Here is a 57671-nt window from a genome sequence, read left to right as displayed (position 1 = left end):
CATGGACAGTATGATGATGACAGACAGCTTGCGCTGTAGTGATGACTGCATCCAACGTCTCATTATGATTCCTCCCTGCCTGATGATGCTCGGCTGTTGTATATAAGTTTGTATATCGATGATTGTTTGGTATGTCGGTTATTTAATATATCGATTTCCTATTTAATGCCGCATTATCCTTTTACCGCTCCGGCAGTCATTCCTTTCATTACCTGTTCCTGAAATACCAGGTACAAAATAATCGTCGGCAGTACGGACAGTACCATCGCTGCCAGCGTCAGTCCATAATCGGTCTGATAACCGTCCGAGAAATTGGCGATACTGAGCGGAAGCGTTTTCAGACTTGTTTTGCTAATAAAGACCAGCGCAAACGAAAAGTCATTCCATGCATGCAAGAAACTCAGTATGGTAACGGTCGATAGCGCCGGCAGGGACATCGGCAGAATAATCCGGAAAAACAATCCCCACAACCCTGTCCCATCGATAAAGGAAGCTTCCTCAATCTCGCGTGGAAAAGACATCAAGTACGCGGATAGTACGAAAATCGCTGTCGGCAGGGCAAATGCCGTATACGGCAAAATGAGTGCCCAGTACGTATTCAACAGCGATATCTGCTTCATCAGAATAAACAGCGGCACCAGTGTGCTGTGAATCGGGATCAGCATCCCGACGACAAAGAAAGCAAATACCGCGCCTTTGAGCCGGAATTGAAAGCGGGCCAGAATAAAAGAAGCCAGCGCTCCAATAAATAAAGTCAATACGAGCGAACCGATCGATACGATCAATGAATTGGCAAATGCGGTGTCCAGCTTGGCCGTCTCCCACGCCTGGCTGAAGTTCGCCACATTCCACTGGGCCGGCAATCCAAACGGATGGCTGTAAAAGTCTTCATTGCTTTTGAATGCACTCACAATCAGCCAGAAAAACGGATACAAGGTAAAAATACCATAAACCATCAGAATCGTCCAAAAAATAATATGTTTTCCTCTACCAAGCAGAATCGATATTCCCGATGCCTGGCGATGAGAACCGGCTGTCGCTGTCTGATTCATCACATGCCCTCCTTCCGGATACGTTTTCTGTTTGCTGCTAACAAGCCTACTTCACTCCATCTGCCTGTACGATTTGCAGATCGATCAGGAACTCCGGCTTTTTCTGCTGGTTAGCCACTGGCTCGTTCCGATCAGCAGCAGACTGATCAGCACAATCATCGTCGAGATCGCACTGCCATATCCATAACGATACGAGGTAAACGTCGAATTATACATGTAGGTAGCCAGCAGTTCTGTCGCATGTGCCGGACCTCCGCGGGTCATAATATATACCAGATCAAATGATTTCAGACTGCCCGAGATGCACAGAATGATCGCCACCTGCACAGTCGTCCAGATGATCGGCAGCGAGATATACGCCAGCCGCCGCCAGCCAATCGCTCCATCCAGCTCGGCGGCATCATGAATCTCACCCGGTATATTTTGCAGTGCCGAACTGAAAATGATCAGATACAATCCGACAAAGCTCCAGATCAGCGGCGGAATCAGTGAGTAAACCGCGATCCCTGCATCCGACAGCCAGTTCAGCTTCCAGCCGGACAGCCCGATCGCATCCAGCAGAAAATTCAAAATCCCGATCTGCGGATGATAAATATACTGCCACACCATACCGATGACGACAGTGGACATGACCATCGGCAGGAAAATCGCCGAACGCAGAAATCGCTGCATCCACGTATTTTTGTGTAAAATAACTGCCAGTGCCAGCGCAATCGGCACCTGACCGAACACGGCCGCCAGCACGAAAATGATATTGTTTTTTAGCGAACGCCAGAATGTAGAATCCTGAATAATCTCCGCATAGTTGGCCAGGCCGATATACTGCTTGTCCCCGAATCCGGACCAGTTAAAAAATCCGTAATACGCCGACCAGACGACCGGCACAAATACAAACAGACCATAGATCAGCAGCGCCGGTGCCAATCCGAACATAATAAACTTGCGGCTGCTCATCGCATTCATAGCACCACTCCTCTCCTGTCAATCCGAGCCTGCTGCCGACAAAAGTTACTTGCCCAGCGCTCCTGCCTGTGCATTCTGAATCTTGGCAGCAATGTCCTGCGGGCTGCCGCCCATCATCAGTTCCTGCAGACCGTTGTTGGTTACTTCGACAGCTGCCGAGCTGAGCTTGGAATCATACACCGGACTGATTTTCGTTTTCTGGATCAGATCATACAGCTCCACGAACAGCGGATGGGCTTTGCTCTTGTCCAGATCCAGTTTGTAACTGACGAGTGTACTACTGTCGAGTGTAGCTTGCTGACCCTCGGGACCGGAAAGGGCATACAGCAGCTCCAGCGCCGCTTCCTTTTGCTTGCCTTCAAGCTTTTTGTTCATCCCCATCCCGGTGCCGACTACACCTGCCGTCGATTGAGCTTCGCCTTTGCCGCCAGGTAGAGGTGGAAGGATCGTCACATGCGTCTGATCCAGCACTTCAGCGGGGGCATTATTCACCAGGTTCGCCAGCGCCCAGCCTCCGTTAATGACCATGGCACTTTTGCCCTGGAAATAAAGCTGCATCATCTGCGTCTCATCGATACTGTCGAATCCGCTCTGAAAAGCGTTCGCTTTGCCAAGATCCTGCATGACCGTTAATGCTTGTACAAACTGCGGATCGGTAAAGGATGCACCATTTTGCTCGGCTGCCTTGAGGAACCAGTCCGTTCCGGTTACCCGGTCACCAATCGTACTGAAAATGGTAGACTGGGCAACCCAGTTGGCTTTGTTACCAAGTGCAATCGGAATCACACCGTTCTGGTTAAACGTATCAATTGCCTTCATCAGCTCATCCCATGTCTCCGGCACTTTAACATTGTACTGATCAAAAATTGCCTGATTGTAAAAGAGCAATGATGATGGCGCCAGATTCATCGGCACCGAGTAAATCTGCTCGTTCACCGTATATCCATCCAGTGCATTTGGGATAAAATTGTTTTTCCATTCCGGCTTGCTGTCCAGATATTCATTGATCGGCTGAATCAGATCGCCTTTGACAAATTCCTTGGTCATGGCATCCGGCCACATGACGAACAGATCCGGCATCTCGTCTGCGGCCGCCGCGGTGCGCAGGCGGGTCTTCAAACCATCCGTAGGCAGCGGCTCGTCCTCCAGTTCAATCTCCGGGTGAGCCGTACGGAAATCATCCAGCAGCTTGCGCATGGCGATTGATTTGGCATCCTGTCCGGTCCAGTTGTGCCATACAGTCAGTGAGACCGGGTCTCCTTCGGTACCGGCTCCCTGTGCATCCTCTCCTCCTCCGCAGCCCGATAGCAGCAGCGCCAGTAATAGAATGGACATCATTAATGCAGTGATTTTTCTCATCATGCTCCTCCTCTGATGGTTGGAATATTCACAGTTTAATGGAAACGCTATCATTTTATAAGGTGAATCTGTTCGGTATGAGGGTAGACGATCATCGGGTATACATAAAGTTTAGCGTCAGCAATAAAAAAAGCCATCCGGCTGCACTTATTGTGCTCTGCCGGATGGCCTGATCTTCTTTATCCTGCTTTACAGTCTCATACAGGTTTACAGTCTCCTATACAAACTGAATCCTATACTGTATACGAAGCTATAGCATTTATACCTTGTATTGTGTACTTTATATTCTGTACTTCATTCTTCCTACCTTCGCCCGCGCTTGCGTATCTTGCCCGAACCAAAACTGGATTTGGGTGCGCTGCCCCGTGACGGAGAGAAAAATCCGCCATCCGAGCGGCTCGAGGAACCCCCACGATTGATTGTACCGCTGGAATAGGGCGAACCGCGGCTTGGCGTATTGCTGTCGTACTGGGATCTTTTGGACGTCGACGAGTTGCCCCGTTTGAAAATGGACCCCGATTTGTTCACTGTCATCGGCGGCGCCTGCTGGATATCCTGCATAGTCGGCTTTTTGTACTGTGTCTGCGGCGGATAGACTTTTTGGCTCGCGTAGCCGCGGTAATGACCACCGCCATACCCGCCGTATCCACCAAATCCGCCCAGCGAACCGAACAGCTGATTAATCAGGGTTGCGGTCAGATAACCCTGCAAAAAGCTGGAGTCATAGTTGCGACGTACATATTCTTTGGAATCGACTTCAATAATCGTATCTTCCGGTTTGTTCGGGTCCTGCTGCACCTGAATCAGCTCGTTCTCATAGACGAGAAACATCCGCTTCGGGTCTTCCACCGACATATTCTGCGGGGTACGCTGATCGGAAAGCTGCTCGGCCACTATCGGTACCGTTTGACCGGCTGCCCGGTAGACGTACGAGGTGGAATCGCCATCTCTGCTGACCGACTCCAGCGGATAATTCAGCTTGGAGTTGTTCGAGCCGATTCCACAGCCGGAGAGCAGCGAAGTCACCAGGCTGAGCACAAGTATAATTTTGACAAGCCATGATGCACGTGATTTCATTGGGTTTCGCTCCTAACTGGCACGGATGACACGAACATCCCCGTTAAGTACAGATTCACCTTCATACAGTGTAAATCGCCCGCCCTGCCACTCGATCCGCAGCAGCTTGCGGTCATCCGACTGGTACTGCCATACATGCTGCTCGCCGTTCTGTACTCCCGGCAGCACCGGTGTACGTCCGTTGGCCAGCACACTGCCATGATACTGTTCATCCATGTAGTAGTCTGTTCCATCCATCTCGATATGTGTAGGCACTTCATTCGGATTCTCCAGGCCACCATCGATCGGCTGGTACAATGAATACCGCAGTTTTTCCTGAAGTTCCACGTGAAGGTACATTATATTCGTTCCATCCTGCAGGGTCAGCATGACCGCATTGCGTGCGCGGTTACGGGCCGTTCCGACGACCTCATATGTAACCAGCGAGACTTCACAGATATCTCCTGTCTGCAGATCCAGCGGTCCCTTTTCCGGCTTTGGAGGCTCCGGCTTGGAGACCAGATTCGTAATTCGTTTCCATAATCCCATAACCTGTTACTTCCTTTCCTTGTCCAGCATGTCTATCCTTAAATTTAAAGCGAAGCCGAGATGATCAATGCGCCTACCAGCTGCAGTGCGCCGCCAAGCAGACCGTGACCGATCATGCCCTGACGTGTTCCTTCATCCAGATCCAGGTCTGCTATTTTTTTGAGCAGCAGACGGGCGACCTGCTCCAGAACAAGCAGAATCACAAAGGAAACTATGGAGACAAGCACCGCCTCCCACAGGCTCCATGACGTATTGATCGATACCGACAGAATATATCCCTGTGCAAACAGCTTCATCGCCAGTCGGATCGCTACTGCCGTATTGCCCGCTTTGATCTCGGCGATATCCTTATATTTGGTAAAAAACGAATCCAGATACATCAGCGCAAACAGCACCACTGCTCCTACGCCTGTCCATACCAGAATCTGCAATACAATATCCCAGCTCATCATTAGCCATCCTCCACTGATTTAGCATCATCAATTATTGAAACGTATACACCTATTATTCTGCTGAACTGCCGATTTGCACGAAACAAAAACGAAGGAAGAACTGAATGTACTGTTCTTGCCTTCGTTTCGATCCTGCATTTCGTTTCTTACATCAGACAGTTCCTGACTGACCCAAAAGAATGGATCAGGATTTATTTTCGTACTGCTTCATCAGGGCTGCCAGTTCATCTTCAACCTCTTTATTTGTACCCAGCGCATTGATCTCATCGTCGAGTGATTTGCCTTTGTTGTTCATCTCGTTGCTGGCTTCCGCTCTGGCTTCCATCTGCAGCATTTTCTCTTCCATACGGCTGAGACCGGCAGTAGCGGAATCTGCGCTGAATCCGTTCATCGTTTTGTTAATTTCAGTCTGGGCTTTGGCTGCATTGTAACGGGCAACCAGCGTTTCGCGTTTGTTTTTCATATCGTTCAGCTGTTTACGCATTTCATCCAGCTTGCCGCGCAGGTTATCGGCTGCCGCTTTATTCTGGTCATAATTGGCTTTGTATTCATCACGCTTAGCTTCAGCGTTTTTCTTTTCTTCCAGTGCACGGCGGGCCAGATCCACATTCTGGTTCTGGGCGGCAATATGTGCCTGTTCCTCACGCTTTTTCACCAGTGCATCCTGTTCTTCATACAGCTGCTTGAAGCGCTTCTCAATCGCAATCTGGGAAGCAACAGCCTTCTCGGCATCTTCCAGATCGGCTGCCATATCACGAATATACTGGTCAGTCATTTTGATTGGATCTTCTGCCTTCTCGATCAGGGCGTATACATTGGACAGAGTAAGATCACGCAGACGTTTGAAAATAGACATAAATTAGTTCCCTCCACTTGAATAATAATATAATTATCGTAATACGGTATAGCCGCTGCTGCAAGTATAACTGCAGAAAGCGTGGTTACTAACAGGTATTACGAAGAAATATACATAAGGTTTCAAAGCGGTAGCAGTTCGTTCATTCTCCGATGCTGATCCGTTTATTGTATCAATAACCCATATCAGGCTTTTATACGCAGCTTGCTATGCATCTTCCTTGTCAAAACAGTAAATTTTATATGCAAAAAGCCCCACCGACGAAGCGGCAGGGCCAATATCAATTATGGAATTGTAACAGGTGTGGCCGCGGATTACATCGATTTGGTCAGCGTGATGGAACCGTCGGTGTTGTTCCATTTTACATCCCAGCCGAGCAGCTCGGTAATCGAGCGCAGCGGAACGAGGGTTCTGCCATCTTTGTTTACCATGGCATTTGCGGACAGCTTCATATTTTTGCCATTGACTACAACGGTGTCTTTGTCGATCCAGAATTTCATCGTATCGGAACCGGCCATTACGGTAACTTCGTTAGCTGATTTGTTCCAGCTTACTTTGGCACCGATGCCTTCGCCCAGGTAACGCAGCGGAATATACGTTGTACCGTTCATTACCATCGGTTCGGTATCCATCATCGTTGTTTTGTTATTGATCTTCAGGGAACTGCTGTTCAGCTTCATCCAGATAGTCATCATGCTGCTGTCCGAAGCGGCTGGCATGGAAGCCTGCGGCTGCTCTGCAGATGGCTGTGGAGCGGCTGGCTGTGCTGTTGATGGAGTGGCAGGCTGAGCAGCAGCCATGAACTTATCCGGGTTCTGTTTGACGATGGCTCCACCCAATGCTTCGCCGATGCCAAACATCGCTTTGTAGCCTTCACGGTCGGCCTGATAGGCAGCTGCATAGTTTTTGGCAGCATAGTTGTCAATCACTTTTTGTACCTGGTCTTCATGGGTCATCAATGCCTGTTCAGCGGCTGTCGCCGGCAGGTTATTTGCTGTTGCTGTGCCGAGGAAAGCGGCGAATTCCTTGGTGAAATCGGTAATACGACTTTTCACCATATCCAGTGCGGGCTTGTCGCCTTTTTTGAGAGCATCGACATAATCGCTCTGGGCTTTGATGTGGTTGGTTACCCAGATTTTCTCAAACTGGTCGGCTCCGGCATTGCCATAGATGGAAGCGATCGCTGCTTTGAAATCGGCCGTGTTGCCGGCTTCGGCATCAATCAGTGCCTGGGAGTCGGCTTTGCCGTCATACTGCTTTTGCATTTGCAGTACAGACAAGGCAAAATGCTCTGCTGCCAGATGATTCAGTGCGGAACGCAGATCGGCAGCCGGTGTGTCCACCGTTGTATTTTCGAACATGGATGGATTCTGGGATACGATCGCGCCGGACAATGCCTTGCTGATCGTGAACATCGTATTCAGACCTTCACGGTATTCGGTATAGGCGCCCTTGTAATCACCAGCTACATATTTCTCGAATACATCCTGTACTTCATCTTCATGCAATCGGATAGCCTGTTCGGCTGCCTGCTCGGGAAGCTTGCCGCCGGTCGCTTTGGACAGGAATTCCGCGAATTCATCGACAAATCCCTGTACATTGGCTTCCGCCTGCTTGACGGCTTCCTGGTTGTTCATTTTGGTCGCTTTGACCAGGTCATCTGTGTATTTGTTGTGCGCACGGAAAATACGTCCAAACTCGACAGCCGCTTGTTTGCCGTAGATTGATTCGATCGCAGGCTGCATATCGACTGCATTCTGGTCGAGTGCATCGTAGGCTTCCTTGGCATCCGGCGCGCCTTCATACGCTTTGGTCATTGCAGTGACAGCCAGTGCAAAATGTTCGGATAACAGATAATCCAGTCCTGCACGTAAATCAGCTGCTTTGGTACTTACGGTAGGTGTCATCGCTGAGGCGGATGTATTGTCTGCTGCGAATGCTCCTGCTGCCGGGACGAGCAGGGATAACGATAGTACGGGTGCGATAATTCTTTTCATCTTCATAAATAAACTCCTTTGTAAGTTGGATTGGTGTTGACCATTCTTACTCCTATCAACGCGAGGAGATTATTTCTGGATCACTTTATTTTTAAAATTTTATTCATTGCCTGTTGAATCAAATTGCAAAATGAGCCAAGATTATGATAATAGCAGGCTTTGCGGTGGTACAAATTATCTGCCATCCCGTCAAAATAAAATGAATATCGATAGTCAACAAATGCAGTAAAAAAGCCATTATTTCCTAATAGATAGAAAATAATGGCTTTTATTACTTTTGTATTTTAGTTCTCTGCTTAATGACGATATCCGCGCAGATACTGCACAGGTACATCCACTTCTGCATGCAGCGCTTTGGATGCATGAACAGCCCAGTATGGGTCACGCAGCATCGCGCGTCCGATTGCTACCAGATCGGCCTGATCTTTTTCCAGTACCTGCTCGGCATCTTCGTATTCATCCAGAATACCGACAGCGATAACCGGCATATCCAGCGCCTGCTTAAGCTGGGCGGCCAGTTCCACCTGATAACCGGGGCCTACCTTCATACCGCCGGAACCTACAGGGCCTTCACCACCGGAGGACACGTGCATAATATCTACACCGGCATCACGATAGCGGCGGCAGACTTCGGTAATATAGTCCACATCATAGCCGCCATCCACGTATTCACGGGCAGAGACGCGCATAATGACCGGCATGTCTGCAGGTACAACTTCACGCACCGCCTGAACGACCCGCTCACCGAACAGCGGCAGATCCTGACCGTATTCATCTTCGCGCTGATTGACGAGCGGCGAATGGAACTGATGGATCAGGTAACCGTGGGCACCGTGAATCTCTACCGTATCAAAGCCTGCTTCGACCGCGCGACGCGCCCCTTCACGGTAAGCGATGATCATCTCTTCCACTTCGGCCGTTGTCAGTGCACGCGGCTCTTTGTAACCTTCACCATCGTAACGTACGGCGGATGGAGCTACCGGAGGATTGGCATCTTCTGCTTTGCGGCCGGCATGACCGAGCTGGATACCAATTTTGGTTCCATAGCTGTGTACAGCGTCTACAATCTGGCGGTAAGCCGGAATGAAGCGATCATCCCAGATGCCGGTATCCTGATCGGTAATGCGTCCATCCGGGTGTACGGCTGTCATTTCCACAATGATCAGACCGGTGCCGCCAACAGCGCGGCTAATATAATGAACATGGTGCCAATCATTCGGCATGCCATCCTTGGTATCTACAGAATACTGACACATCGGCGGCATGACGACACGATTTTTAAGCTCCAGGTTTTTGAGTTTGTACGGGGTAAATAATTTGGCCATCATCAATTCCTCCAATAGAAGATATATGTTATGCAACTAAATCAACAGTTATGATTATATAGCATATTACGAAATATAACAAAATTTTCACAGGAAAAGTTATCCGACACACAGCAGAATGAATATTATCCCCTCTCTTCTGTACCCATCTGCCGGGCACTGTACTCATTTATGAATATGCTAAAAGACAGAAAATGAATTGTTCTATCGCTTATTCATTTATGCAGGGAAATATGCACTCTTATATAGAAAAGCAATAACTTGATGCTTACCTGATATGCTTTTGCTCATCCATTCATCTGTCTGTTTGTCTCAAAGTATACAAAAAAGCATATGACCTCCAGTAGTTATTATTCGACCGGAGATCATATGCTCTGCTGTATATCTGGGCAATTCACCACTATTTGCTTTGACCTATCACCTGTTATTTCATATATTATGCTCTGCCTATTGGATGCAAAAATAATATATGCCGGGCTGCTCTATACGAGCGCACCGGCATATGATTTGCATGTTATAGTACTTTGCTCAGGAAATCCTGGGTACGCGGGTGACTCGGAGCGCCAAATACCTGCTCCGGAGGTCCCTGTTCCACGATCTGGCCGCCGTCCATAAAGATGATGCGATCGCCCACTTCACGGGCAAAGCCCATCTCATGCGTCACGATCACCATCGTCATGCCCTCATGAGCGAGCTTCTGCATAACTTCCAGCACTTCCCCGACCATCTCGGGATCGAGCGCCGAAGTCGGCTCATCGAACAGCATCACATGCGGCTGCATCGCCAGCGCACGCGCAATCGCGATACGCTGCTTTTGTCCGCCGGACAGCTGGTTTGGATACGTATCTCGTTTGTCTTCCAGACCTACCGTGTGCAGCAGTTCCATGGCGATCTTTTCCGCTTCTGCCGGGCTGGTCTTTTTGACCTTGATGGGAGCGAGCGTCAGATTCTGCAGGATCGTTTTGTGCGGAAACAGATTAAAATGCTGGAACACCATACCCATCTTTTTGCGGGCATTATCGATATCATATTTACGCTGGGTGATCAACTCATCTTCGAAATAAATCTCCCCGGCGGTAGGCTGCTCCAGCAGATTCAGGCAGCGCAGGAATGTACTTTTGCCCGAGCCGCTCGGTCCAATGACCACGACTACCTCACCTTTAGCGATATCGACATCGATTCCGGTCAGCACTTCATTTTTACCAAATGACTTTTTGAGTCCTTTAACGTTTATCACTTACACTCCATCTCCTTTCCAGCATTCCAAGCAGCTTGGAAAGCACAAACGTCATGATAAAGTAAATGGCTGCCGCGATCAGCAGCGGGTTGAGCGCCGAATAGGTAATGCTTCGTACGGCCTGCGCCTGGAACATCAGATCGGCGACCCCGATAAAGGAGACAATCGACGACTCCTTAATAATAACGACAAATTCATTACCGATAGCAGGGAGTACACTTTTGACCGCCTGTGGAATAATGATGCTGCGCATCGTCATCCCGTGGGACATTCCGAGTGAACGTGCCGCCTCCATCTGCCCACGATCCACACCCTGAATACCGGCACGGAAAATCTCCGCCAGATAGGCCGAGCTGTTAATGGATAGAGTAATAATACCCGATTCCAGTACGGTAAATTCAATATGAAACGTCTGGGCGATACCATAGTGGATAATTAACAGCTGTACGAGCATCGGTGTACCGCGCAGAATCTCTGTATAAGTCACTGCGATCCAGCGCAGCACTCCCATATTCGACAGGCGGAACAGGGAAATGACCAGACCGATCAGGAAGCCGAACAATACTCCGGCTGCAGACAGCAGCAGGGTGTACTGAATCCCTTTGGCATAGTACTGACGGTAATCCCAGAAGATAGTGAAAATATTGTTGGACTTTTGCTGTTCACCGGAGTTCAGTGCGGTTGCGTCCTGAACGAACTTTTTCACCTGATCGCCCTGCTTCAACTGGGCGAGCGTACCATTGATATGACCGAGCAGCTCGACATTGCCTTTTTTCACGGCAATTGCCATCTCGGTATCACTATCAGGAATGGTAGCAGATGTAATTGCCAGATCCGAATGGTTGGCTACCTGTCCTTCAGCGACAGGTCCTTCCATAACGGCAGCATCCACACGACCGGACTCCAGAGACAATACGATGTCCGCGATGCGGTCTACCGAAGTCAGTTTGGCACCTTTGATATCCTTGGCAATGCCTTCCTGGATCGAGCCTTTCTGTACACCGATCGACGCGCCCTGCAGGCTGTCTACAGATGTATATTTATCCTTGTCTTCCACACGGGTCATGATGACCTGGCGGGAAATGTAATACGATTCGGAAAAATCGACATTTTGACGACGTTCTTCTGTCGGCGTCATACCGGAGATGATCATATCGATCCGGCCGCTGTCCAGTGCCGGCAGCAGACTGTCAAATGGAATGTCCTGAATTTGCAAGGTAGCTCCCATATCCGCAGCGATCCGCTTGGCAATCTCTACATCCGACCCGACAATCTGGTCCTTGCCATCTATATTTTTGTGAAATTCGTATGGCGGAAAGTCTGCGCTCAGACCGACCGTGATTACGTTCTGGTTGTCCTGTGCCGCAGAAGCCAGCGGAATCACTGTAAAGAACAACATGAGCATGCTCAGGCAGCATGCAAACCATGGTTTTAGTGCTTTCAACCTTCTATCTCCTTTACTCTGTCAAATTAATTTGGTGTTTCCAAGTGTATTTTATGCCTTACTCGCATATCACTCAACCGGGTTATTATAAATGAAATTGTATGATTATTCAATCATTTTATGTACATTACATTCATATTCATAAGATAACGGTTTCATATATAGGTTGGCTGCATGCTATACTCAGATTATAGCCAACATGGCATATTGATCCGGTATAATGAATGATGCCCCCGAGTCGGTTCTCCTGCCATTTGACGGATGACCCTTGTTGGTGCAAGCTATACCATTATACATAAAAGGAGTATACATCCATGAACCCTACCCAACTCAAACCCAGAATCAGCGAGCATATCCAGCAGCACGCCGAAGCTTTCAAAGCCGTCTCCACCTATATTGGGCAGAATCCCGAACTCGGGAATGAAGAATACAAAGCTTCCGCCCGGCTCAAGCAGGAACTGGAGTCGCACGGATTCCGGATCGAAGCTCCCATCCTCGGAATCGAGACCGCATTTATTGCTACGTATACGTCTGCCAAGCCTGGCCCGGTCGCTGCCTTTATGTGTGAATATGATGCACTGCCCGAGATCGGTCATGCCTGCGGCCACCATCTCATCTGCATGATGAGCGCAGGCGCAGCGATTGGTCTCAAGTCGGTTATCGACGAGATCGGCGGTACGATACGTGTCTATGGCACACCCGCCGAAGAAACGCGCGGTGCCAAAGTACCGATGGCAGCGGCCGGTCTGTTCGATGACTGTGACTTTGCCATGATGGCCCATCCTTATTATGCGTACGAAGAATCGGGAATATCGCTGGCGATGGATGCGCTGCAATTTGAATACTTCGGCAAATCCGCGCATGCCGCAGCCAGTCCGCAGCATGGTATCAATGCACTGGATGCCATTTTGCAGCTGTTTAACGGCATCAATGCGATGCGCCAGCAGACACGCAGCGATACACGCATCCACGGTATTATCAATCATGGCGGCGTCGCAGCCAATGTGATTCCGGATTATGCTTCTGCCCAGTTCTATATCCGTTCCGGCAGCCGCAGCTATACGAATGAACTGGTGGAAAGGGTCAAGCAGGTCGCCCAGGGCGCAGCCATGCAGACCGGATGCCGTCTGGAAATCTCCAACTATGAGTATTCCTATGATGAGCTGGTGACCAACCAGGCACTATCCGAGACATTTACTCACAATCTGCTTAATCATGGAATCCGCCGGGAAGATATCCATTCCGGCAAAGATGCAGGTTCACTGGATCTGGGCAATGTATCGGTACGCTGTCCGGCGATTCATCCGTATGTGCAGATCACGAATGAGAAGCATGAGTTGCACAGTATCGGCTTCCGCGACAAAGCCCAAGAGCCGCAGGCGCTGGAAGCGATGGTATTCGCCGCCACCCTGCTCGCCGAGACCGCATTTGACGTGATCACCCAGCCCGAACTGTTGGCACGCATCCGGGCGGAATTTGAGTCCAAAGTAACTGCTTCAGTATAGTGGGCGTCGTATAATAAACTAATAGTGATCAAAGTAAGATATCCTGCTTTGCACAAATTACTTTATCTTGTAACTGCATTGTAACTGTCACACGCTAATGAACGCCGATCTGTCCCTGCCACTCTCCGTCTGTTCCATAGGATGGTAAGAGTGCATCAAGACTGGAGGTTTGCATATGACAATACTATTCTTTTTGCTGCTGGCTGTGCTGGTCATTCTGTTTGTACGTTCGAGAAATAACCGGGCTGCCGGCCGTACAGGCAGAGTCAATGAGCGCTTTTTTCGAAAGGTTGGATTACCTCCGGTGCATATCGTTCCCGAAGGTCATCCCTGCGAGCCGCTTGCCCGTAGACTGGAGCAATCGCTGCCATCCGATTATGAGCATCAGCTTCGGCAGCGTGTATTAACCGAACATCCTGAGCTGAGTGAAGAGGAGTGGGCCTGGCGCTGGATCGAGATGAAGCGCTACCTGTTGATGTGTGCATTGTTTCGCCAGATGCCGATGTTCAGTTCCAGAGTAGATGATATCTGGCATGAGATGCTGATGTTCACTAGAGAGTACCAGCAGTTCTGTGACCGCTTTTACGGATATATGCTTCACCATTCTCCGCATGGAGGATCACTGTTCCAGCCGGATCAGCGGGCTTTGTTCGACTGGGCATATGGAGAGCTGTTCCCGATCACACGCGGGAATGCCTATGTGTGGGGAGGATTTTTCCAGTATCCGCTGGATAAGGATATGATGAATAATCTGCTGGCGTTTAATTCACATCAGGCCAAATATTCCCTTTTCAATGGGGCTGCCTATACGAATATCCCGGAAGCCCGTGATGGGATTGATTATCTGGTTCAGCAGTTCCGTACGCATAGTCAAGCAGTACTGGATCGTAGACCGCCCCGTTCGCGCACGGATCGTTCACACCGGGACAGCAGCAGTGACAGTGCCTATCTGCCGACCTATACGGATAGCTATGGACTTGGTACGGCGAGTGCTGCTGCAGTCTATTACTCCCATGACAATCCATGGAATTTCAGCTCCATGATGAATTCTCATCTTCCACCAGAAGTACAGCAGCAGCATAACAACTCCGGATCTTCCTGCGGTACCGGGTATTCAGCAACGAATGATACGTACGGGCATCATGGGCATGATCACTCTTCGGGAAGTTCGTGCAGCGGGGGCAGCTCCTGCAGCAGTGGTGGAAGTTCCTGTGGTGGAGGCGGCGGTGAATAGCCGCTGCTGGTGTTGTATGTATTATTTTTTTATTCAGAAAACTTTCAGGAAATGAAGATAACAAAAATAGGTCAATTATCGTATTAAACCATGATAATTGACCTGTTTAGTATAGGGTAATAGCATTGTTCAATTAAAAATTTGGACATTAGGCTCATATAAAAAGATAGCGAAACTCATTCCATAGAAGCAATACAATTTTTATTCTTTTGATTGGTTCAATGACGAGTTTATTCTACACTGGACAACATCACAAAAAAGAACCTTAAAAGGCACTAGACTCATCAAAGTTCAAATTAATTTAACATTGATTATCAATTTCATTTTTTCTTTTTAGGAAAACTTGTATCTCAATCGGATCTTGTTCACATAAACCGTTATAATGTCTATCATTAAAAAGAAGTTCTTTATAACCCCAAATAGCAGTTATACCGAACTCTACATAGCCGTAGAACTGATAATACCACTCTGAAGGAACTGAATTATTGATAACCTTGAATATTTCTGCCGGATACCAACTTGTCATACTATAATCATTATATATCAAATATTTAATTCCTTGTTGATATAAGATAATGCCATAGACAGTATAGAATTTCCCAACCTTAAATAACCTTCAATACTCGTACAACTAATAAGCATAAATATCACTTCCATTCTCTCCAGAACATGGATTTTGTGATTTTTAAGCTCAATGAATTAAAAGTTGGCTTGATTTATTTCTCTATGCAATTTAAAGACAACGTCAATGATAGCGATTGAACGGCGTACGAATCTTAACTGGTTTGGAAGGATTACTTAGCACATTGGTATAATCAAATACTGGCACTTTGCCCGGTTTATAACGTCGCATATTTTTAATACCTTGAATAACGAATGCTTCTTCTCCTAGGTGCTGCTTGATTTGCTTGCGTAGAGTATCTGTTATCTCATCTACGACAGATTCAGTGAGTTGAAGACCAATTATAGAATCGGAAATTTGGTGAACTTGATGACATGGAGTAGCAAGCAGATGTTCTCTTCCAAACAAGTTGATATACGGTTCACCAAAAATATTCATCCATTGAAGCTCTGGATATCTTATCTCTAAATCAATGGGACCTGATTCAAAGTCAGTAACTAACTCAATTTTTCCATAGACAGGTTCAATAATTCTTATATATCTAGTGCATAATTCCATAAATTTTGACCAGTATTCTTTGTTAGAAACCTGAGTAGCATTAACATCGATCGCAAACAAGTTAAAATGTGCATATTGACTTTTACCCCATGATACTTGAAAACTGGTTTTACATTTTTGTTTTCTCTCTGCCAGAAAAGTCCTTAAGGCGTAACCTTCATTGACTGCCAGACTATTTTGCTCTTCATTCATCCAAGTATCAATCATAGTATCAATGTCTTTCCAATCAAAGATTTTTTTAACTGGTTCACTTTCATCATAAAAAGCTGGTGTAAATTCTGGAAACAGCTTCATAAGCTCAAGTATCTCAACTGCTAAATTCCTATTTTGAAAGTTTTTTAATGTTATTAAAAATAGACTGACAGAAGTATGTGTATTTATCATTTTTCCTCCTATATTATAATTATGCTCCCGCTTTGTGCATTCCTGAATAAGTTTTTAAACACAGTTTAGTCAGATCCCTCTTCGCTAATATTAAGAATGATTCCAAATTTAAAAAACCTCAAAGATAGAAATATATTTCTGAGGTTCAACGTATTATTGCAAGAGAATTTTCATTATATTTTTAACATCAATTTCATCTTTAGCAATCTCCACTAAACAATTAGCTTTATCATATGCGGGCTCAAAACCGATTTTAATTTTGGGAATATTAAATTTACTTTTTAAATTAATAAGAAAATGCAGCATTTTTGTTATTCTAATGCTTATTTCTGACTTTTCACCCTTATATAATTCTTTTTCCGAAAAATTAAATGTAATATCTCCTAAAATTTCATCAAAAGAAAATATCATAATTACATCATGCACTTCATATCCTAGTTCTATACTATAAAGAAGTATATTCCCTGTTCCAAACGGAGAAAGTAAGTCTTGAAAACTTCGAACTTGATAAAATTCAATATCTTTATTACTCTCTTTATCAAAAAAATGCGATGATTTTACTGCCAGTTTATTTAAACCCAACTCTCTAAAAATCAAATTATCTAATTGATCTTTGTTAAAATCTTCTAAAATCATTTCGAAATTTTCCATATTCTCCCTTTCAATGTGAATCCAGATTTAATTTTTTATTTTCTTCTATGAATCTGAGGATATTTTAATGGTTTTTCTGAATCAAACATGATTTCTGTAAAATCAAATTGAGGCACCAATCCTGGCTTATGACGATAGATGTTTCTTCCTGCCTCTACAAACGCCTGCACACCAAGATGACGTTTAACAGCAGACATAATTTCTTGAGAGGGCATATCATCTATAGATTCTGTCAACTGGATACCAATAATATTCTTATTAAATTCATGGATTTTGTAACATGGGGTAGATAATAATTTTTCTCTACCAAATAAATCGATATAATTTTTCCCCAAAAGTGTAATCCATTCTAATTCTGGAAGTCTGACTTGCAAATCAATAGGGTATAGTCCATTATTTCTTTCAAAACCCATATATCCATATGTCGGTTCAAAAAGATCAATAAATTCACTTGCTTTGTTCATAAAATCATTTAAAAGATTATTTTCAATTAATTGAACAGCATTCGCACTCATTACAAAGAGATTAAAATGCGCATACTGAATTTTTTTCCAAGATATAAAGTAAGATACTTTATATCTTTTATCACCGGCTGCTGTAAATATACCTGTTGCAATCTCATCTTTTAAACCTTCTTTGTTCGCCTCTTCATTCATCCATATATCTAACATTTCCTTCATATTTTCCAGTTTGAATTCTTTTTTTAAAGGTTTGTAGCGATCAAAAATTTTTGGTGAAAACTCTTCTGTATTACTCATTAACTCCAAAGCTTTTTCAGCAAAATTTTTATTTTGAAAATTTTTTAGCGTAAGAATAAATAATGAAAACTCTATATTTTTATCCATTCATTTTACTCCTGTTTGTATTATTTCATCTCTTTATTATCAGACGTACTATCCCAGTAACTATCATTATCTCCAGCATTATAGGTAATAAACGATAAATTGCATTGAAATCATAGCGGTGTACAATATAATTGATTACTTGTTAATAATTCTAATCGAAAAAGAATATTATATGTAAAGCAGTAATCCTTTATATTCAATTCCTTTGGATTACTATTATACATATTATTGCGGTAAGCATAGGCTTTCTTCAAAAAATCTATTCAAATTAATCCCGACTCTAATCGCTTTATTTAGGATGTGTCTAAAAACTAATTACTGAGTGAGTTTGAAAATGGAAGCCGCATAAATAAAAGTTAAGAACGACTTTGCTAATTTGTCATAGCGCGTGGCCACACGGCGAAAATGCTTTAACATTCCACCAAGTGGCGCTCCTTGTACAGATGCCAATCGACTTTCCAAGGACGGAGGCAGTTGGCTTTCGGTGGAATCACAAAAGAAGCCTGCTTCGTGATCAACCATTTTCGAAAATCTTCAGAGCCATAGGCTTTGTCGCCTAGAATTCGGCTTCCGGCAATCTCGATAGCTTGAAATAGCTCCATGGCGGGTACGGAATCATAGACTTGTCCTCCCGTCAGCAAAAAAGCAAGGGGGTTTCCCAAGCCGTCAACAAGGGTATGAATTTTAGTCGTTTTTCCTCCACGGCTTACTCCAATATGTTGGTTGACCTCGTGTCCGTTCGCTTTTTTTTAGCCCCTGCACTGTGCTGGTGGGCTTTCACTGAAGTCGAATCGATACTTATATTTTCAAAGTCGGGTTCAATATGAAGCTTTTGAAAAATAGAGGCTAAAAGTTCGGTATCTCGCCAGATACAAAAACGGCTGTATACCGTTTTCCATGAGCCATACCTCTCCGCAGGTAAATCGCGCCAAGCAGCGCCACTGCGGGCGATCCAAAGGATCGCATTGAGAGCAGTACGCGAGGAAAGTTGAGGGGGACGTCCTGTACGATAAGAAGGAAATAGATCCTTAATTTGCTCCCATTGTTCATCGCTCAACTCATATCGTCTTTGAATCATGAGGATCGCTCCAATCCTTTTCTTTAAGCCTACCACAAATTATTCTAGTTTTCAGACACTTCCTAGATAACATCACAAAAAAGAACCTTGAAAGACATTCCGCCATTCAAGGTTCAATCTATTAAAATTCAATTAAATTCCACAAATCTTTTATTGGTTTTCCATCGATTGTGCCATTTAGGAATAAATCCTGAGAAGACTTAAATGCCTGGTAATAACTATCTCTTTCTCTTGTCAAATACAACCCATGTTCATTTCTACTAATCCAGTATTTTTCATTTTTATAGTAGAAAAAAAATTCTTCACCCCATCCAACTCGTTCAACAAATTCATTATAATCCAAAATTTATCCTCCTATTTAACTGGTGGGCGACCAGTGGGCTTCCCATCTTTCCCATATGTCCATACATGCACATGTGGTGCTTCAGGATGTTGATTTGGGTTTCCATGATTATCATAACCAACGTCTCTAGCAGCCTTTCCATCAGAACCAAACCATCTTCGAGTACGAATTTCACCTGTTTTCGAATCTAGAATATCTATGCTCGTATCAGGCTCACCTTTATAACCGGGATTTATGCTTGTAGTAGAGTGCTTAACCGAAGGAGTAATATCAATTTCTTTTCCAAAATTCATAGTTACTTAGTAAGCATTTGTTATACGTTAACCTGTTAACTATCTAGGTTTTCTATTAATTAAAATATCACCTCTATTGTTATATACTCATTGTCATGTGAATTGAAGTTGCATTTATATGATAGCTCTTTTGCATTACTTATTATTCTATCTACATATCCTCAATACTCCGATTATAGAGGTTGCTTGAAAAAATGGAAGTTATTATTTTACATATTTAAAAATAATTTTTTAGATCAAAACTTTAATTATGTTATTAATGATGATATTTAATATTTCATTTCCATAGGATAAACAGTATAAAAAGGCCTTATGGTACAATAAGATCAATGTTGTAAATTGAAGGGAAATTGGGGATACCGAAGAACAGATTTTAATCCATACAGCCAAGCAATAGTCATCATAATAAAAGTGGCAAAACGCTGAATTGGGAACCCTTCTATCCGATCTACCATTTTACTTACATAACGGAGGAACTAACACACCATGAGACGCACTTTTTTTCCGCGCCTGCAGGGAAACAGCCGGGGCTGCCTTGCTTTTGAACCATTTTTCCTGATTCCTTACAGTATGGTAATGACGTACGCCACCCTGTATATGTACGAACTGGGTGTCAGTGAGACTGCGATTGGCTGGATTACGACACTGAGTCTGATCGTCCAGGTGTTTTCCTCTTTTATCAGCGGTTATCTGACCGACCGGATGGGCCGCAAAAAGGCTGTCCTTTATTTTGATCTATTGAGCTGGAGTCTGGCGGCCATACTATGGGCAGTCTCGCAAAATGTCTGGTTCTTCGTTGCCGCAGCACTGGTCAACGGATTCCAGCGGGTGCCTTCGACCGCCTTTTACTGTCTGGTTGTGGAGGATACCCGTCCTGCTGACCGTACCTATGTATTTACCTTGCTGCAGATTATTAGTGTAATTGGTGGTCTGTTCGCTCCACTCGGCGGTCTGCTGGTGTATGCCTATGGTCTCGTACCGGGGACGAGAATTATGTATGTGATTGCCTTTCTGCTGATGACGTTTCAGTTTGTCGGACGACATCTGACGACCCGGGAGACCGAGATGGGTTATCGGAAAATGAAAGAAACCCGTGAGCTTGGCCTCGGCAAAAGCCTGCTCGATTATGCCGGCGCCATCAAAGAGATTACCGCAAGCAAGACGCTGCTGCTGATCTTCAGCGTATATGTACTGTTTAACTTTCAGACGACGCTCAAGACGACCTATCTGTCGCTCTATATGGCTGACTACCTGCATGTGGACAGTGATCTGATCTCGCTCGTGCCTGCGGTCTCTTCGGTCGTTATGCTGCTCGTACTCTGGCTGCTGACACCGCGTATTCCGGAAAAAGCGATTTACAAGTCCATGATGGCGGGATTCCTGCTGTCCGTCCTCTCCAATCTGATGCTCGTGATTGGGCCAATCACTCATCTGGCCTGGATTGCTGCGAGTACAGTTATTGCTGCCGTGGGCATGATGATCAGTTCTCCCTATCTGGAAGCTGCAGTTGCCAATGCGATTGACGATGAGAAACGGGCCAAGATTTTCTCGATGCTCTCCGTGCTCATTCTGCTGATTACCTCACCGGCAGGCATTATTGGCGGCTGGGCGTATACTTTTGATCCGCGCATTCCGATCGGACTGATTATTCTTGCTTTTGCAGCAGCCTATCTGCTGATTGTTCGCTACCAGAATCGGAAAGTGCCAAACGCTGTCTGATTGCTGATATGGAGGCGAAGATGAACAGTGCCTCTTTGCTACTCTCATGATACGTATATGGATTACATCATAGGCAGTTCTGCATCTTTCCTTGATCCAGCTCCAGTGAATAGTTGGGATGCAAAACGATTATTTCAAAGTAATCTACAATCATTTCAGGTCATCTACAAAAATGTGCGCAGTCGCCTACTTAACAGGCAGCTGCGCACATTTTTGTAGATTAGGATCATTATTTGGGATATTGGGATCATTATTATGAAGAGAATTGTATTATTTGAACGTTACTTTGCCGTTGATCAGATCCAGGGCATTCTGTCCAATCTTCTCGGCAGGTGTGATTCCGCGGAAACGGGTCCAGATGTCACGGTCGACCATATACACATGATTGTTTTTGACCGCCTTGAGGTTGTTCCATACCGGCAGCTTTTTCCATTCGTTAGTGATCGCTTCGGAATCATCGGTGGCGATGAAGATCATGTCCGGGTCCAGTGAAGTGATCGTCTCCAGATTGGTATCCGGATAAGGGTCCTGACTTGTGCCTTTGACTACATTATCCAATCCGATCTCCTGCAGCACGGCACCAGCATACGAAGCGGTTGTATGTGCATTGAATCCGTCTTTGCGGGCTACTCCGATCAGCACTCTCTTTTCTTTGAGACTGTCGGCCTGTTTTTTGAGATTCGCCATGATCTGGTTATGCTGTGCGATACGCTGCTTGGCTTCGTCTTCTTTGCCTACCGCTTTGGCGATCACTTCAAAGTCTTCCATACTTTCCTTATAGGAGCCTTTGCGGCTGTTCAGCACAATCGTTGGAGCAATTTGGTCCAGCTGCTCCTTGATTTTGGAATGACGATCCGTATCGGCGATAATCAGATCCGGCGCAACACCGGCGATTTTCTCCAGATCGGGTGTCTCGCGCTCGCCTACTGGCATGTATTCGATCGATTTGCCAGCCAGCTTGTTCATCGCTTCCGGTTTGTTATCGTCAGCGATACCTGTCGGTGTCATCCCGAGTGCCAGCAGATCATCCGCAAATGACCATTCCAGAACGACTACATTTTTGGCGGGTTCCTTGAGCACGGTCTCACCCATATCATGCTTTATCGTAATAGCGGAAGCTAGCGGATCATCTGCTGATCCGCTGTTTGCCGAAGTGGAAGTGCCTGTTGTGTTGCTGCCGCAGCCAGCCAGCACGGCTGTACATGTGCCTGCAATAAGCAGACGTTTGATCCATTGTTGCATGTTCATCACTTATTTCTCCTTCATATGTAAACTTGGTTCATTTGATAATGATAATTATTATCAACTTTTATAGTATAGTGGTTTATCGCTTTAAAGTAAACTTCTGATGCCATACGGTTCTCCTGCATGATCTATTATTAAGCTGCTATCGATCGGCTTGCTGCTTTCTCGCTCCGATCTCTTAATGCATATAAAAAGGATGCCTGCCCTCTGACAAACATCCTTTTTAGATTTATATCAACACATTCTATATCAATGATTGACCTGTCGTCTGCTATCCGCAATGGCTGCGCCTTAGCATCGGATGCAGTTCAAAATCTGCGCTGCTGCATAACGGTCGACCATCGCTCCAGACTATGCTCTACATCGCTGATCCGCAGCGGCTTGGAGATGAAATCTTCCATTCCGCTCTCCATGCACAGTTGACGTTCCTCTTTGCGGGCAAAAGCCGTTACAGCAATGATGATCGGCTGATACGCAAGCTCTGTCATCCTACGAATCTGCCGGGTGGCCTCCATGCCATCCATATGCGGCATATTGACGTCCATGAAAATGATATCGTACGTCTGCTGGCTGACAGCTGTTACTGCTTCCTGTCCGTTATAGACCACATCCGGCTGGTAGCCCTTTTTGGTCAATATCGTACGCAGCAGCTTTTGATTGACAATATGATCTTCGGCAATCAGAATACGAAGCGGCCCATATGTGCCTGTCTTCATCTCCTGCCCCGGCAGATACTCGGGAATTACCGTACTTAATCCTTCATAGTCCTCAACATTCAGCAGCAGGGTAAAGGAAAAAGTAGAACCCTCTCCTTCCCTGCTCTCCATATGAACATCTCCGCCCATCAGCTCAATTATTTTTTTGCAAATGGACAGGCCGAGACCTGTACCTCCATGTCTGGCTGTACCAATCTGGGAAAATGGCTGGAACAGCTTGGCCTGCTGATCTGCGGGAATGCCCATGCCGGTATCCTGCACGGCAAACTCAATCATTATCCGGCTGGCATCCGGCTGAGGCTTCATTTGCACTGACATCAGTACCCCGCCCACATCGGTAAATTTGACCGCATTGCCGACCAGATTAATCAGCACCTGGCGCAGACGATTGCCATCACTGATAATCGATTCCGGCAGTGTAGGGTCCAGTCTGGTATTAAGTGTAATATTTTTGTCCAGTGCCGGCTTCTCGAATAGCTCGGTAATCTGCTCCAGCAGTTCCTGCAGATAGACAGGCTCGTATTCGAGTTCCATCCGGCCTGCTTCAATTTTACTGAAATCGAGCAGCTCATTTACTATTTTTAGCAGAGCATTGCTGCTATCCATGACAATGTCCGCATATTCCTGCTGCTCCTGCGTCTCCAGTGTATCGCGCAGCAGATCCAGCATACCGATCATGCCATTCATCGGTGTCCGGAGCTCATGACTGATAATCGCCAGAAATTCCGATTTGGCACGGTCGGCTTGTTCCGCCACTTCACGTGCCTGAATAATCATGTTCTCCTCGGTACGATCGCGTATCACGACTACGGCACCAATGCGCTGTCCATGATCAATAATCGGCGTAACCTGATATGAGGCGAGGAAGCTGGTATTGTCCTTGCGCCAGAGTACAGCCTCGTCACGCAGCCGGGTCTCTCCCTGCTGGAGCGCCTCCAGGATCGGCGTATTGCCCGACAAAATAGGGCTTCCATCCGGTCCACTCTGCTCCATATGATGCAGCAGCTTGAGACCGAGCATCTCCCCTTCTTCATAACCAAACATCTTTACTGCTGCCGGATTGGCAAATGTAGTCTGTCCGTCCAGATCAATACCGAATATACCTTCGGATACGGAACCGAGAATGAGCTTTTGCTCGTTACTCAGTTTGTAGATTTTGTTTAAATTTTCTTTGCTTTCGGTAATATCCTGAACAATCGCATAGACGCCTACGAGTTCATCCCCTACGTAGATCGGCACATTGGTCACTTCCACATCGACCAGATGTCCTTGTTTGTGAATCGTCCGCAGCTGGTATAACCGGGTTGCCCCCTGCTTGGCCTGTTCAAAGTTGGATTTGGTCCATTCCAGATCTTCCGGATTGACCAGCTTCTCGAATGAACTCCGCTTGAGCTCTTCTTCCGTATATCCCAGCATACGCTGAAAGCTCGCATTGGCGGACAAATAGTATCCATCCAGGCTGAGTGCATGTATACCTAGCGGATTGAACTCAAACAGGGATTTGTATCGGCTTTCACTTTCTTTCATTCTGCGTGCCTGCTCCCGCCGTTCATGGATATCCCGGGTCACGCCAATAATGTATTCCCGTTCGCCCTGCTCGTTATAAATATACCTGCAGGTACTCTCTACCCAGATATAATTGCCACCTTTTAACCGGTAGCGATAGCTGACTGCATCCCGTGCGGTTGTCAGCTGGCCATGACCGATATTTTCCAGATAATCCCGGACATGAGGCAGATCATCCGGATGAATATAGCTCAATCCATCCGTACCCATTACCTCTTCCACTGTATAGCCAAATAAAGGCTCACATGCCGGTGATGCATACACAAAGGTTGCTCCATGATCTGCCTTATGCTGGGACAGAAAGTCCGTCGTATGATTGGTCAGCAGTCGCAGCTGACGTTCCCGATCCTGCAGCTGCTCTTCCATCAGCTTGCGTACACTGATATCACGAATAATAGCCAGTAGTTCAATCTCCTTGCCGTTCACGTCCTTGACCAGACGACAGATCGCTTCTGCCCAGAACCATGAGCCGTCTTTGCGCAGATTGCGATAGACCACAGTCACCGAATGGTTGTCCACCAGACCCGCTTGAATCGTATCTGTCACATATTTCTTGTCATCAGGATGTACATAATCAAATCCACTATTGCCCAGCAGTTCATGTGGTTCATATCCCATCAGCTCTATGCAGGAAGGAGAAACGTCCACATAGGTATATCTTTCATCCAGCAAATGGCGGCTGATGAGGTCACTTGTATAATTCATAAGGCTCTGATAATGATGCTTGATCTGCCGGAGCTCAGCGTATTCCTGACTGCTAATCGTCACTTCATTCATACTTTATATACTCTCCCTCTTAATGGGCAAATCACTGCTTGACTGCTATTTTTACCAGCTGCATTTTGGTCTGCCAGGTTATGCCTGTTCGCCTGCTACTGCCGGATTATATCACCAGCATAAGGCAAATATACAGACATGGATCACATATATGGCTACTCTTCACCATAAACTTCTATCTGTGAATCAACGACGTCTCTCTCCACATAAAACAACACGGCTGCTTCCTACATATGAATCGTTGTAGAAAAACAGCCGCATGTTTTGTCAGGAAAATAGCCATATATGGATAAATAGCCTATGCAGTTAAGATAAATCATACTCAGCAAGCAATCGATTATTCCTGCTGTGCTTCACGGTACACTTCCAGGTACTCTCTGGCAGAAGTCTGCCAGCTGTAATCGCCGCCCATTGCATTTTTCATAACCTGCTTCCAATGCTTAGGCTGATGATAAAAAGAAAGCGCACGACGTATCGTATACAGCATATCATGAGCATTATAGGAATGGAAAGTAAAACCTGTACCTTCTCCCGTCATTTCATTATAGGAATGGACGGTATCATTGAGCCCCCCGGTCTCCCGTACAATCGGAATGCTGCCGTAACGAAGAGCCAGCAGCTGACTGATTCCGCATGGTTCGAATTTGGATGGCATCAGGAACATATCAGTGCCTGCATACATCCGGCGTGCTACCCCTTCACTGAAGCGGATCTCTGCCGCCAGCTTACCAGGATGCCGGTAGACTGCTTCACGGAACCAGTCTTCATAAGCCGCTTCTCCGGTACCGAGCAGTACAAACTGCACATCATCATAATACAGCAGTTCATCCAGTACCCGGCTCACCAGATCCAGTCCTTTGGATTCGACCAGACGGGTAACCATCGAAATAACCGGAATCTTGGGATCTACCGGCAGACCCAGCTCTTCCTGCAATGCTTTTTTGTTCTCCAGTCGTTTGCTCGTACCGCTGCGGTAATGAGAAGCCAGGTAGGGATCTGTCGCCGGATTATAACTTTTGGTATCAATACCATTGACAATCCCGCGCAGGCGTCCGCCCAGCGAACGCAGCAGACCATCCAGACCATAACCATAATACGGCATCTTGATCTCTTCCGCATATGTAGGGCTGACTGTAGTTACCCGGTCAGCAAACACAATGCCTGCTTTCATGTAACTGACATTTCCATAATACTCTACCCCTTCAGCATGGAAATAACGATCATCCAGACCAAACAGGGACCATAATACCGAATAAGGGAACACACCCTGATACAGCAGATTATGAATCGTATATACCGTACGGATATTGGAATAGAATGGTACGGATTGATACTGCGCCTTGAGCAGCAGTGGAATCATGCCGGTATGCCAATCATGCGCATGGATAATGTCCGGCTGGAAGTCCACTGCCGGCAGCATATCCAGTACCGCACGATTGAAAAAGGCAAACCGTTCCGCATCATCTCCATAGCCATATACCCCATCACGTCCAAAGTAATACTCGTTATCCAGCAGATAGAAGGTTATTCCATCCTGCTTGAACTGCTTGATCCCGCAGTACTGGCTGCGCCAGCCGATCTGAACCTGAATAACCGTTACGAGTGTCGCCTGATTACGGATCGACTCGCTGATACTTTTGTAATTGGGCATCACGACGCGTACATCGCATTTTTCCTTTTTCAGAGCGGCAGGCAAAGCACCAATCACATCAGCCAGTCCTCCTGTTTTGATAAAAGGGTTGGCTTCGGCTGCTGCAAATAAGATATTCATCCTTCATATCCTCCTTGTCGTTGGCTTGTCTGTATCATTCACATGCATGTAGTGGAGATCAGGCTTTTTTGCGTCTGCCAGTGCTCCGTCTCATAATGATTACGCTGAGCGGCGGCAGGTTCAGTGCAATACTGTTCTCCTGCCGGTCCCACTCGACTTTCTCGGATGCGGCAGTCTGTATTGTTCTGCCACCCGTACCGCCAAATTTCGGCTCATCGCTGTTCCAGACTTCCATATAAGTACCTGCTTTGGGTACGCCGATCCGGTAATTCACCCGGGGTACAGGTTGGAAGTTGATTGCAATCAGCAGCGTATCGGATGGCTTTTTGCCTTTACGCATATAGGTGATTACGCTGTTTCGTGCATCGTCCGCATTAAGCCACTCATACCCTTCCCAGTCATGATCACGTTCCCATAGTGCAGGGGAGTTGAGATAGAATTGATTGAGCTCGCGTGTATAATCCTGCATCTTGTGATGCATGTCATAATCAAGCAGCAGCCAGTCCAGCTGGTCCTGATCTTTCCATTCGATAAACTGACCAAATTCACCACCCATAAACAGCAGCTTTTTGCCCGGATGAGTCATCTGGTAGGCCAGCAGCAGACGCAGCCCGGCAAACTTCTGTTCATACGTACCCGGCATTTTATCCAGCAATGATTTTTTGCCATGCACCACTTCATCATGCGATAAAGGCAGGGTAAAATTCTCCGAATAAGCGTATACCAGCGGGAAGGTTAACTTGTTATGTTTGGAAGGTCTCGCTTCAAAAGAAGCTTCCACATAATCCAGCGTATCATTCATCCAGCCCATATTCCATTTATAGTTAAAACCAAGGCCATTTTCATGCGCAGGCTTCGTGACGCCAGGCCATGCACTCGATTCCTCTGCCATCATTAGCGCATTCGGATAGTAATGGAAAATCGCCTTATTCAGCTGCTGCAAAAAGGAGATAGCTTCCAGATTCTCTACACCACCATGCTGATTCGGACGCCAGCCTCCGCCTTCCCGTTCAAAATCAAGCCGGATCATACTGGTCACTGCATCTACCCGAAGTCCGTCAAAATGATAAACATCCATCCAGTACAAGGCACTGGAGATCAGGAAGCTGCGTACCTCCGGCTTGCCAAAGTCAAAGGACAGCGTGCCCCAGCCGCGCTTCTCCGCACGATCCGGATCGGCATATTCATAAAGAGGCGTTCCATCAAACATGCGCAGTCCGTGTGCATCCTTGGTGAAATGTCCGGGTACCCAGTCCAGCAGAACGCCGATTCCCGCCTGATGACAGGTATCTACAAAGTACATCAGCTCTTGCGGTGTGCCATAGCGGCTCGTCGGTGCAAAATAACCTGTACTCTGGTAGCCCCACGACAGATCATACGGATGCTCGGTCAGCGGCATTAGTTCCACATGCGTATAGCCCATATCCACCAGATAAGGCACGAGCAGCTCTGCCAGTTCGGTATAGCTGTAGAGACTGCCGTCTTCCTTTTGCCGCCATGTGCCAAAATGCATCTCGTAGATATTCAGCGGACGCTGATAAATAGGACGGCGCTTGCGCTTCCAGGCGGCATCTTTCCATTTGTAACCATCCAGTGATTTGACTACCGAAGCCGTAGCCGGGCGCACCTCCGCATGAACAGCATAGGGATCTGCTTTGAAGAAAATCTCTCCCTGCTGCGAGGTAATCACATATTTGTATAATGTTCCCTCGGTAATACCAGCGATAAATCCGCTCCATATTCCCGATTCGTCCAGCTTATGTAAAGGATATTCCTCTCTATCCCAGTTATTCCAGTCTCCTGCCACACTCACCTGTGCCGCATGAGGCGCCCACACTGTAAACCGCACACCCTGCTGACCTTCTTCGGCAGTTAAATGCGAACCAAATTGACGATATGCATGGTAATTGGTGCCCTCATGAAAAAGATAAATTTCTTCTGCAGTAGGTAATTTGTATTCCGTATATTTTTTTACCAAAATATCACCTCCACTAGTAGTAAACCGTGCCACAACCTGTTGGCTGTAAGGTTCTGACCTTTTAACTTTAACTATTACCCTATTCTAGCACGATTGAAAATAGAGAGTCATCGTAAATTGTGCTTCTTCATCTAGTAGCGCCAAAGCTGAACAGGGAAAGAGAACAAAAATTCGGCTCTGATAATATTTTACAATCTTGTTGTTTCAAGGGCCGCAGCAGAGGTTTATAAAACTAATACATTGCCAACTGAGCGTTGTCATGAAAATGGGAGGGAAAACGACATGAAAAATACAAAAAAAGAATGTATCGCTATGTTGCTGGCCGGAGGTGAAGGACGCAGATTAGCACCTTTGACGTCCATCGTTGCGAAACCTGCCGTGCCATTTGGCGGAGACTACAAAATTATCGATTTTCCTCTTAGCAACTGTGTGAATTCCGGAATTGACACGGTAGGTGTACTGACTCAATATGAAGCGGAATCGTTGCACGATCATATTGGTCAGGGAGATTCCTGGTCCACCGATGCACTGAAAATGAACATTACCCTGCTGTCTTCCGAGACCACAGGTGAATATATGGGCACTGCGGATGCCATTTACAAAAACCTGGAATATATTGATACCCTGAACCCGAAAGATGTTCTGGTTCTGTCCGGCGATCATATTTACCATATGGATTATAGCGAGATGCTTCAGTACCACCAAGAACATAATGCCAAAGCGACCCTTTCCGTAGTGGAAGTGCCATGGGAAGAAGCAAGCCGTTTTGGTGTAATGAGTGTGGATGACAGCATGACTATTACCAAGTTCTCCGAGAAACCGGCCGATCCGGAAAGCAATCTGGCTTCCATGGGGATCTACGTGTTTGATTGGCAGTACCTGAGACAGCATCTTGTTGCGGATGCTGAAAAGGCCAACTCCAATCATGACTTTGGTAAAGACATCATCCCGCAAATGCTCGCTGATGATGAAAAAGTGGTCGCTTACGAATTCCTCGGCTACTGGAGAGACGTAGGTACCATCAACAGCCTGTGGGAAGCTCATATGGATATTCTCGCCCACAGCAAACAGTTTGAACTAAAAAGAAGCGAATGGCCAATGTTCTCTGCCGATCTGGATATCGTCTCCGATCAACAGAATGCAGCAGCACCGGATTGCTCCATGATTAGCAGCAAAGCGGTTCTGGAAGGTAAAGTTGAGCGCTCTGTCGTATTCAACGATTCCACGATCAGCAAACAGGCTGAAGTGATTGAGAGTGTAATCATGCCTGGCGCATTTATCGGTAAAAATGCCCATGTGGAATACGCGATTATCGCTGAAGGTGCAGTAATCAAGGACAACGCTGTTGTTCAGGGTACCAAGGACGAGATCAAAGTTGTCGCTCCTTATGAAACCGTATATGCCAAACCATCTGTACGTACCCAGCCAGCTATGCTGCTGAAAGAAGTCTATGACAAATCCGGACGTGTCCGTGCAGGCGGCATCTCTTCTTAATCGAACACAGGTAGAACAACCGATCAGCCTGGCTGATGAACAGAATAAAAATGGAAAATTGAAATACAAAAAAGGCGGAGCATATGCTTCGCCTTTTTTTGATATGAATACGGCTATGGATACCATTGATATGTTTACTTTTGAAAATAAGCCCTTTACTACCTGTGACCTGTGAAGCTGTATCACGCGCTTCAGAGCGAGGTAGCTTGCCATTCGTCTTCCAGCATACTCATCTCATATATGCTGTAATACCGATCATTCAACTTCACGGCATCACGCAGATAACCTTCCTGCTGAAAACCACAGGATTCGTACAACTGTTTGGCTGATGTATTATAATCGAGTACTGCCAGCGTAATACGATGCATTCCGAGCGCATCAAAGCCTATCCGCAGTGCTTCCTTGATCATTCGGCGTCCGTAGCCTTTACCTCTTGCTTCCGGATCGCCGACCAGTACGCGGGAAATACGGGCTGAACGGTTATCCCGGTCGATACGGGTCAGGGCAATATGCCCTACCGCTCTGCCGCTGCTGCGTTCAACAGCAGTGTAGATTAACCGCTCCGAATGGGAAGGATCATTGGCATTGTGCAGATAGGCATCCAGATCCGTCGTCTGCAGCGGATACTTCCACTGCGATCCACTCCATTGCAGCAAAAATTCCGCATCCCCTGACCAGCTGAGGAGCTGATCATAATCCCTGGCTGTAAAGTACTGCAGACGAATATCATGCTCCCGGGCAGGCGGCAGCTTCTCGTACAGACTGGCCAGCTTGCTGCTTACATGATGCGTGCCCATATAACGAAAATCCTGCTGCTGATAAAAACGGTTCAGCGGCAGCAGATCGGCCATGCAATCCAGTCGCAGTCCCTTGCGTCCCTGCTGGTTCGCATACTGCTCCGCCCATCGCAGCATTGCCGGCCCCAATCCGATCGAACGGAATCGGGAAGCTACAGTCAGTCTATGCAAATACAGATAATTCTCATCATTGCGATGCTGCCAGTATTCTGCATCTCCGGCTTGCAAAGTAAACATACCAGCAGGCTCTCCAGCTACCTCGGCGATATACACTTCCCGCTCCACAAAATAGCTGTGAATCAGCTCGGGAGTAAACATCCCGCGTCTCCACTTTCCAATCTGCTGGGATTCCATCCAGTCTGCTGCTTCGATAAGAAAGTGCCTAACCTGTTCCTGTTCGGACAGCTGGGCTCTGCGGATATGCACAGCCAGCTGATCTTTGATTTCTGACAGACTCATTTTCCAGCCTCCCTGTATACGCCCGTTATCCTGCCTGCTGCTGATTATCGAGCAGCGGCAGATCCACACTTACCGTAGTTCCCTGATCCAGTTCGCTCTCAATATGCATTTCGCCTTCATGCAGCTTGACGATCTGCTGCGTTATCGCCAGTCCGAGTCCGGTACCGCCCTGGTTCGGATTGACCTGGAAGAACCGGTCTTTTACCTTTTCCAGAAATTCCGGACTGATCCCGATGCCCGGATCTTTGACCGAGATGCGTACCTTGTCGGGAGCCATCTCGGTGATCATCAGTGCAATCGTCGAGCCGTCCGGCGAGAATTTGATCGCGTTATCGACCAGGTTCAGGAACACCTGCTTGAGACGGTTACCATCCGCATAGACGATAAATGGACGCTCTCCCGGCTGCAAGCTGAGACTGATATGCTTTTGCTCGGCTTTGGCCCATACATTCAGCATCGTCTCCTGCAGCAGTTCCTTCATATTGACTTCACCCATCACCAGTTTCATCTGGTTTTGCTGCAGCTTGGAGAAGTCCAGCATCTCCTCGACCAGTCCGATCAGACGGTCGGTCTCTTTGGAAATGATGCTCATGCCCAGCTTGGTCTCTTCCGGATCGAATCCGCCGGAGACCAGCGTCTCGCTCCAACCCTTGATGCCTGTCAGCGGAGTACGCAGCTCATGAGAGATCGAGGAAATAAAGTCATCCTTGACCTGGTTGCTTTGTACGATTTCGTCCGCCATATAATTCAGGGTTGAAGCCAGATCCCCGATTTCATGGGGATAATTACCTTTGATCCTGACGTTAAAGTCCCCCTTCGCCATAAGGGTAGAGACATTGATAATATTGTTAATCGGCTTAACAATCGAGTTGGCCAGACCGACACTGACAATCAGTACGACAATCAGAATAATAATCCCGATGCCTGTAGAGACAAGCGTAATATAGAATAGCTTCTGATTCACCAGCTCGAGTGATGTGACATACCGGACCAGATATGATTTATCGCCGTTAATCTGAATCATCCGGGTAACTGCCATCACATCTTCACCAGTCCCGGCCTGCTTACCGATCCAGCGTCCGGTCGAACCGGTCAATGCCTGCGGAATATCACCGGTCTGAATCGGTTTGTCCAGCCGGAACGGCGTGGAGTTCTGAATTACATTTCCTTTCAGATCAAGTACCTGCACTTCGGCCTTATCCAGCGTATAAGTGGAGATCAGATCTCTGGGGTTGGTCGGTGCATTCGTATTATCGAACGAAGACTGCAGATAGTTGGAGATTCCATCGTAATAATACGTACGAATCGCGAACAAAAAGACCATCTCGACCAGAAGAATCGTCAGAAAGACGACTAGAAAGTAATGCAGAACGATCTGCCGGGTCATCCCCTTTTTAATCATTATGACTCCCGGCCTCTCCATTTATAACCATGTCCCCATACGGTCTGCAGGAATTCCGGCTCGGACGGATTGTTTTCGATTTTTTGGCGAAGACGTCTGATGTTAACATCGACGATTTTGGGATCACCCATATAATCTTTGCCCCATACATGATCGAGCAGCAGATCACGACTGAGCGGCGTATTTTCTTTCTCGAGGAAAAATTGAACCAGCGAGAATTCGGTTGGTGTCAGTTCGATCATTTTGCCATTTTTCTTAAACTGCTTGGAGATCAGATCCAGGGTAAATGGACCGGATTCAAAGGAAACTTTGGTATCCGACTCCCGCTGCACATTGACACGGCGTAGCAGCGACTGGATACGCGCGATCAGCTCGGTCGGGCTAAATGGCTTGCTCACATGGTCATCCGCTCCGACAGACAGCGCATAGACTTTGTCCTGCTCCTGTACTTTGGCTGTCAGGAAAATAATACCGATTCGTTCATTCTTCTCCCGAATGCGGCGGCATACTTCAAAACCATCAATCCCCGGCACCATAACGTCCAGCAGAGCAATATCAATATCCGGAACAGTCTCCAGCATATGCAGCGCCTGCTCTCCATTCTCGGTCTCCAGCACTTCGAAACCATTACGCTTGAGATTAATAATAATAAAACTGCGGATGGACTCTTCATCCTCCATAATCAGTACTTTACTCATTCAACTGCTCCTCCTCATTCATCCTGCACTTAATTTTGAATAATATTTACTTTATTATTTTCCCAGAGTGCGATAACCTGCCCTCTGTTCTCGGCGATAATCTCCCAGTCTCCATTATGGTTGTTCCACTCATTTTCACTGAAGAACCGTACTTCGGCTACCTTTTCGCCAGTATCCTTTAATACAAAACGCAGATCCTTATCTTTGTTGGACTTGGTATCGAGTGTGATTTTCTCCATCCAGTCACTGGCAATTTTGATGACAAAGCGGCCTTCTTCATCCCGATACTGCTGACTGACCAGCTTTTCCAAGAATCCGCTTCCGCTCCACTGGTAGTAGTTAGTGAACATCGGCGTCTCTACAGGGGCAATATTTTCCCATCCAGCCGGAATTTCCAGCATGCCTATTTCCAGAATGCCATCATTGTTGATATCTTCACTGACAATCTGCAGGTCCTTCCATGTTGCCTGCCGGCTAAGCTGGAAGGCATCCTCCAATCTGCCGTTTCTCATAATAAACAGATGCGAGAAGCCTGATTTGCCAAGCGCCTGATCCATAATAATGCCATTTTGATCCGGAGAGACTTTGCCTGCCACTACATTATAGGCGCTGACGATATTATTGAGATCGATGGAATCCAGCTTTTTGAATCCATTATTATAATTGTAGACGGTAACGGATACATAGTCAGGATTACTGTTCATTGTCATCGTCGTCAGATTGTTGATCCCATCTCCATCCATATCAATCGTCTCATAATAAGAGTAGGGAATATCCGTTTCCTTGGTCAGCTTGCCATTGTTGTAATCATAGACAACCAGGGTTTTCTGTGTATTCTCACTGCCGGCAGTATCATTCGAATAGCCGACCAACAGATTGCGCCGTCCATCTCCGGTAATGTCAGTAATCTCTACACTCTCCAGGGTAAACCCTGCACCATTGATATCCAGCTGCTTGACCCAGGTGTCTCCGGACTGCTCGAAGATCATTCCGTTGATCCGGCCATTGGTCGTCTGGTAAAAGACGATGGTCTCGCTCGTTCCGTCTCCATCCAGATCCACTGTCTGAATCCGGCTTGTATTGCCGCTTTTAGGACTCTGGATACTTGCTCCCTCGGGCAGCTCCGCACTGATCACACTGCTCAGCGTCTGCTTGTCCGATGGAAGCTCAGGTGTCTGAATCAATGTCTTCGGATCCGATAACGGGTTAAAGCTGCAGCCGCTCAGCAAAAAGAGCAAGCCTGCCACCGCCAGCATCCTGATCCATATCATTCGGTTCATTCGTATCACTCTCTTCATGGGCCTGCCGTATCGCTGGCAGGCCATTTTGGTTATAACAATCTTCGTTCTGCGCTCGTCAACCTTCTTCCATTAATATCAAAAGAAATCCGGCCTTCCTGCAGACCGATGATCCGGGTTGCATACCGCTCCGCCAGTTCCAGTGGAATCACGGCAATAACAGTTAATCTCTCGCTCGTGCACAGCGCGCGCAGCGTCTTGATAACTTCTTCGCCTGATTTGGGATCCAGACCCGTCACCGGTTCATCCGCCAGCACCACCTTGGCACCATGAGCGAGTGCCCGGGCAATCGCGACACGCTGTCGTTCACCACCGCTGAGCGTACCTGCTTTTTGATGTGCTTTGTCCAATAGACCGAGCGTCTCCAGAATATCCATTGCTCCCATATAATCATCGGAGCGTACCATCCCGGTGAGCATCCGCCAGACCGGTGTCTGTCCGGACTGTCCGATCAGCACCGTCTTGAGCGCAGTACGCTCCGGATGCAGCTGAGGGCTCTGCTCCAGAAAAGACCACTCCCGGCTGATTTTGCGTTTGCCACTGAATCCCGATTTATGAATATCCGTATCGCCAACACGGAAGCTGCCCTCTGTCCAGGTCTCCCGCATCGCCAAACACTTCAGCAGCATGCTTTTGCCGCTGCCGCTTGGGCCGACGAGTGCAATCATTTCGCCGTGCTGAATCTCCAGATTGATATCATCGAGTACTCTGGTTCTATCTTCTCCGACTATTTTTGTCAGATGATCTACGTGAATCATAGACATTGCTGCGACCGCCCTTCTGCGACTATTCATCCCGACTTGTCTTATAGCTGCCGGATCTTTATTTCCATTCAGCTCTTGATTTTCTTACTCCATACCGATACGGTACATGCATTCCGTACGGCAACTCTCTTTCATATCAGCAACATTATTGCTCCTATTGTATAGTTTAGGGGAAAAAGCAGAGAAATGCCATCTGCGCATGGATTTTATTTTGCTTTTTCGCGGAATACAAATCCCATTGCTGCAAAAAGAATATAACAGCTGCCTAGTACCCAGAACAGACTCGAAGCCGATCCCATCTCGATACCCTTGCCGCCAATGGCCGGCCCGACAATACTGCCGAAGTTAAAATGAAAGGACGCGAGTACGTTGGCGGCAGGCAGATACATTTTGGGTAAAATATCTGCCGCATAAGCGAGTCCCAACGAGAAAAAGGATCCGATCAGACCACCGGCGGCAGCGAACAGGGCTGCTGTCGCCCAGATATTTGTTCCGGCGAGCGGCACCAGTACAAACAGCAGACCGCCTATGCTGCCGGACAGCATCAATATCGTTTTGCGTCCGAACCGATCGCTCAGCATCCCGAGCGGCAGCTGCAATACTAGGCCTCCGATGCCGATAAATGGCAGTAGGAAAGCAATTGCGTCTGTCGTAAAGCCAATACGCAAGCCATACACCGGAAAATTGCTGTTCATCGCCGCTTCCATATAACCGTACAGCAGTGCAGGAATAAGCGCATACCAGGCCCACCGGTAGCTGCGGCCAAACCGGCCTTTTTGCGGCTCAGAGCCTTCTTCTTTTTCCGGTTTGCCATCCGGCAGTTTCACCCATACCAGTACGGTTACTATAATGAAGAGGATTGTCATGATCAGGAACGGTGTCATCATGCCCCAATCCAGCAGCTGGATACCCAGCGGGCCGATACTGAATCCGATTCCGTAGGACATTCCGTAAATGGAAAGGTTACGGCCTCTCTTCTCTGCCGGTGCAGCCATCAGCACCCACAGCTGGGCCGAGTAGTGAATCGCACTGTCTCCAATACCGACAAGCATACGCAGTACGAACCAGAAAGCGATGCTGGGATACAGTGGGAACAGCGGCAGGGTAATGATGACCAGCAGCAGTCCGCAGAGCATTAATTTTTTGAATCCGAGCACACCGAGCAGACGCTCTGCCGCCAGTGTCATGGCAAAGGAACCGACGTATAGAGCTGCAGCGTTCAATCCGTTGATTGTGGATGATACGCCCATCTGCTCCAGGAAGATAGCCAGTACCGGCAGCAGCATGCCCTGGCTGAGACCTGCTGTGATAATGGCAATAATCAGAATCACAAAATTAGAGGTCTGGTTGGAATAAATAGATGAACGATTGGATGTTGTTGTCTCAGACACGATATTTCCTCCATTTTTATGTATCAGCATTTTACAAAACGCTGTATCTATGCTGTAATTTGGTATAGTGGATCGGATGCAATAAACTGCAATTCCCGCCTGGTTACCAGGGAACCGAACAGATATGTGCCAACCCGGACCACCCGAACATTATAGTGGACAATCCGTACGCAAACAAGCCATAATAAGCACAACAGGAAGTTAGGAATCAAGCCTGTTATGGGAATTCATGATTACTGATGATTATATTCTGGGAGGTTCTCGTTTCATGAGCTATCAAGTGAAAATAGACGTTTCCCCCATTTATGATCTGCTCGGAAGCTTCATGGTCTATGTTACCAAGAAATGGATACGGGATATCGATCTCGGTACCGAGTGGATTCGGGAAATTGACAATACATTAAGCCCTGGAGTGCGTCTGGCGATATTGGAAGCCTCCTCTTGGCCGTTTGACGATTATGATGCACTGTACGCTTGGGCGAGCTGCCGCCAGCCGGAAGGTTCCGTGCGCCATTTTTTGGAACATCTTGAGAATACTCCGGAAACCGGCATGTGGGATGAGATTCACCCGATGATGCCTGGACTGTCGCTGAATGACAGCAGCCGGATTCAGAAAAGTTATGCGCCACTGCTCAAGCTGTGGTACGAACATTACTTTCACCAAATTGAAGGCCAGATTCTGCCGCTGATTACAGAAGACGGCGAAGAGAAAATCGGTCTGCTCGATAAAATGGAACCGGAAGCGCTGATCGAGTATGCTTCCGGTGGTCTCGTCGTCTCCCCGATGCCGGGACTGCATACCGTTATTCTGTTCCCTACCGTGCATAACCGTCCGATCAACACGTACTGCTTTTATGATGGGGTACTGCTGATTCAGTATCCTGTCGATGTACCGGAAGAGGGCGAGGAAGAACCACCCAATATGCTGCTGCGCCTGACGCGGGCGCTATCGGATCCTGAACGTTTGCGGATGCTGCGCTATATTGGCGGTGAACCCCGTTCACTGCAGGAAATGGCGCATGATCTGCTGCAGCCACAGGAGACGCTGATGCATCATCTAATGATGCTGCGTGTAGCCGGACTGCTGCGTATCCATCTCGGTAGAGAAGACATTGACCGCTTCAGCCTGCGTCAGGATGGAGTATCCGAGCTTCAACTATTTCTGGAATCGTATATCCGTATTTAAGGAGTGAACTTCATGAAAGACATTCGGCACCAGCATCTAATCTTCGATATGGATGATACGCTGATCTACTGTAACAAATATTTTAATCTGATCCTTGATGAATTTATCAGCCTGCTGTCCGGCTGGTTCGCGGACGAAGGACTGCAAATGCATGATATTCGCCAGAAGCAGATCGAGATCGATGTCGCCGGCGTGCATCAGGTCGGATTTGCCAGCGAGCATTTCCCGCGTTCACTCGTCGAGACCTACCACCACTTCAGCCATCTGTACAATCGGCCGACTTCCGAACTGGAAGAGCGCCAGCTGCGGCTGCTCGGCAGCAGTGTGTATGAAAAAGAAGTGGAAGCGTATCCCGGCATGGTTGAGACGCTGGAGATGCTTCAGCAGGCCGGGCATACCCTTTATCTGTATACCGGTGGTGAAAATGCGATTCAACAGCGCAAAATCGATCAGATGAAGCTGACTTCGTATTTTGACTCCCGCATCTTTATCCGTCAGCATAAAAATATAAAAGCACTGGAAGAGATTATCACTTCCCATCTGCTGCCTCGTCAGGATACGTGGATGATCGGCAACTCGCTCCGTTCGGACGTACAACCTGCGCTTCAGGCCTCGCTGAATACAATCTATATCAAGCATGAACTGGAATGGGCTTATGACATTATCCAGCTTCAGGCGGAGACAGAGCAGTCTTTTCATACGGTATCCAAACTGACCGAGGTACCGGATATCATTCATCAGAGCCTGCGCATTCATGAGAAAAAACGGACTTCGGGATAAATCCCGGGTCCGTTTTTTATGCATTCTGATCTCTGCAGGACGGCAGGGATCAAGAATGCACTGCTTCCACCATCAGCTTGCCGGTCTCCCGCTCAGCCAGCTTGATTCTCCCCTTGTGCGTTTGTCCGCCTTTCTTGAACGAGAGCACCTGGGTCTCTCCTTTTTCGAGCAGGGCTTTCAGCATCGTAACAGAGATATTTTTGCCAACATATTCTTTCCAGATGACAAACTTGCAGCCCTGTTTGAAATGGGAACAGCCATAGCCTTTGCGGCCCTCGATGATGATACCGCCGCAGCCGCTGCATGGACATTTGCCCAGCGCTGCATGGTCACCGGCTGCGCCGAGCGATACTTTCTGCTCTGCAGTTGCCGTTGCTCCACTCGAAGATGTACGACGGCTGCTTCCGCTGGATGCCGAACTGCTCTTGCCCGCTGCTGATGCGGACGATGTACGTGTACGGCTGGGTGCAGCTCCCACGCTGCGTTTCCCTTTACCTCTGGAGCGGCTGCCTTCATCGCCGAATGCGCCGGCGGCTGCGGGAAGCTGCGTGCTTACTTTATCAATAACAGAGACGGCGAACTTTTTGACACTTTCCAGAAAACGGTCCGGATCGGCTTCGCCCCGGGAAATCTGGTTGAGCCGGCGTTCCCACTGCCCTGTCATCTCCGGAGAAGTCAGCAGTTCTACCCCGGCAGCGCGAATCAGTTCGATCGCAGCCCGGCCTTTGAGAGTAAGCTCAATCTTTTTGCCGCTGGCGGTCACGTAACCGACCTGCTTGAGACGCTCGATCGTCGCGGCACGTGTCGCCGGTGTACCAAGACCAGACTCTTTCATCGCGTCGCGCAGTTCTTCATTTTCGATCTGCTTGCCGGCGCTTTCCATCGCTTTGAGCAATGTACCCTCGGTGTACGGCTTCGGCGGCTGTGTCGCTTTTTCCTTTACATCCGCTTTGCGGCAGAGGACAGGCAGCTGGCTGTCTATAACAAATGGCTCCTGGACCTCTTCTTCCTGATCTTCTTCCTTGTCCGAATTTTTGCGGGCAGAGGATTTGCCTTTGGCTTTGTCCTTATCCGGCAGCGTTACCTTCCAGCCGAGGAACAACAGTTCTTTGACTGCCGTCTTGAACGTCTCCTGCTCGACCACGGTCATGACGGTATGATGCTTGTACTCTGCAGGCGGATAGAATTGTGCAAGAAAGCGACGTACGATCAGATCATAGAGCTGCTGCTCTTCCTTGCTCAGTGTACCCGGCTTTTTGAGTGTAGGCAAAATGGCGTGATGATCTTCCACCTTGCTCGGATTGCAGACCGCTTTGTTGTTCACATGTACCCGCTTGCCATCTGCGCCGCCTGCCAGTTCTTCATACGGCGTATTTTTGAGCATCCCGAGCACTTTATGCATGCCGTCGATATTTTGCTCGGTAACATAGTTGGAGTTGGTACGCGGATAGCTAATGACTTTATGACGCTCATACAGCGCTTGGGCTACGTCCAGCGTCTTTTTGGCAGAGTAGCCGAACTTCGCATTGGCATCCCGCTGCAGCAGGGTAAGATCGTACAATTTATACGGATATTCCTTGCTTTCGCGAATATCGTACTTCGTAATCCGGCCTTCCTTGCCTTTCACTTTGTCTGCGATCGCTTCGCCTTTGGCTTTGTCGGTGATCCGATCTCCCTGCCATACCCCTTCATACGTTTTATCCTTTTGCTTGAAGCTGGCTCTCACTTCATAAAAAGTCTGGGAATCAAACGCTTCGATTTCCTTTTGCCGATCATAGATTAGTGCCAGTACCGGCGTCTGTACGCGTCCAACCGACAGCAGATTATTATGCTTGGTCGTAAAGGCGCGTGAAGCATTCATTCCGATCAGCCAATCCGCCTCACTACGTGCCCGCGCCGCTCGGGTTAGATTCTCAAATTCACTGCTGTCCCGCAGCTGATCAAATCCTTTGCGTATACTTTCTGCTGTCAGGTCCGAAATCCACAGCCGCTTGACCGGCTGACGCAGCTTCAGCTGGCGCTGGATCAGGGCAAAGATATGCTGCCCTTCCCGCCCGGCATCACAGGCGTTGACGATGCGATCACAACGCTTGGCCAGCTCGCCAATTACCTTGAGCTGATCTTTGGTACGTGGATTGGGTACGATTTTGAACTGATCCGGAATGATCGGCAGATCCTTGAAGTTCCACTTTTTATATTTGGGATCATAGGCATCAGGTTCTGCCAGACCGATCAAATGACCGATCGCCCAGGTGATAATGTACTGATCCCCTTCGAGATGAGTCCGCTGGTTACGTGCTTTTGGTTCAATAACAGCAGCGATATTACGTCCCATATCCGGTTTTTCTGCAACTACTAAGATTTTCATGCTTTCATTCCTTTCCGGGAATGGACTACCATCATTTTGAATACGCTTGGATGTTGTTTTGTTGTTGTCTTTGTTGGCAAAGTCTTAGTTTTCAATATTTCGGCAAAAAAGGAGCTACACTCTGGAGTGCAGCCCCCTTTCTCACGTACGTATTACTCATTTGTATTATAGCATAATGTGTTTTAGAATTCGACAGTAGAATGCTTGTTCTGGACTCTCTGATAGAAGTTTAACGATTAAGCTGGGAGGATTGCATGATCGTTTGGATTAGAAGGATATCGTTTTGTCGTACAGCTTTTTGCAGTTTGGGGAGGAAGGCATCATCCACTTCAGAAAGGAATAATGGTACGTCCTCCGGTTAAGCCTGGAGATTCTGAACAGGTTATAGCAAGGCGAATCTCTAGGCTTAAAGGTCGTCCTTTACCATTATTTCCTTTCTTCCGTTATGTGCATTGTTGCAATCTGAATGATTACTCCCTCTCTCATCATTTGTCTGCAAAAAAAGGACTGCACCTAATAGTGCAGCCTTTTTCTTATCTATTTCTTGCATACTTTTTTATTCATACGTATTCATAGTTCATAGCTGCTGCCATACGTCCATACGTCCATACGTCCATACGTCCATACGTCCATACGTCCATACGTCCATACGTCCATACGTCCATACGTCCATACGTCCATACGTCCATACGTCCATACGTCCATACGTCCATACGTCCATACGTCCATACGTCGTAAAGTATATGGCTTCTGTCCGTCAAAGCAAGCTTAGACCAGTACAGTTGCACCCATCAAATATTTATCCACTTCACGCGCAGCTTCGCGTCCTTCGTTGATTGCCCAGACGACCAGGCTCTGGCCGCGGCGCATATCGCCGGCTGCGAATACTTTATCGACGTTTGTGTTGTATTTGCCGTAACGGGCTTTAACATTGGTCCAGCGGTCGGTTTCGAGACCGAGCTGCTGAGCCAGTGTCTGTTCCGGTCCATCAAAGCCGATCGCGATCAGGGCAATATCTGCCGGGAATACGCGCTCTGTACCTGGAATCGGCTGATAGATTTTACGTCCGGTTTCATCAACAATACGCTGGATCTGGATCGTGTGAAGTTCTTTCAGGTTACCATTTTCATCACCGACAAACTTGGTGGTCATGATGGAGAATTCACGCGGATCGCTGCCAAAAATAGCTTTGGCTTCTTCCTGTGCATAGTCCAGTGTGTAGACATTAGGGAACTGCGGCCAAGGGTTGGCGATTGGATCGCGTTCCAATGGGGCCTTGTCGTGTGTACCGAATTGGGTAACACTGCGGCAGCCGTGGCGCAGCGAAGTCGCTACACAGTCGGAACCGGTATCTCCGCCACCAATAACAATTACATCTTTGTCTGTAGATGAAATGTAATTGCCATCTTCCAGATTGCTGTCCAGATAGCTCTTGATGGTGCCATTCAGGTAATCCATGGCATAAATCACACCGTTTAGCTGACTGCCTTCGATATTGAATTCACGCGGTTTGGTTGCACCGCCGCAAAGCACGACCGCATCATAATCGTCTACCAGCTGCTGAGCCGGGATGTCTTTACCAATCTCGGTGCTCGTAATAAACTCGATACCTTCTTCTCGGAGCAGGTTCACACGACGCTCTACAATCTGCTTATCCAGCTTCATGCTCGGAATACCATAAGTGAGCAATCCACCGACACGATCGGAACGCTCGTACACAGTAACCGAATGACCTGCCTTGTTGAGCTGTGCAGCACATGCGAGTCCTGCCGGACCAGATCCGATCACAGCGACGCGGCGTCCTGTACGCTTCTCCGGCGGCTCGGGAACAACCCAGCCTTCGGCAAATCCGCGTTCAATAATGGATTCTTCAATCGTCTTGATGGTTACCGGCTGGCCGATCAAGCCAACTGTACAGGAACCTTCACATGGAGCCGGACAGATGCGGCCGGTAAACTCGGGAAAATTATTTGTCTTGTGGAGGCGTTCAAGCGCTTCTTTCCACAGACCACGGTAAACCAGATTATTCCACTCGGGAATCAGGTTATGAACAGGGCAGCCAAAGGTGGACCCTGCCATATTCATACCTGTATGACAGTACGGTGTTCCGCAGTCCATACATCGTGCACCCTGCGTACGCAGTTCGTCTTCAGACATATGCTTATGGAATTCTTCCCAGTCTTTTACGCGTTCAAGCGGATCGCGATCCGCGGGAATTTGTCTTTTGTATTCCATAAATCCAGTAGGTGTAGACATATTAACAGTTCCCCCATCCGTTCTATACGATGCCGAGTTTCTTTCGATCACCAGCTTGCCGTAAGTTTATTTTCAAGAGTAGCATTGAGACAATTGAATCACAAATGGATTAAGCGCATGATTATTTGTACTTTTTACATAGAGATTACACCGTGGTGAAACATCTTGCAATAACTTTTCTGTTACTTTCACTTTTTCTGCATAATATTAGGCTTACTGGACAAGCATATTCCCTTCTGATAACAAAAGGAAACCGTCCTTTTTGCAATATATAAAAGTCATTCTCTGTATGAATGCAGCTGTTTCGGCTGCTATCGCAAAAAGCTGTCTTCCTGTTTAAACCCACCACTATGCAGAAAGTATATAAACTTTACGTTATATTTATGCATTTTTAATTATAAAACAAGCATTTCCAAAGCCTACGGTCCCTCTATACCTGATGATTCCTTTACTGCTGAATCGCAATTGTACTACATACACCTATTCACTCACACATTCGAACATTGGAAGTGCATTCGTGCATTCGTGCATTCGTGCATTCGTGCATTCGTGCATTCGTGCATTCGTGCATTCGTGCATTCGTGCAAATTATACGCGGCGATACTCTTCAAACCGGTAATCATAATCATTTTTCTCATCACGAACACCTGGTATCGTATTCACCAGTTCCCATGTCGACCAATCCACTTCAGGAAAATACGTATCTCCCTCGAAATCATGTTCAATTCGGGTTACGAGCAGACGATCCGCATGGCTCAGAAATTCCTTGTAAATCTGTGAGCCGCCGATAATCATTACTTCCTCTTCCGCTCCAGCGAGCCGCAGTGCTTCCTCTACCGAATGCACTACCTCAGCTTGTTCAGCTTCAAACGCTGTATCACGAGTCAAAATAATATTTCGGCGGTTTGGCAGCGGCTTGGAACCAAAGGAATTCCATGTTTTGCGCCCCATGACAATCGTCTTTTGCTGTGTCTGCTGTTTGAAATAAGCCATATCTCTGGGCAGCTTCCAGGGCATGTCGTTGTCCTTGCCGATAACGCCCTGGCGTGCCTGCGCCCATATGAGTGTAATTGTCATTGTGGCTGTCCTCCTATCATCCGGATATTCATCCAGATAGGTTTATTCTATATCATATCATTAAAACCTATCATTCTGCATCAACTTCTTGTAATATTTCACGAATGTTTGTCCTAATGTATTAACTGATTATCCGTCAAAAAGCAAGATATCAAATGTTTTATAAAAGGCTATTCATAAATTTGATCAGCTACCTATTTATGCTGGATAATAAAATCCGGAGATGGTTTTAATGGGAATTGCTCAACCGCTGCCTATCACAGCTGCCGTCTATCCTAAAAACCAGTCTCCGGAATGGATGATGCTGTTATTCAATTGTGTAACCGACGAGCTTAGATGGCAATCGGTGCCTTGATCCCCGGATGATATTCATAATTTTCAAACTGGAAATCTTCAAACTTGTAATCAAAAATCGAATCCGGCTTGCGCTCGATACGCAGCTGCGGCAGCGGATAGGGCTCACGTGTAAGCTGCAGCTTCACCTGCTCCAGATGATTATTGTAAATGTGTACATCTCCACCGGTCCAGATCAGATCGCCCACTTCCAGGTCACACTGCTGGGCCACCATATGTGTCAGCAACGCGTAGGAAGCCAGATTAAATGGCAGCCCCAGGAAGGTATCCACCGACCGCATCTGGAACATGCAGGACAGCTTGCCTTCTGCTACGTAGAATTGAAACGCATAATGACATGGAGGCAGTGCCATATGATCGACTTCTGCTGCATTCCATGCATTCACGATATGACGGCGTGAATCCGGATTGCTCTTGATCTGCTCGATCACGGAAGAGATCTGGTCAATCACTTCGCCGCCAGGACCGCGCCATTCTCTCCACTGGGAGCCGTATACGCGTCCCAGATTGCCTTCTTCATCGGCCCACTCATCCCAGATCGTTACGCCATTTTCCCGCAGATACGTAATATTCGTATTCCCGCTCAGGAACCAGAGCAGTTCATGGATAATGGACCGGGTGTGCAGACGCTTGGTCGTCAGCAGGGGAAATCCCTCCTGCAGATTGATACGCATCTGCCGTCCGAATACGGAGATGGTTCCTGTACCGGTACGATCTCCCTTTTCCACTCCATGATCCATAATATCCTGCAGCAATTCCAAATATGCTTTCATTAATTTACACCTCATTCATACGACTTGTCTTGACTGAATCTTGAAGATTTCATTATGTACAACTGCTAACCTTATGAGGATATCGTCACATGACGTTATAACCGTGCCTTGATCTCAGGCACTCTTTTTGCAGTTTCCATTATACATAATCATCCCTACGATACAGCCAAATTCAGTTTAAGTTCACTTGCAATATTGTAACACAGATGAACCACTGAGAAGAAATCAAAATAAGGAAAAGCATTCGGTAAAATGGCAAAATAAAAATAAACACCCGGCTATGCTACATAGCCGGGTGTTTATCTCACACGCTAATTCCGAATTAACGAGTTTCGCGGTGAAGCGTGTATTTCTTCAGACGTGGGCAATATTTTTTCAGCTCAAGACGCTCCGGATGGTTCCGTTTGTTCTTGGTTGTAGTGTAGTTACGATCGCCAGTCTCTGTGCATGCCATAGTAACGATAACGCGCATGTGAATTCACCTCACTTCATTGGTAATCAAAAATTATTCAACTATACTAATTTACCTTAATTACAATAAATGTTCAACTGAGATTTATTGGAACTGTATAGTCAGTTAATAATCCGCAAACATTAATTGAAATGCCTTATTAATTTTATCACATACTGGAATGAAATCCAAGCTGTTTTTGCGAACATGTATTCACATTTCACCGAAATATTCATTCGCCACAATTTTATGGCATATCAAAAGCCGCCAGGAGCTCTCCGGCGGCTTTGATATAAGCATCTGATATCATAATCAGCCCGCAATGAGGAAATCAGGTACAACAAGTGGTACAACTAAGCTGCGATTAATGGCTAATACGGGCTGACTTGTTCAAATCAATACTTATTTTTTGCGCGGAGCGATAACGTGGATCGGATGACCCATAACCAGCTCAGCTGCTTCCATAACGATCTCACCCAGTGTTGGATGCGCATGGATAGTCAGTGCCAGATCTTCCAGTGTCGCGCCCATTTCGATAGCCAGACCCATTTCAGCGATCATGTTGGAAGATTCCAGACCTACGATCTGGCTGCCCAGTACAACGCCTGTTGCTTCATCAGCTACGATTTTCACGAAGCCTTCTGTGTTGTTTAGGGAAGTTGCACGGCCGTTACCAGCGTAAGGGAATTTACCAGCGGATACTTTGTATCCTTTGGCTTTTGCTTCAGTTTCAGTCAGACCAACGCTTGCACATTCAGGATCAGTGAATGCTACAGCTGGTACACATTTGTAATCGATAACGGAAGGCATACCGGAGATAACTTCAGCTACCACTTTAGCTTCGTAGGAAGCTTTGTGTGCCAGTGCCGGACCTTCAACGATATCACCGATTGCATAGATGTGCGGGATGTTAGTGCGTCCCTGATGGTCGATTTTTACCAGACCGCGATCAGTCAGTTCCAGATCGATCAGATCCAGACCCAGTTCGCCGTCAGTGTTTGGACGACGTCCAACAGTAACCAGCAGATAGTCTGCAGTTACTTCTTGCTCTTTGCCGTCTACAGTGAATTTCACTGTAACGTCATTTTCTGTTTGAGTAGCACTTTCCGCTTTCGCGTTTGTGAAGATTTCCGCACCGGATTTCTTCATGTTTTTGGCTACCAGGGAAGTCATATCTTTATCGAAGCCTGGCAGGATGGTATCCAGACCTTCAATGATTGTAATTTTAGTACCGAATTTGGCATACATTTGGCTCAGCTCGGCACCGATGTATCCACCACCGATAACGATCATGGATTTAGGGATTTCCGGCAGGTTCAGTGCTTCTGTGGAAGACAGAATGCGACCGCCAAACGGGAATGCTTTCAGTTCGATTGGGCGTGAACCGGTAGCGATGATGCAGTTTTTGAAACGGTAACGAGGAGATTCATGATCATTGAACAGACGCGCTTCGTTCTGGTTGATGAACATGCATTCGCCGTGGAATACATCCACTTTGTTACCTTTCAGCAGGCCAGTAACACCACTGGTCATTTTTTTAACAACGCCGTTTTTGAACTCTTGAGTTTTGGCAAAGTCAACTTTTACGTCGCCTACAGTTACGCCGAAACCTTCGCCGTGCTGTGCAGATTCAAAATGATGAGCTGCAGCGATCAGGGCTTTGGAAGGAATACAACCACGGTTCAGACACACGCCGCCAAGTTCGGATTTATCAACGATCAGGACTTTTTGTCCCAGTTGAGCAGCGCGGATGGCGGCTACATAGCCACCAGGTCCCGCACCAATTACCAACGTTTCAATATCGATAGAAGCATCTCCTACTACCATTGAATTACACCTCCATAGTTAACAGCTCAGGGTTGCCGAGCAGTGATTTGATATGGTTCATAAAGTGTTGTGCTGTTGCGCCGTCGATGATACGGTGGTCAAAGCTCAGGGACAGTGCCATTACTGGTGCTGCTACCACTTCACCGTTTTTGATTACTGCTTTTTCGCTGATACGGCCAGTACCCAGGATCGCAACTTCAGGGAAGTTGATGATTGGAGTAAAGAACATACCGCCGGCAGAACCGATGTTGGAGATCGAGATTGTGCTGCCTCTCATCTCGTTAGCTGCCAGTTTGCCGTCACGTCCACGAACAGCCAGATCGTTGATGGTATCAGCGATCATGAAGATGCTCTTACGGTCAGCGTCTTTAACAACCGGTACGATCAGGCCGTTAGGCGTATCTGTAGCAATACCGATGTCATAGTGTTTTTTGTAGACAATTTCTTCTGTTTTTTCGTCGATGGAAGCATTCAGAGCCGGGAATTGACGAGCCGCGGACACCAGTGCTTTTACGATGAATGGCAGATAAGTTACTTTTGTACCGCGTTTTTCAGCCAGTGGTTTCATGCGAGTACGGAAAGCTACCAGTTCAGTAACGTCAACTTCGTCCATGATCGTTACGTGTGGAGCTGTGTATGCGGATTTAACCATAGCGTTAGCGATAACTTTACGGATACCTTTGAAAGGTACACGCTCTTCGTCGCCACCAGCAGATGCTGTGGATGCGGAAGATGGAGCTGCTGCAGAAGCTACAGGTGCTGCTGCTTTTTCATCAGCTGCTGCCGCTTGGGTAGTACCGGAAGCCTGGCCGCCACCTTGTTTGAAGGATTCTACATCTTCACGAGTGATTTTGCCATTGCTGCCGCTGCCTGTTACTTGGGACAGGTCAACACCTTGCTCACGTGCAAATTTGCGAACGCTTGGTGTAGCCAGTACATCTTTGTTAGGTGCAGCTGGTGTGGAAGCGTTGGTTACTTGTCCTTCTTTTGCTTCTGTCGGGCTGGAAGATGCAGGGGAAGAATGCGTATCTACATTACCGATATTAGCATCTGTTTCCTGTCCGCTCTTCTGCTCAGGAGCACTTTGTTCAGCCGGCTCTTCATCTTGATCAGGCAGGTCGCCTTCCGCATCGATGATTGCTACCGTTTCGCCTACGTGGCAAACCTGGCCGTCTTTAGTCAATACTTCTACTACAGTTCCATCTACTGGACAAGGTACTTCAACTACAGCTTTATCATTTTGTACTTCCATAATGATGCTGTCGTCTGTTACTTTGTCACCCGGTTTAATGTGCATTTTGATGATTTCGCCTTCGTGCAAACCTTCACCAAGCTCTGGAAATTTATATACGAATCTTGCCACTTGCAAAACCTCCCTGATTAAAATTGTTGAACGAGACTTCGAACAGCCATGCCTTCAACAACGTCTGATAAGTATTTCTGTATTCTCATATGATCAAAGCCAAAAGGCGTCCGTAGAAGAGTATTCCACTTTCCAACAACACTCCCGGGTCGGATATTGAAAAGTAGAACACAATCATGCAAACCGCCTCTTGAGCCTTGAACGTTTAATTCATTCATGCATTTCCAAGATAAAAAGTTATCTTAGAAGTTCATTACTTTGTTAACCGCATCGATAACGCGCTGTGGCGTTGGCAGCCATGCGTCCTCGATTTGAGCGAACGGATAGATTGTATCCGGCGGGCATACACGCAGTACTGGAGCTTCCAGGTGCAGAATCGCTTTTTCGTTGATCTGAGCGATTACTTCTGCAGCTACGCCAGCGCTCTTTTGAGCTTCCTGAACCATAATTACGCGGTTTGTTTTCTTCACGGAAGTTACGATTGTATCGATATCGATCGGGCTCAGTGTACGCAGGTCAATGATTTCCGCATTGATCCCTTGTTCTGCCAGCTGATCAGCAGCTTTGGTAGCTGTATGAACAGTCATGCCGTAACCGATAATTGTTACATCGGAACCTTCGCGTACTACGTTGGCTTTACCGATTTCTACAGTGTAAGCTTCTTCCGGTACTTCTGCACGGAATGCGTGGTACAAGTTAAGATGCTCCATGAAGAATACCGGATCGTTTTCACGGATTGCAGCAACCATCAGGCCTTTTGCATCGTAAGGGTTCGAAGGGATAACCACTTTGATACCCGGAGTCTGAGCCAGCAGACCGGACAGGTCGTCAGTGTGCAGCTCAGCCGCTTTAACGCCGCCGCCGTAAGGTGTACGGAATACGATTGGTGCATTGTAACGACCGCCGGAACGGTAACGCAGACGTGCTGCCTGAATCGCCATTTGATCCAATGCTTCAAAGATAAAACCTACGAACTGGATCTCTGCGATTGGACGGAAGCCCTGGATACCCAGACCGAATGCCAGACCGCCGATTGCGGACTCAGCCAGAGGAGTATCGAATACACGCTCCTCGCCAAACTCTGCTTGCAGACCTTCTGTCGCACGGAATACACCGCCGACTTTACCTACGTCTTCACCAAAAATGAGCACGTTAGGGTCATTTTTCATCTCAACGCGGATTGCGTCGCGAATCGCTTCTTTCATATTCATTTGTGCCATTTGCTTCATTTCCTCCTTAAACATTTCACTGTTCATGTTCACGCATCAAGGATGTGCTGCGATCATACTATCACTTCAGAAACCTCTTATTGGAAATCTGCTTTTTGCTCTTCCAGATCATGAGGTGTTGTTTCGAACATACTGTCGATCAGACCGGTAACAGTCATTTTCTCTGTTTTCTCGGCTTTTTTGATCTCTTCGTTTACTTTTGCTTTGGCTTCTTCTCTTACGCGTTCTGTATCTTCATCAGACCACAGACCTTTTTCAGCCAGGTATTTTGCCAGACGAGCGATAGGATCTTTCTCGCTCCAGATACCTTCTTCGTCTTTGGTACGGTATTTGCTTGTATCATCCGACATGGAGTGCGGACGGAAACGGTAAGTCAGAGCTTCGATCAATGTAGCGCCTTCACCGTTACGAGCGCGTTCAGCAGCTTCACGAACGGCTGTGATAACAGCGAATACGTCCATACCATCGATTTGCACACCTTTGATACCAGCGGAAACTGCTTTGTGAGCGATGGACAGTGCAGCTGTTTGTTTTGCAAATGGAGTTGTGATGGCGTAACCATTGTTTTGTACAAAGAAGATAACAGGCAGTTTGTAAGCACCTGCGAAGTTCATGCCTTCGTAGAAGTCACCTTCGGAAGAACCGCCATCACCTGTGTAGGCGATAACAACCTGTTTTTGTTTTTTCAGTTTGTAACCCATTGCCAGACCCATTGCATGCAGGATTTGTGCACCAATGATGATCTGTGGCATCAGAACGTTAACACCCTCAGGGATGCGTCCGCCTTCTTGATGTCCACGGGAATACAGGAATGCTTGATACAGTGGCAGACCATGCCATACCAGCTGCGGCATATCGCGGTAACCAGGACATACGAAATCTTCCTTGTCCAGCGCGTATACGCTACCAACCATTGTAGCTTCTTGCCCGGATACCGGAGCATAGAAACCAAGGCGTCCTTGACGACCCAGGTTAACAGCACGGTCATCCCAAGTGCGTGTAAATACCATACGGTACATAATTTCTTTCAATTGATCATCAGTCAGATCAGGCATTTTGTCAGGGTTGACAATTTTGCCTTCTGGGGAGAGAACGGAAAGTGCTTCCACTTCTTCCGTGTAAACTTCATATGGAACCTTGCTCATTTTATTCACCTCAATAAAAAATTTGAATATCATGTTCCGCTGTTATAGAATTATTATACACCTGTTCTACTCCGTTCGTCAAAGCATACATTGAAATTAATAAGGCAGCCGTGTCGTTGTATGTATAACAGGTTATTCAATTTTGTATAACAGTTGAACCATTTCAAAATAGAATGTCTTAAAATCACACGACTTAATCTTAACCCATTGTTGGTTTCATTGCAAAAATTCTAACGAAAAGGTGATCACTATGACAGATTCCCGTTACTTGAAAAGAACGATATTAAAGGAAGAAATTGAGAGCCGCCATCTCGGCGAATCACGCACGCTGCGCATCTACCTTCCACCTGGTTATAATGAACTTCTCAGCTATCCGGTTGTGTATTGCCAGGATGGCGAAGAGTTTTTCAACTTTGGCCGAATTGCCACCTATGCGAATGAACTTATACTCGATGACAATATCGAACCTTTCATTATTGTAGGTGTCGAAGTGAACACCAAGATCCGTACGCAGGAATATGCTCCGTTCGGCAGCCGCTTTGCAGCATATACCGCCTGCTTTGCCGAAGAAATCATTCCTTATGTGGAACAAAAGTATCCCGTTCGCCGCACACCCGATCAGCGCATTCTTGCCGGTGACTCTCTTGGTGGCAGTGTCTCCATGCATATCGCCCTTCTCTATCCGGAGCTGTTCAGCCAGATCATCAGCCTGTCCGGGGCCTATTATAAAGAAAGCCGCGCTCTGATTGCTGCCGAAAAGGATTTGTCAGCGCTTAACGTATTCATGATCGTCGGTCTGCAGGAAACCGATTTCCAGAGTGATACCGGCGTCTATGACTTTGTTGAGCTCAATCGCGCCACTCGTGATTTGCTGCTTGAACGCGGCGCGACCGTCCGTTATGCTGAGAAAGACGGAAAACATCTGTGGGGATTCTGGCAAAAAGAATTACCTGCTGCCCTAAAATACTTCCTTCAATAATCATCTGTAGTAACCAGGCTGCATGATCTGTCACTACTTATTACATTAAAAAGAGAAGCTTCAAACGGAGAAAGCTGATGTTTACGCTTACAAATCAATAGATTGCTGCTTCTCTTTTCATTTCAGGGAGTGATCTGCTATTTGGACTCCCAACGTCTATTGTATCGGTGCAGGTAAAAATTACGCAACTGAAATTTTTACCTTTTAGCGGATACAGGATGATTCTATAAGCATTTAACTTATTTATTAGGGAAAGAGGGAGATTTCATGGCTGCAAAACGCGCTCTTATCTTCTCAGGCGGTCTGTTACATCCTGATTTTTTGAACGAGATTCGTGATACCGATCTGATTATCGGTGCGGATCGCGGCGCATTATTTTTAATTGAGCATGGTATCCGTCCTCATCTCGCAATCGGCGATTTTGATTCGCTGACCGATCATATGACCGATCTTCAGCGAATTAAGAACAATTCCGATGAACTGATCGTATTTGATCCGGTAGACAAGGATCTGTCCGATACCGAAGCGGCTTTTGAAGCGGCGATGGAGCGGCATATGGATGATATTCTGATTTTCGGCGCTGTAGGTACACGTTTTGATCATACGCTGGCCAATGTGCAGCTGCTCGTGCGGGCACTGCAGCACCAAGTACATTGTGCAATTCAGGATATGAACAATTACATATCGCTTACCTCCACCACTTCTGTCATTTCCAATCTGGGTTATCCTTATGTGTCTCTGCTGCCTGTGACCTCCGAAGTAACCGGGATTCGTCTGCAGGGGTTCCAATATCCGTTGGAAAATGCCACATTGCGGATGGGTCAATCAAGAGGTGTCAGCAATCATCTTTCTGCTGAACAGGGTACGGTCAGTATTGAAGGCGGTCTGCTGCTGATCATTCAGAGTCGTGATTAGGCATTCCAGCTTATAACAGATACAGCTTATTTGTTAGGATACCCGGCAATTTGCTGTATCCTCTCCAAGCTAATTGTTATGGATAAGCCGGCAAATTTCCGCATCTTATTCCACTCGTTCCAGCGGATGTCTGGAATAACAGCACTGCAGCATAAAAAAGCAATACCCTATTTCCAGTCTACTGGTAGGGTATTGCTTTTTTTTATTGGATCTGAATGAACCGAAAGAATGAGTTTGATCGTTTGAAGAATCGACTCAGTCAATGATATCAAAGATATCCAATGAATCCGGTCATTTTATTATGTCACGTTAGAGCTATAGCTATCTGTCGTCACTTTGTTATTGGACAAATGTATTTATCCGAAATAACGATGGTACAGACTTCGGGCTTCTGCGATATCCTTGGTACCGTGTACCATAACCCGGCCATCCTGGAACACGACCATTCGGCGCCCCTGATCGATCGTCATGGATAGCAGAAACGGATTGACACTGATTTCATGCTGCTCCAGTTTTTGCAGTCGGCGGGCCGTTTGCTGCAGATCAAGTTTCTGGCGATGGGCCGGGCGAATCTGCACCGTATCCCGGCCGCACAGCACTTCGGATTTGCTCTGTCCTTCGTGGCTCAGATGCGGGTAGGTCGGGTGCGCACCACAGGATGGACAGTCCGGTTTGCGGGCTGCGTTCATCTTGATGGAGACCTGCTCATTTTTCCATAGATCAAAGGACAGCAGTGTACCTCGCAGCTGATCGTGGTTACCGCTCAGCAGCTTGATCGCTTCGGTCGTCTGATGGGCGACTACCATTTGAACAGCCGGTGGAATAATACCGGATGTATCACAGGTATCTCCACCGAGCGGCGCCGATTCCATCAGACACTGCAGACACGGAGTGACTCCAGGGACGATTGTAAAAGTAATCCCGTAGCTTCCGACACACCCGCCATAAATCCATGGAATATTATACTTTTGGGAAATGTCATTAATCGTGAGCCGCGTCTCAAAATTATCGGTAGCATCCATGATCAGATCCACATCCCTGGCGAGCTCTCCCAGCTCATCCGCTGTTACATCCGCAATATGCGCTTCAATCTTGACAGAGGAATTAATCTGAACCAGTCGATCACGGGCAGCGATTGCTTTGGGTGTACGCTTGGCCGCATCCTCTTCGGTAAACAGCTGCTGCCGCTGCAGATTGCTCCATTCTACATAATCCCGATCTGCAATGATCACTTTCCCTACACCGGCCCGTACCAGCGTCTCCGCTGAACTGGAACCGAGTGCTCCTGCTCCTATAATCAGTACCGAAGCGCGGGCCAGCTCATTCTGACCTGTTTTGCCAAGTGGAGCGAACAGCTCCTGTCTGGAATACCGATGATGCGGATCCGCCAGCTGCGTGGATGCATCTGGCTGCAGTATCGTTGCTGCCTCCTTATTCTCGGCTGTGCTGGAGCTGCTGATAGGATCAAGCTCCTCTTTTGTATGTTCAAGACTCAAGTCGTAATCATCCCTTCTACCGGGCTGCTTGCTACAGCATAATTGCGTACCGGGATCATGCCGGCTTCCTTTCCGAGGCGTCCGGCTTGTACAGCCAGCTTCATCGCCAGTGCCATTCGAACAGGGTCACTCGCTCCGGATACGGCGGTATTAAGAAGAACTGCATCCGCTCCCAGCTCCATGGCATAGGCCGCATCTTTGGGTGAGCGGATTCCGGCATCCACAATAACGGGTACCCTGGCATCTGCGATGATCCATTCCAGCATGGAAGGGTTGAGAATACCGCGGCCGGACCCAATCGGGGAAGCTCCCGGCATTACGGCATGTACGCCTATTTGCTGCAGCCGCTTGGCCAGCATATAATCGTCGGAAATGTACGGCAGCACCGTAAAGCCTTCCGCAAGCAGAATCTCACAGGCTTTGACCGTTTCCAGCGGGTCCGGTAGGATCAACTGGTCATCTCCGATCACTTCGACCTTTATCATATCACATAATCCGGATGCTCTGGCCAGCCTGGCGATACGTACCGCCTCATCTGCAGTACGGGCGCCTGCTGTATTGGGCAGCAATTTGTATTTGCTCAGATCCAGACGTTCCAAAAAGTTCGGTTCATCCGGCTGATCCAGATTCAGTCTCCGTACTGCGAATGTCAGCACCTCCGTTTCGGATACTTCCACCGCTTGAGCCTGTACATCCAAATCACTGAATTTCCCGGTTCCCAGCAGCAGCCGGGATGTAAATGTATGTTGTCCTATTGTTAACAAATCATCCACCTCCTACAAAATGTACAATCTCCAGTGTGTCTCCACTTTCAATCATTGTTGTACCATGTTCTTCTTTCTGTAAAATTTGCTGATTCCACTCGACAATAACGCGTTTCTCTCCCAGCTGCAGGGATTGAAGCAGCTGCTCGATTGTACGAACGTCCGGCGATACCGAGCGGCTCTTTCCATTGATCATCAATTCCATACCGGTGTTCCTCCTTCCGTCTCCGGTTGCATTCTTGAAAGGTGTTGCAGGGCACGACCCGGAGCAAAGCTTGCCGGGATGGAAGAACTCTGACCGGATGCTACGGCGTCCGCCATAATCCGTCCGGTTCCGGCTGCCAGCAGGATGCCATTACGATAATGTCCGCAGGCCATCCATACACCCGGCAGCGGTGTCAGCGTTCCCATATAAGGCAGCTCGTCCGCCGTACCCGGCCGTACCCCGGCCCAGCAGCGTACCAGTTCCCCGCTGGTGATAGACGGAATATACTGCTGCGCTTTGAACAGCAGCTCGGTGACTGAACCGGCTTCTACCATCGTATCTATTCGGCCAGGCTTACTTGTTGCCCCGATCCAGATGCGATTGCCCTGTTTGGGAATAATATAGATCTGATGGCCATAAATCGTATGATTCAGCCAGCTTGCCGGTGTGCGAATTTCCAGCAATTCTCCTTTGACTGGTAAAAAGGGCAGCCGGTATCCTTCAGTCTCGATCAATCCGGCACTACCAAGTCCGGAAGCCAAAATAATCTGCTCCCCATACATCACTCCCTGCTCTGTCACCACACCGGTTGCCCTGCCATACTCCCCGTGTTCACGCAGCAATC

48 protein-coding genes and 1 pseudogene (2 of these 49 cut by a window edge) are annotated in these 57671 nt (G+C 47.3%); 8 read left to right on the top strand and 41 right to left on the bottom strand.

Annotated elements, in window-relative coordinates; all coding sequences use genetic code 11:
* From WH45_RS08755 to WH45_RS08700, 12 genes are all read right to left on the bottom strand, one after another.
* Positions 1–63: the 5' end (the start) of a cache domain-containing sensor histidine kinase gene (locus tag WH45_RS08755; protein WP_046214008.1), read on the bottom strand. The gene continues 1740 nt to the left of window position 1, outside the view; only the first 63 of its 1803 coding nucleotides appear in the window; the start codon lies at positions 61–63; the stop codon falls past the left edge of the window.
* A 110-nt stretch (positions 64–173) separates the two neighbouring features.
* Positions 174–1052 (bottom strand): carbohydrate ABC transporter permease, encoded by an 879-nt coding sequence (locus WH45_RS08750; RefSeq protein ID WP_052723690.1) that lies wholly within the window; start codon positions 1050–1052, stop codon positions 174–176.
* Positions 1053–1136: 84 nt separating this feature from the next.
* A complete protein-coding gene (locus WH45_RS08745) occupies positions 1137–2015 on the bottom strand; it encodes a carbohydrate ABC transporter permease (protein ID WP_046214007.1) in 879 nt (292 codons plus the stop codon).
* A 45-nt stretch (positions 2016–2060) separates the two neighbouring features.
* The gene (locus tag WH45_RS08740; protein WP_082096632.1) at positions 2061–3374 is read right to left on the bottom strand and encodes an extracellular solute-binding protein; all 1314 of its coding nucleotides are present in this window, start codon (positions 3372–3374) and stop codon (positions 2061–2063) included.
* 303 nt (positions 3375–3677) lie between these two features.
* Positions 3678–4451: a DUF4247 domain-containing protein gene (locus tag WH45_RS08735; protein WP_046214005.1), complete on the bottom strand. Its 774-nt coding sequence runs from the start codon at positions 4449–4451 to the stop codon at positions 3678–3680.
* Positions 4452–4463: 12 nt separating this feature from the next.
* Complete coding sequence (locus WH45_RS08730) at positions 4464–4979, bottom strand: DUF4178 domain-containing protein (RefSeq protein WP_046214004.1); 516 nt, start codon at positions 4977–4979, stop codon at positions 4464–4466.
* A 44-nt stretch (positions 4980–5023) separates the two neighbouring features.
* Positions 5024–5428, bottom strand: a complete 405-nt coding sequence (locus tag WH45_RS08725) for a DUF350 domain-containing protein (RefSeq protein ID WP_046214570.1) — start codon at positions 5426–5428, stop codon at positions 5024–5026.
* Positions 5429–5615: 187 nt separating this feature from the next.
* The gene (locus WH45_RS08720) at positions 5616–6287 is read right to left on the bottom strand and encodes a PspA/IM30 family protein (RefSeq protein WP_046214003.1); all 672 of its coding nucleotides are present in this window, start codon (positions 6285–6287) and stop codon (positions 5616–5618) included.
* 314 nt (positions 6288–6601) lie between these two features.
* On the bottom strand, positions 6602–8290 hold the full coding sequence (locus WH45_RS08715) for a copper amine oxidase N-terminal domain-containing protein (protein ID WP_046214002.1): 1689 nt from the start codon (positions 8288–8290) through the stop codon (positions 6602–6604).
* A 290-nt stretch (positions 8291–8580) separates the two neighbouring features.
* A complete protein-coding gene (locus WH45_RS08710) occupies positions 8581–9609 on the bottom strand; it encodes an NADH:flavin oxidoreductase/NADH oxidase (protein WP_046214001.1) in 1029 nt (342 codons plus the stop codon).
* Positions 9610–10123: 514 nt separating this feature from the next.
* A complete protein-coding gene (locus WH45_RS08705; RefSeq protein WP_046214000.1) occupies positions 10124–10846 on the bottom strand; it encodes an amino acid ABC transporter ATP-binding protein in 723 nt (240 codons plus the stop codon).
* Positions 10833–12290, bottom strand: coding sequence for an ABC transporter substrate-binding protein/permease (locus tag WH45_RS08700; protein ID WP_407668020.1), 1458 nt, complete (start codon positions 12288–12290; stop codon positions 10833–10835). The genes WH45_RS08705 and WH45_RS08700 overlap by 14 nt, the downstream gene beginning before the upstream one ends.
* 314 nt (positions 12291–12604) lie before the next feature.
* Here WH45_RS08700 and WH45_RS08695 point away from each other — a divergent pair, with 314 nt between their 5' ends.
* Both WH45_RS08695 and WH45_RS22790 read left to right on the top strand, forming a co-directional pair.
* Positions 12605–13795 carry a M20 family metallopeptidase gene (locus tag WH45_RS08695; protein ID WP_046213999.1) on the top strand — a complete coding sequence of 397 codons (1191 nt, stop codon included), beginning with the start codon at positions 12605–12607 and terminating at the stop codon, positions 13793–13795.
* A gap of 175 nt (positions 13796–13970) precedes the next feature.
* Positions 13971–15029, top strand: coding sequence for a glycine-rich domain-containing protein (locus WH45_RS22790; RefSeq protein WP_052723689.1), 1059 nt, complete (start codon positions 13971–13973; stop codon positions 15027–15029).
* A gap of 745 nt (positions 15030–15774) precedes the next feature.
* Here WH45_RS22790 and WH45_RS08680 read toward each other — a convergent pair.
* From WH45_RS08680 to WH45_RS08655, 5 genes and pseudogenes are all read right to left on the bottom strand, one after another.
* Positions 15775–16593, bottom strand: coding sequence for a hypothetical protein (locus WH45_RS08680; protein ID WP_046213998.1), 819 nt, complete (start codon positions 16591–16593; stop codon positions 15775–15777).
* Positions 16594–16746: 153 nt separating this feature from the next.
* On the bottom strand, positions 16747–17244 hold the full coding sequence (locus WH45_RS08675; RefSeq protein ID WP_046213997.1) for a hypothetical protein: 498 nt from the start codon (positions 17242–17244) through the stop codon (positions 16747–16749).
* Positions 17245–17279: 35 nt separating this feature from the next.
* Positions 17280–18089, bottom strand: a complete 810-nt coding sequence (locus WH45_RS08670; protein ID WP_046213996.1) for a hypothetical protein — start codon at positions 18087–18089, stop codon at positions 17280–17282.
* A gap of 315 nt (positions 18090–18404) precedes the next feature.
* Positions 18405–19167 (bottom strand): annotated as a pseudogene (locus WH45_RS23120) (IS5 family transposase).
* Positions 19168–19288: 121 nt separating this feature from the next.
* Positions 19289–19510 (bottom strand): hypothetical protein, encoded by a 222-nt coding sequence (locus WH45_RS08655; RefSeq protein WP_046213994.1) that lies wholly within the window; start codon positions 19508–19510, stop codon positions 19289–19291.
* Between the two features lie 779 nt (positions 19511–20289).
* Between WH45_RS08655 and WH45_RS08650 the strand changes: the two genes are divergently transcribed.
* A complete protein-coding gene (locus WH45_RS08650) occupies positions 20290–21522 on the top strand; it encodes an MFS transporter (protein ID WP_046213993.1) in 1233 nt (410 codons plus the stop codon).
* Between the two features lie 270 nt (positions 21523–21792).
* Here the strand turns inward: WH45_RS08650 and WH45_RS08645 are convergent, their stop codons facing one another.
* The 4 genes from WH45_RS08645 to glgB all read right to left on the bottom strand — a co-directional run bounded on the left by WH45_RS08645 (position 21793) and on the right by glgB (position 29575).
* Positions 21793–22770: an ABC transporter substrate-binding protein gene (locus WH45_RS08645; RefSeq protein ID WP_052723687.1), complete on the bottom strand. Its 978-nt coding sequence runs from the start codon at positions 22768–22770 to the stop codon at positions 21793–21795.
* Between the two features lie 305 nt (positions 22771–23075).
* A complete protein-coding gene (locus WH45_RS08640; RefSeq protein WP_052723686.1) occupies positions 23076–25826 on the bottom strand; it encodes a PAS domain S-box protein in 2751 nt (916 codons plus the stop codon).
* Positions 25827–26163: 337 nt separating this feature from the next.
* Positions 26164–27597, bottom strand: a complete 1434-nt coding sequence (gene glgA / locus WH45_RS08635) for a glycogen synthase GlgA (RefSeq protein ID WP_046213992.1) — start codon at positions 27595–27597, stop codon at positions 26164–26166.
* A gap of 58 nt (positions 27598–27655) precedes the next feature.
* Positions 27656–29575, bottom strand: coding sequence for a 1,4-alpha-glucan branching protein GlgB (gene glgB, locus WH45_RS08630; protein WP_046213991.1), 1920 nt, complete (start codon positions 29573–29575; stop codon positions 27656–27658).
* Between the two features lie 282 nt (positions 29576–29857).
* Here glgB and WH45_RS08625 point away from each other — a divergent pair, with 282 nt between their 5' ends.
* Positions 29858–31069 (top strand): glucose-1-phosphate adenylyltransferase, encoded by a 1212-nt coding sequence (locus tag WH45_RS08625; RefSeq protein WP_046213990.1) that lies wholly within the window; start codon positions 29858–29860, stop codon positions 31067–31069.
* A 191-nt stretch (positions 31070–31260) separates the two neighbouring features.
* On the opposite strand, the gene WH45_RS23115 is transcribed toward WH45_RS08625, so the two are convergent.
* The 6 genes from WH45_RS23115 to WH45_RS08595 all read right to left on the bottom strand — a co-directional run bounded on the left by WH45_RS23115 (position 31261) and on the right by WH45_RS08595 (position 37845).
* Complete coding sequence (locus WH45_RS23115) at positions 31261–32325, bottom strand: GNAT family N-acetyltransferase (protein WP_082096630.1); 1065 nt, start codon at positions 32323–32325, stop codon at positions 31261–31263.
* Positions 32326–32350: 25 nt separating this feature from the next.
* Positions 32351–33727: a sensor histidine kinase gene (locus WH45_RS08615; protein WP_046213989.1), complete on the bottom strand. Its 1377-nt coding sequence runs from the start codon at positions 33725–33727 to the stop codon at positions 32351–32353.
* Entirely contained in the window at positions 33727–34425 is a 699-nt protein-coding gene (locus WH45_RS08610) for a response regulator transcription factor (RefSeq protein WP_017812419.1), read from the bottom strand. The genes WH45_RS08615 and WH45_RS08610 overlap by 1 nt, the downstream gene beginning before the upstream one ends.
* Before the next feature lie 29 nt (positions 34426–34454).
* Entirely contained in the window at positions 34455–35705 is a 1251-nt protein-coding gene (locus WH45_RS08605) for a hypothetical protein (RefSeq protein WP_052723685.1), read from the bottom strand.
* 50 nt (positions 35706–35755) lie between these two features.
* Positions 35756–36481, bottom strand: a complete 726-nt coding sequence (locus WH45_RS08600; RefSeq protein ID WP_046214563.1) for a phosphonate ABC transporter ATP-binding protein — start codon at positions 36479–36481, stop codon at positions 35756–35758.
* 212 nt (positions 36482–36693) lie between these two features.
* A complete protein-coding gene (locus WH45_RS08595; RefSeq protein ID WP_046214562.1) occupies positions 36694–37845 on the bottom strand; it encodes an MFS transporter in 1152 nt (383 codons plus the stop codon).
* A 301-nt stretch (positions 37846–38146) separates the two neighbouring features.
* Here WH45_RS08595 and WH45_RS08590 point away from each other — a divergent pair, with 301 nt between their 5' ends.
* Together WH45_RS08590 and WH45_RS08585 are read left to right on the top strand one after the other, a co-directional pair.
* The gene (locus tag WH45_RS08590) at positions 38147–39064 is read left to right on the top strand and encodes an ArsR/SmtB family transcription factor (protein ID WP_046214561.1); all 918 of its coding nucleotides are present in this window, start codon (positions 38147–38149) and stop codon (positions 39062–39064) included.
* Between the two features lie 12 nt (positions 39065–39076).
* Positions 39077–39844, top strand: coding sequence for an HAD family hydrolase (locus WH45_RS08585; protein WP_046213987.1), 768 nt, complete (start codon positions 39077–39079; stop codon positions 39842–39844).
* Positions 39845–39893: 49 nt separating this feature from the next.
* Here the strand turns inward: WH45_RS08585 and WH45_RS08580 are convergent, their stop codons facing one another.
* From WH45_RS08580 to pdhA, 10 genes are all read right to left on the bottom strand, one after another.
* Positions 39894–42212 (bottom strand): type IA DNA topoisomerase, encoded by a 2319-nt coding sequence (locus WH45_RS08580; protein WP_046213986.1) that lies wholly within the window; start codon positions 42210–42212, stop codon positions 39894–39896.
* Positions 42213–42772: 560 nt separating this feature from the next.
* Positions 42773–42925, bottom strand: coding sequence for a hypothetical protein (locus WH45_RS23575; RefSeq protein WP_156075154.1), 153 nt, complete (start codon positions 42923–42925; stop codon positions 42773–42775).
* Between the two features lie 55 nt (positions 42926–42980).
* On the bottom strand, positions 42981–44468 hold the full coding sequence (locus tag WH45_RS08575) for a glutamate synthase subunit beta (protein ID WP_046213985.1): 1488 nt from the start codon (positions 44466–44468) through the stop codon (positions 42981–42983).
* Positions 44469–45056: 588 nt separating this feature from the next.
* Positions 45057–45545: a dihydrofolate reductase gene (locus WH45_RS08570; protein ID WP_046213984.1), complete on the bottom strand. Its 489-nt coding sequence runs from the start codon at positions 45543–45545 to the stop codon at positions 45057–45059.
* A gap of 332 nt (positions 45546–45877) precedes the next feature.
* On the bottom strand, positions 45878–46672 hold the full coding sequence (gene thyA, locus WH45_RS08565) for a thymidylate synthase (protein ID WP_046213983.1): 795 nt from the start codon (positions 46670–46672) through the stop codon (positions 45878–45880).
* A gap of 322 nt (positions 46673–46994) precedes the next feature.
* On the bottom strand, positions 46995–47144 hold the full coding sequence (gene rpmG, locus WH45_RS23110; protein WP_081604078.1) for a 50S ribosomal protein L33: 150 nt from the start codon (positions 47142–47144) through the stop codon (positions 46995–46997).
* Positions 47145–47525: 381 nt separating this feature from the next.
* Positions 47526–48950, bottom strand: coding sequence for a dihydrolipoyl dehydrogenase (gene lpdA, locus WH45_RS08560; protein WP_046213982.1), 1425 nt, complete (start codon positions 48948–48950; stop codon positions 47526–47528).
* 4 nt (positions 48951–48954) lie between these two features.
* The gene (locus WH45_RS08555) at positions 48955–50313 is read right to left on the bottom strand and encodes a dihydrolipoamide acetyltransferase family protein (RefSeq protein ID WP_046213981.1); all 1359 of its coding nucleotides are present in this window, start codon (positions 50311–50313) and stop codon (positions 48955–48957) included.
* Between the two features lie 242 nt (positions 50314–50555).
* Positions 50556–51533, bottom strand: coding sequence for an alpha-ketoacid dehydrogenase subunit beta (locus tag WH45_RS08550; RefSeq protein WP_046213980.1), 978 nt, complete (start codon positions 51531–51533; stop codon positions 50556–50558).
* 86 nt (positions 51534–51619) lie between these two features.
* Positions 51620–52687, bottom strand: coding sequence for a pyruvate dehydrogenase (acetyl-transferring) E1 component subunit alpha (gene pdhA / locus WH45_RS08545; RefSeq protein ID WP_046213979.1), 1068 nt, complete (start codon positions 52685–52687; stop codon positions 51620–51622).
* Between the two features lie 250 nt (positions 52688–52937).
* On the opposite strand from pdhA, the gene WH45_RS08540 reads away from it, so the two are divergent.
* Positions 52938–53666 carry an alpha/beta hydrolase gene (locus WH45_RS08540; RefSeq protein ID WP_046213978.1) on the top strand — a complete coding sequence of 243 codons (729 nt, stop codon included), beginning with the start codon at positions 52938–52940 and terminating at the stop codon, positions 53664–53666.
* A 267-nt stretch (positions 53667–53933) separates the two neighbouring features.
* Positions 53934–54581 carry a thiamine diphosphokinase gene (locus tag WH45_RS08535; RefSeq protein WP_046213977.1) on the top strand — a complete coding sequence of 216 codons (648 nt, stop codon included), beginning with the start codon at positions 53934–53936 and terminating at the stop codon, positions 54579–54581.
* A gap of 356 nt (positions 54582–54937) precedes the next feature.
* On the opposite strand, the gene WH45_RS08530 is transcribed toward WH45_RS08535, so the two are convergent.
* The 4 genes from WH45_RS08530 to thiO all read right to left on the bottom strand — a co-directional run.
* Positions 54938–55999, bottom strand: a complete 1062-nt coding sequence (locus WH45_RS08530) for a MoeB/ThiF family adenylyltransferase (RefSeq protein WP_200897681.1) — start codon at positions 55997–55999, stop codon at positions 54938–54940.
* A gap of 74 nt (positions 56000–56073) precedes the next feature.
* On the bottom strand, positions 56074–56841 hold the full coding sequence (locus WH45_RS08525) for a thiazole synthase (RefSeq protein ID WP_046213976.1): 768 nt from the start codon (positions 56839–56841) through the stop codon (positions 56074–56076).
* Position 56842: 1 nt separating this feature from the next.
* Complete coding sequence (thiS, locus tag WH45_RS08520; RefSeq protein ID WP_046213975.1) at positions 56843–57046, bottom strand: sulfur carrier protein ThiS; 204 nt, start codon at positions 57044–57046, stop codon at positions 56843–56845.
* Positions 57037–57671, bottom strand: partial view of a glycine oxidase ThiO gene (gene thiO, locus WH45_RS22785; RefSeq protein ID WP_052723684.1) — the 3' portion only. Its footprint extends 592 nt past the window's final position; the window shows 635 of its 1227 coding nt (coding positions 593–1227); the start codon falls outside the window, past its right edge; it ends in the stop codon at positions 57037–57039. The genes thiS and thiO overlap by 10 nt, the downstream gene beginning before the upstream one ends.

The organism is Paenibacillus wulumuqiensis, from assembly GCF_000971965.1.
Lineage (GTDB): Bacteria > Bacillota > Bacilli > Paenibacillales > Paenibacillaceae > Saccharibacillus > Saccharibacillus wulumuqiensis.
Note: the sequence above shows the minus strand (reverse complement) of the source record. Positions and strands in the feature narration are given on the sequence as shown.

Bases quoted from the DNA above. Each gene is read 5' to 3' on its own strand.
- WH45_RS08540 (WP_046213978.1), top strand. From the start codon at position 52,938: ATGACAGATTCCCGTTACTTGAAAAGAACGATATTAAAGGAAGAAATT.
- WH45_RS08625 (WP_046213990.1), top strand. From the start codon at position 29,858: ATGAAAAATACAAAAAAAGAATGTATCGCTATGTTGCTGGCCGGAGGT.
- WH45_RS08680 (WP_046213998.1), bottom strand. From the start codon at position 16,593: ATGATAAATACACATACTTCTGTCAGTCTATTTTTAATAACATTAAAA.
- glgA (WP_046213992.1), bottom strand. From the start codon at position 27,597: ATGAATATCTTATTTGCAGCAGCCGAAGCCAACCCTTTTATCAAAACA.
- WH45_RS08745 (WP_046214007.1), bottom strand. From the start codon at position 2,015: ATGAATGCGATGAGCAGCCGCAAGTTTATTATGTTCGGATTGGCACCG.
- WH45_RS23115 (WP_082096630.1), bottom strand. From the start codon at position 32,325: ATGAGTCTGTCAGAAATCAAAGATCAGCTGGCTGTGCATATCCGCAGA.
- WH45_RS08675 (WP_046213997.1), bottom strand. From the start codon at position 17,244: ATGGAAAATTTCGAAATGATTTTAGAAGATTTTAACAAAGATCAATTA.
- WH45_RS08640 (WP_052723686.1), bottom strand. From the start codon at position 25,826: ATGAATGAAGTGACGATTAGCAGTCAGGAATACGCTGAGCTCCGGCAG.
- WH45_RS08740 (WP_082096632.1), bottom strand. From the start codon at position 3,374: ATGAGAAAAATCACTGCATTAATGATGTCCATTCTATTACTGGCGCTG.
- rpmG (WP_081604078.1), bottom strand. From the start codon at position 47,144: ATGCGCGTTATCGTTACTATGGCATGCACAGAGACTGGCGATCGTAAC.
- WH45_RS08585 (WP_046213987.1), top strand. From the start codon at position 39,077: ATGAAAGACATTCGGCACCAGCATCTAATCTTCGATATGGATGATACG.
- WH45_RS08725 (WP_046214570.1), bottom strand. From the start codon at position 5,428: ATGAGCTGGGATATTGTATTGCAGATTCTGGTATGGACAGGCGTAGGA.
- WH45_RS08720 (WP_046214003.1), bottom strand. From the start codon at position 6,287: ATGTCTATTTTCAAACGTCTGCGTGATCTTACTCTGTCCAATGTATAC.
- lpdA (WP_046213982.1), bottom strand. From the start codon at position 48,950: ATGGTAGTAGGAGATGCTTCTATCGATATTGAAACGTTGGTAATTGGT.
- thiS (WP_046213975.1), bottom strand. From the start codon at position 57,046: ATGGAATTGATGATCAATGGAAAGAGCCGCTCGGTATCGCCGGACGTT.
- WH45_RS08580 (WP_046213986.1), bottom strand. From the start codon at position 42,212: ATGAAAATCTTAGTAGTTGCAGAAAAACCGGATATGGGACGTAATATC.
- WH45_RS08550 (WP_046213980.1), bottom strand. From the start codon at position 51,533: ATGGCACAAATGAATATGAAAGAAGCGATTCGCGACGCAATCCGCGTT.
- WH45_RS08615 (WP_046213989.1), bottom strand. From the start codon at position 33,727: ATGATTAAAAAGGGGATGACCCGGCAGATCGTTCTGCATTACTTTCTA.
- WH45_RS08610 (WP_017812419.1), bottom strand. From the start codon at position 34,425: ATGAGTAAAGTACTGATTATGGAGGATGAAGAGTCCATCCGCAGTTTT.
- WH45_RS08750 (WP_052723690.1), bottom strand. From the start codon at position 1,052: ATGAATCAGACAGCGACAGCCGGTTCTCATCGCCAGGCATCGGGAATA.
- WH45_RS08735 (WP_046214005.1), bottom strand. From the start codon at position 4,451: ATGAAATCACGTGCATCATGGCTTGTCAAAATTATACTTGTGCTCAGC.
- WH45_RS08710 (WP_046214001.1), bottom strand. From the start codon at position 9,609: ATGGCCAAATTATTTACCCCGTACAAACTCAAAAACCTGGAGCTTAAA.
- WH45_RS08605 (WP_052723685.1), bottom strand. From the start codon at position 35,705: ATGAACCGAATGATATGGATCAGGATGCTGGCGGTGGCAGGCTTGCTC.
- WH45_RS08600 (WP_046214563.1), bottom strand. From the start codon at position 36,481: ATGATTCACGTAGATCATCTGACAAAAATAGTCGGAGAAGATAGAACC.
- WH45_RS08695 (WP_046213999.1), top strand. From the start codon at position 12,605: ATGAACCCTACCCAACTCAAACCCAGAATCAGCGAGCATATCCAGCAG.
- WH45_RS08645 (WP_052723687.1), bottom strand. From the start codon at position 22,770: ATGAACATGCAACAATGGATCAAACGTCTGCTTATTGCAGGCACATGT.
- WH45_RS08650 (WP_046213993.1), top strand. From the start codon at position 20,290: ATGAGACGCACTTTTTTTCCGCGCCTGCAGGGAAACAGCCGGGGCTGC.
- WH45_RS08590 (WP_046214561.1), top strand. From the start codon at position 38,147: ATGAGCTATCAAGTGAAAATAGACGTTTCCCCCATTTATGATCTGCTC.
- thyA (WP_046213983.1), bottom strand. From the start codon at position 46,672: ATGAAAGCATATTTGGAATTGCTGCAGGATATTATGGATCATGGAGTG.
- WH45_RS08575 (WP_046213985.1), bottom strand. From the start codon at position 44,468: ATGTCTACACCTACTGGATTTATGGAATACAAAAGACAAATTCCCGCG.
- WH45_RS08570 (WP_046213984.1), bottom strand. From the start codon at position 45,545: ATGACAATTACACTCATATGGGCGCAGGCACGCCAGGGCGTTATCGGC.
- pdhA (WP_046213979.1), bottom strand. From the start codon at position 52,687: ATGAGCAAGGTTCCATATGAAGTTTACACGGAAGAAGTGGAAGCACTT.
- WH45_RS22790 (WP_052723689.1), top strand. From the start codon at position 13,971: ATGACAATACTATTCTTTTTGCTGCTGGCTGTGCTGGTCATTCTGTTT.
- WH45_RS08730 (WP_046214004.1), bottom strand. From the start codon at position 4,979: ATGGGATTATGGAAACGAATTACGAATCTGGTCTCCAAGCCGGAGCCT.
- WH45_RS23575 (WP_156075154.1), bottom strand. From the start codon at position 42,925: ATGGACGTATGGACGTATGGACGTATGGACGTATGGACGTATGGACGT.
- WH45_RS08715 (WP_046214002.1), bottom strand. From the start codon at position 8,290: ATGAAGATGAAAAGAATTATCGCACCCGTACTATCGTTATCCCTGCTC.
- WH45_RS08535 (WP_046213977.1), top strand. From the start codon at position 53,934: ATGGCTGCAAAACGCGCTCTTATCTTCTCAGGCGGTCTGTTACATCCT.
- WH45_RS08670 (WP_046213996.1), bottom strand. From the start codon at position 18,089: ATGGATAAAAATATAGAGTTTTCATTATTTATTCTTACGCTAAAAAAT.